The sequence below is a fragment of the Halopseudomonas pelagia CL-AP6 genome, from assembly GCF_000410875.1.
GTDB classification, from domain to species: domain Bacteria; phylum Pseudomonadota; class Gammaproteobacteria; order Pseudomonadales; family Pseudomonadaceae; genus Halopseudomonas; species Halopseudomonas pelagia.
Genome location: NZ_AROI01000004.1, coordinates 115,036 through 172,706 on the forward strand (window position 1 = coordinate 115,036; position 57,671 = coordinate 172,706).

At 57.4% G+C, this 57,671-nt stretch carries 48 protein-coding genes and 1 riboswitch (2 of these 49 only partly in view); of the genes, 18 read left to right on the top strand and 30 right to left on the bottom strand.

Annotated features, from left to right (window positions below):
- The 4 genes in view from mutL to K787_RS0103320 are tightly spaced (at most 23 nt apart) and all read right to left on the bottom strand, a layout consistent with a single transcriptional unit that may run on beyond the window.
- On the bottom strand, positions 1–1,446 hold the 5' portion of the coding sequence (gene mutL / locus K787_RS0103305) for a DNA mismatch repair endonuclease MutL (RefSeq protein WP_022961369.1). 405 nt of this gene lie to the left of the window's left edge; only the first 1,446 of its 1,851 coding nucleotides appear in the window; it begins with the start codon at positions 1,444–1,446; its stop codon lies off the left edge, out of view.
- Between the two features lies 1 nt (position 1,447).
- Entirely contained in the window at positions 1,448–2,842 is a 1,395-nt protein-coding gene (locus tag K787_RS0103310) for an N-acetylmuramoyl-L-alanine amidase (RefSeq protein ID WP_022961370.1), read from the bottom strand.
- Positions 2,843–2,865: 23 nt separating this feature from the next.
- Complete coding sequence (gene tsaE / locus K787_RS0103315; RefSeq protein WP_022961371.1) at positions 2,866–3,345, bottom strand: tRNA (adenosine(37)-N6)-threonylcarbamoyltransferase complex ATPase subunit type 1 TsaE; 480 nt, start codon at positions 3,343–3,345, stop codon at positions 2,866–2,868.
- A gap of 8 nt (positions 3,346–3,353) precedes the next feature.
- On the bottom strand, positions 3,354–4,844 hold the full coding sequence (locus K787_RS0103320; RefSeq protein ID WP_022961372.1) for a bifunctional ADP-dependent NAD(P)H-hydrate dehydratase/NAD(P)H-hydrate epimerase: 1,491 nt from the start codon (positions 4,842–4,844) through the stop codon (positions 3,354–3,356).
- A gap of 75 nt (positions 4,845–4,919) precedes the next feature.
- Here K787_RS0103320 and queG point away from each other — a divergent pair, with 75 nt between their 5' ends.
- A complete protein-coding gene (queG, locus tag K787_RS0103325) occupies positions 4,920–5,999 on the top strand; it encodes a tRNA epoxyqueuosine(34) reductase QueG (protein ID WP_022961373.1) in 1,080 nt (359 codons plus the stop codon).
- A gap of 3 nt (positions 6,000–6,002) precedes the next feature.
- On the opposite strand, the gene orn is transcribed toward queG, so the two are convergent.
- On the bottom strand, positions 6,003–6,545 hold the full coding sequence (gene orn / locus K787_RS0103330) for an oligoribonuclease (protein ID WP_022961374.1): 543 nt from the start codon (positions 6,543–6,545) through the stop codon (positions 6,003–6,005).
- 86 nt (positions 6,546–6,631) lie between these two features.
- Between orn and rsgA the strand changes: the two genes are divergently transcribed.
- Positions 6,632–7,663, top strand: coding sequence for a small ribosomal subunit biogenesis GTPase RsgA (gene rsgA / locus K787_RS0103335; protein WP_022961375.1), 1,032 nt, complete (start codon positions 6,632–6,634; stop codon positions 7,661–7,663).
- A gap of 6 nt (positions 7,664–7,669) precedes the next feature.
- Here rsgA and motB read toward each other — a convergent pair whose 3' ends face one another.
- Positions 7,670–8,707, bottom strand: a complete 1,038-nt coding sequence (gene motB, locus K787_RS0103340; protein ID WP_022961376.1) for a flagellar motor protein MotB — start codon at positions 8,705–8,707, stop codon at positions 7,670–7,672.
- 3 nt (positions 8,708–8,710) lie between these two features.
- Positions 8,711–9,565: a flagellar motor stator protein MotA gene (gene motA, locus K787_RS0103345; RefSeq protein ID WP_022961377.1), complete on the bottom strand. Its 855-nt coding sequence runs from the start codon at positions 9,563–9,565 to the stop codon at positions 8,711–8,713.
- A 133-nt stretch (positions 9,566–9,698) separates the two neighbouring features.
- On the opposite strand from motA, the gene K787_RS22020 reads away from it, so the two are divergent.
- Genes K787_RS22020 through asd form a run of 3 tightly spaced genes read left to right on the top strand, consistent with a single transcriptional unit; the run spans position 9,699 to position 13,013 of the window.
- Complete coding sequence (locus K787_RS22020; RefSeq protein ID WP_022961378.1) at positions 9,699–11,297, top strand: hypothetical protein; 1,599 nt, start codon at positions 9,699–9,701, stop codon at positions 11,295–11,297.
- 33 nt (positions 11,298–11,330) lie between these two features.
- Positions 11,331–12,152, top strand: a complete 822-nt coding sequence (locus K787_RS0103355; protein WP_022961379.1) for a rhodanese-like domain-containing protein — start codon at positions 11,331–11,333, stop codon at positions 12,150–12,152.
- Positions 12,153–12,161: 9 nt separating this feature from the next.
- Entirely contained in the window at positions 12,162–13,013 is an 852-nt protein-coding gene (gene asd, locus K787_RS0103360) for an archaetidylserine decarboxylase (RefSeq protein ID WP_022961380.1), read from the top strand.
- A gap of 54 nt (positions 13,014–13,067) precedes the next feature.
- On the opposite strand, the gene epmA is transcribed toward asd, so the two are convergent.
- Positions 13,068–14,027, bottom strand: coding sequence for an elongation factor P--(R)-beta-lysine ligase (epmA, locus tag K787_RS0103365; RefSeq protein WP_022961381.1), 960 nt, complete (start codon positions 14,025–14,027; stop codon positions 13,068–13,070).
- A gap of 77 nt (positions 14,028–14,104) precedes the next feature.
- Positions 14,105–14,671: an elongation factor P gene (efp, locus tag K787_RS0103370; RefSeq protein WP_022961382.1), complete on the bottom strand. Its 567-nt coding sequence runs from the start codon at positions 14,669–14,671 to the stop codon at positions 14,105–14,107.
- 142 nt (positions 14,672–14,813) lie between these two features.
- On the opposite strand from efp, the gene epmB reads away from it, so the two are divergent.
- The 3 genes from epmB (at position 14,814) to K787_RS0103385 (ending at position 20,009) form a co-directional block, all read left to right on the top strand.
- Entirely contained in the window at positions 14,814–15,842 is a 1,029-nt protein-coding gene (epmB, locus tag K787_RS0103375) for an EF-P beta-lysylation protein EpmB (protein ID WP_022961383.1), read from the top strand.
- A gap of 170 nt (positions 15,843–16,012) precedes the next feature.
- A complete protein-coding gene (locus K787_RS0103380) occupies positions 16,013–17,809 on the top strand; it encodes a cyclic-di-GMP receptor FimW-related protein (RefSeq protein ID WP_022961384.1) in 1,797 nt (598 codons plus the stop codon).
- Positions 17,810–17,939: 130 nt separating this feature from the next.
- The gene (locus tag K787_RS0103385; RefSeq protein WP_022961385.1) at positions 17,940–20,009 is read left to right on the top strand and encodes a bifunctional diguanylate cyclase/phosphodiesterase; all 2,070 of its coding nucleotides are present in this window, start codon (positions 17,940–17,942) and stop codon (positions 20,007–20,009) included.
- A 46-nt stretch (positions 20,010–20,055) separates the two neighbouring features.
- On the opposite strand, the gene serB is transcribed toward K787_RS0103385, so the two are convergent.
- On the bottom strand, positions 20,056–21,267 hold the full coding sequence (gene serB / locus K787_RS0103390) for a phosphoserine phosphatase SerB (RefSeq protein WP_022961386.1): 1,212 nt from the start codon (positions 21,265–21,267) through the stop codon (positions 20,056–20,058).
- Between the two features lie 170 nt (positions 21,268–21,437).
- On the opposite strand from serB, the gene K787_RS0103395 reads away from it, so the two are divergent.
- The gene (locus K787_RS0103395; protein WP_022961387.1) at positions 21,438–23,099 is read left to right on the top strand and encodes a hypothetical protein; all 1,662 of its coding nucleotides are present in this window, start codon (positions 21,438–21,440) and stop codon (positions 23,097–23,099) included.
- Here the strand turns inward: K787_RS0103395 and parC are convergent.
- From parC to thiC, 7 genes are all read right to left on the bottom strand, one after another.
- On the bottom strand, positions 23,068–25,365 hold the full coding sequence (gene parC, locus K787_RS0103400) for a DNA topoisomerase IV subunit A (protein WP_022961388.1): 2,298 nt from the start codon (positions 25,363–25,365) through the stop codon (positions 23,068–23,070). The two genes, K787_RS0103395 and parC, sit on opposite strands and share 32 nt — an antisense overlap.
- A 37-nt stretch (positions 25,366–25,402) precedes the next feature.
- A complete protein-coding gene (locus K787_RS0103405; RefSeq protein ID WP_022961389.1) occupies positions 25,403–25,921 on the bottom strand; it encodes a retropepsin-like aspartic protease family protein in 519 nt (172 codons plus the stop codon).
- Between the two features lie 34 nt (positions 25,922–25,955).
- Entirely contained in the window at positions 25,956–27,851 is a 1,896-nt protein-coding gene (parE, locus tag K787_RS0103410; protein ID WP_022961390.1) for a DNA topoisomerase IV subunit B, read from the bottom strand.
- A gap of 177 nt (positions 27,852–28,028) precedes the next feature.
- Positions 28,029–28,841: a 3',5'-cyclic-AMP phosphodiesterase gene (gene cpdA / locus K787_RS0103415; RefSeq protein ID WP_022961391.1), complete on the bottom strand. Its 813-nt coding sequence runs from the start codon at positions 28,839–28,841 to the stop codon at positions 28,029–28,031.
- A 110-nt stretch (positions 28,842–28,951) separates the two neighbouring features.
- A complete protein-coding gene (locus tag K787_RS0103420) occupies positions 28,952–29,404 on the bottom strand; it encodes a DUF1249 domain-containing protein (RefSeq protein ID WP_028614552.1) in 453 nt (150 codons plus the stop codon).
- A complete protein-coding gene (locus tag K787_RS0103425) occupies positions 29,404–30,021 on the bottom strand; it encodes an NUDIX domain-containing protein (protein ID WP_022961393.1) in 618 nt (205 codons plus the stop codon). The genes K787_RS0103420 and K787_RS0103425 overlap by 1 nt, the downstream gene beginning before the upstream one ends.
- Positions 30,022–30,122: 101 nt before the next feature.
- Positions 30,123–32,006 (bottom strand): phosphomethylpyrimidine synthase ThiC, encoded by a 1,884-nt coding sequence (thiC, locus tag K787_RS0103430; protein WP_022961394.1) that lies wholly within the window; start codon positions 32,004–32,006, stop codon positions 30,123–30,125.
- Positions 32,007–32,080: 74 nt separating this feature from the next.
- Positions 32,081–32,184: riboswitch (TPP riboswitch) on the bottom strand.
- A 162-nt stretch (positions 32,185–32,346) separates the two neighbouring features.
- On the opposite strand from thiC, the gene K787_RS22025 reads away from it, so the two are divergent.
- Positions 32,347–33,798: a TolC family outer membrane protein gene (locus tag K787_RS22025; protein WP_022961395.1), complete on the top strand. Its 1,452-nt coding sequence runs from the start codon at positions 32,347–32,349 to the stop codon at positions 33,796–33,798.
- A gap of 56 nt (positions 33,799–33,854) precedes the next feature.
- Here K787_RS22025 and waaA read toward each other — a convergent pair whose 3' ends face one another.
- Positions 33,855–35,114 (bottom strand): lipid IV(A) 3-deoxy-D-manno-octulosonic acid transferase, encoded by a 1,260-nt coding sequence (gene waaA, locus K787_RS0103440; protein ID WP_022961396.1) that lies wholly within the window; start codon positions 35,112–35,114, stop codon positions 33,855–33,857.
- 140 nt (positions 35,115–35,254) lie between these two features.
- On the opposite strand from waaA, the gene K787_RS0103445 reads away from it, so the two are divergent.
- From K787_RS0103445 to K787_RS22030, 6 genes are all read left to right on the top strand, one after another.
- Entirely contained in the window at positions 35,255–36,430 is a 1,176-nt protein-coding gene (locus K787_RS0103445; RefSeq protein ID WP_022961397.1) for an FAD-dependent oxidoreductase, read from the top strand.
- Entirely contained in the window at positions 36,427–37,227 is an 801-nt protein-coding gene (locus K787_RS0103450) for an aldo/keto reductase (RefSeq protein WP_022961398.1), read from the top strand. The genes K787_RS0103445 and K787_RS0103450 overlap by 4 nt, the downstream gene beginning before the upstream one ends.
- A gap of 16 nt (positions 37,228–37,243) precedes the next feature.
- A complete protein-coding gene (locus K787_RS0103455; RefSeq protein WP_022961399.1) occupies positions 37,244–38,119 on the top strand; it encodes a hypothetical protein in 876 nt (291 codons plus the stop codon).
- A gap of 123 nt (positions 38,120–38,242) precedes the next feature.
- Entirely contained in the window at positions 38,243–38,848 is a 606-nt protein-coding gene (locus K787_RS0103460; RefSeq protein WP_022961400.1) for a membrane protein, read from the top strand.
- A 78-nt stretch (positions 38,849–38,926) separates the two neighbouring features.
- Positions 38,927–39,607, top strand: a complete 681-nt coding sequence (locus tag K787_RS0103465) for a response regulator transcription factor (protein ID WP_022961401.1) — start codon at positions 38,927–38,929, stop codon at positions 39,605–39,607.
- Complete coding sequence (locus K787_RS22030; RefSeq protein ID WP_201765091.1) at positions 39,604–41,010, top strand: ATP-binding protein; 1,407 nt, start codon at positions 39,604–39,606, stop codon at positions 41,008–41,010. Before K787_RS0103465 ends, K787_RS22030 begins: the two co-directional genes overlap by 4 nt.
- Positions 41,011–41,023: 13 nt before the next feature.
- On the opposite strand, the gene hldE is transcribed toward K787_RS22030, so the two are convergent.
- Positions 41,024–42,448 (bottom strand): bifunctional D-glycero-beta-D-manno-heptose-7-phosphate kinase/D-glycero-beta-D-manno-heptose 1-phosphate adenylyltransferase HldE, encoded by a 1,425-nt coding sequence (hldE, locus tag K787_RS0103475; protein WP_022961403.1) that lies wholly within the window; start codon positions 42,446–42,448, stop codon positions 41,024–41,026.
- Between the two features lie 46 nt (positions 42,449–42,494).
- Positions 42,495–44,282, bottom strand: a complete 1,788-nt coding sequence (gene msbA / locus K787_RS0103480; RefSeq protein WP_022961404.1) for a lipid A export permease/ATP-binding protein MsbA — start codon at positions 44,280–44,282, stop codon at positions 42,495–42,497.
- Positions 44,283–44,390: 108 nt separating this feature from the next.
- On the opposite strand from msbA, the gene K787_RS22035 reads away from it, so the two are divergent.
- Positions 44,391–44,978: a BUD32 family EKC/KEOPS complex subunit gene (locus K787_RS22035; protein ID WP_022961405.1), complete on the top strand. Its 588-nt coding sequence runs from the start codon at positions 44,391–44,393 to the stop codon at positions 44,976–44,978.
- Here the strand turns inward: K787_RS22035 and K787_RS22040 are convergent.
- The 6 genes from K787_RS22040 to K787_RS22045 form a co-directional block, all read right to left on the bottom strand.
- Positions 44,956–46,074 carry an O-antigen ligase family protein gene (locus K787_RS22040; RefSeq protein WP_161785932.1) on the bottom strand — a complete coding sequence of 373 codons (1,119 nt, stop codon included), beginning with the start codon at positions 46,072–46,074 and terminating at the stop codon, positions 44,956–44,958. The two genes, K787_RS22035 and K787_RS22040, sit on opposite strands and share 23 nt — an antisense overlap.
- A 132-nt stretch (positions 46,075–46,206) precedes the next feature.
- Positions 46,207–47,121 carry a glycosyltransferase family 2 protein gene (locus K787_RS0103500; RefSeq protein WP_022961407.1) on the bottom strand — a complete coding sequence of 305 codons (915 nt, stop codon included), beginning with the start codon at positions 47,119–47,121 and terminating at the stop codon, positions 46,207–46,209.
- Positions 47,118–48,002, bottom strand: coding sequence for a DUF6625 family protein (locus K787_RS0103505; RefSeq protein ID WP_235801895.1), 885 nt, complete (start codon positions 48,000–48,002; stop codon positions 47,118–47,120). The genes K787_RS0103500 and K787_RS0103505 overlap by 4 nt, the downstream gene beginning before the upstream one ends.
- A gap of 10 nt (positions 48,003–48,012) precedes the next feature.
- Entirely contained in the window at positions 48,013–49,137 is a 1,125-nt protein-coding gene (locus K787_RS0103510) for a glycosyltransferase (protein ID WP_022961409.1), read from the bottom strand.
- 5 nt (positions 49,138–49,142) lie between these two features.
- Positions 49,143–50,873, bottom strand: a complete 1,731-nt coding sequence (locus K787_RS0103515) for a carbamoyltransferase family protein (protein ID WP_022961410.1) — start codon at positions 50,871–50,873, stop codon at positions 49,143–49,145.
- Positions 50,874–51,019: 146 nt separating this feature from the next.
- Positions 51,020–51,859 carry a WaaZ-like lipopolysaccharide core biosynthesis protein gene (locus K787_RS22045; RefSeq protein ID WP_022961411.1) on the bottom strand — a complete coding sequence of 280 codons (840 nt, stop codon included), beginning with the start codon at positions 51,857–51,859 and terminating at the stop codon, positions 51,020–51,022.
- Between the two features lie 211 nt (positions 51,860–52,070).
- Here K787_RS22045 and K787_RS22050 point away from each other — a divergent pair, with 211 nt between their 5' ends.
- The gene (locus K787_RS22050; RefSeq protein WP_022961412.1) at positions 52,071–53,231 is read left to right on the top strand and encodes a hypothetical protein; all 1,161 of its coding nucleotides are present in this window, start codon (positions 52,071–52,073) and stop codon (positions 53,229–53,231) included.
- Positions 53,232–53,238: 7 nt separating this feature from the next.
- On the opposite strand, the gene K787_RS0103530 is transcribed toward K787_RS22050, so the two are convergent.
- The 4 genes from K787_RS0103530 to K787_RS0103545 form a co-directional block, all read right to left on the bottom strand.
- Entirely contained in the window at positions 53,239–54,201 is a 963-nt protein-coding gene (locus tag K787_RS0103530; protein ID WP_152486779.1) for a polysaccharide pyruvyl transferase family protein, read from the bottom strand.
- 147 nt (positions 54,202–54,348) lie between these two features.
- Positions 54,349–55,635, bottom strand: coding sequence for a Mur ligase family protein (locus K787_RS0103535; protein WP_022961414.1), 1,287 nt, complete (start codon positions 55,633–55,635; stop codon positions 54,349–54,351).
- A 117-nt stretch (positions 55,636–55,752) separates the two neighbouring features.
- A complete protein-coding gene (locus tag K787_RS0103540) occupies positions 55,753–57,177 on the bottom strand; it encodes a lipopolysaccharide kinase InaA family protein (protein ID WP_084671920.1) in 1,425 nt (474 codons plus the stop codon).
- Positions 57,174–57,671: the 3' portion of a lipopolysaccharide kinase InaA family protein gene (locus tag K787_RS0103545; protein ID WP_022961415.1), read on the bottom strand. The gene runs 276 nt beyond the window's last position; only the last 498 of its 774 coding nucleotides appear in the window; its start codon lies beyond the right edge, outside the window; the stop codon is at positions 57,174–57,176. The genes K787_RS0103540 and K787_RS0103545 overlap by 4 nt, the downstream gene beginning before the upstream one ends.

The following is a 57,671-nucleotide window of genomic DNA, read 5'->3' on the forward strand; positions in this document are numbered from 1 at the left end:
TGATTCAGGCACCAACAAAGGCTGACCGCGCAGGCCCTCCTGATCCATAGCCAACTTGAGGCGCTCGTAGGTGATACGCTCATGCGCGGCATGCATATCGACGACCACCAAACCCTGCGCGCTCTCAGCCAGAATATAGACCCCGTGCAACTGCGCTATGGCATAACCCAACGGCGGCACATCTTGCTGGTCACCCTGCTCTGCTGGCACTACACCCGCAGGTTGCGCGTTATAGAGCGCCGAATAACCGGACAAACTGCCGCTCACCTCGGCAATCGAGGGCCGCTCCGGCTGGTAAGCCGATGGCGAGGACCAACTGGCTGGCGGCTCCTGCAGCGACATCCGCCCCTGCCCTGAGAACACACCTGCAGCAACTCCAGTGCTTGCCGTTGCCGGGGGCACAGATTCGCCCGCCAACCCATCAGCACCAGGCGGATCACCCGGACGCTGCGCAGCCAAAGCCCGATGCAAGGTACTGAACAGGAAATCATGGACCATGCGTCCGTCGCGAAAACGGACCTCATGCTTGGTCGGATGCACATTAACATCCACCACCGCAGGATCCACTTCGAGAAACAATACGAAGGTCGGGTGGCGGCCATTAAAGAGCACATCTCGATAGGCCTGCCGAACAGCATGCACCACCAGCTTGTCTTTGATCATGCGGCCGTTGACAAAGAAGTACTGCAAATCCGCCTGGCTGCGCGAAAAGGTCGGCAGCCCGACCCAACCCCATAGCCGCAGCCCACTGCGCTCACTATCAATGGATAGCGACTGCTCAACGAACGCTGGACCACACACGCTGGCCACCCGCCGCCGGGCCTCCTGCTCGCCATGCGCCGGACGCAGGCTGAACACAGTGCGCCCGTTATGCCTGAGATTGAACGCCACATCAAAGCGCGACAAAGCGAGGCGCTTGACGACCTCTTCAAGGTGACTGAATTCGGTCTTTTCCGTACGCAGGAATTTGCGTCTGGCCGGGGTATTGAAAAACAGGTCACGCACTTCAACGGTGGTACCCCGAGGATGCGCTGCAGGTTGCAGCTGGGGCTGCATATCCCGCCCCTCGGTTTCTACCTGCCAAGCCTGGTCGGCCTCGGCGGTACAGGAGGTGAGCGTCAACCTGGAGACCGAGCTGACCGACGCCAGCGCCTCGCCGCGAAAGCCCAGGGTGGCGACGCGCTCAAGGTCATCCAGATCGCGGATCTTGCTGGTGGCATGGCGTGACAGCGCCAGCGGCAAATCGTCCTGCACGATGCCACTGCCATCGTCGCGCACGCGCAATAGCTTGACGCCCCCTTGCTCAACGTCAATATCGATGCGCTCAGCACCCGCATCCAGACTGTTCTCCAACAGCTCCTTGATAACCGAGGCGGGCCGCTCTACCACTTCACCAGCAGCAATCTGGTTAGCCAGGCGGGGGCTCAATAATTCGATGCGCGCCATATCAGGGCTGATTCTGCACGAGCATGCTGCCGGCGGGCACTTTCAGCGTCTGACCAATGCGGATCTGGTCACTGCCCAGCTTGTTGGCTTCACGCAGACTGGCCACGCTGATGCCATAACGGTTGGCGATGACCGACAGCGTATCACCGCGAGAAACCGTGTGTTCTGACGGCCGCGACGCCTGCAATTTGCCTCCTGCCTTCAGCGCCGCGAGCTTGGTGCCCGGCGGCGGATAACGATGAAAATAGTCACGAATGCCGGTATGCATGGCCCGGGCCAAGGCTTGCTGGTGACTTTTCGTCACTAGCTTCCGGGCTTCTCCAGGGTTGGAGATAAAGCCAGTCTCTACCAGAATGGAGGGTATGTCAGGCGACTTCAGCACCATGAACCCGGCCTGCTCGACCCGCCGCTTGTGTAGCGGCGTGATCTTGCCCACTGCAGCCAACACTTGCTGGCCGACATCCAAACTGGCCGATAGCGTGGCCGTCATCGACAGATCCAGGAGCACACTGGCGAGCACCTGATCCTTATTATCCAGACTGACTCCGCCCACGCCACCGATCAGATCCGAGCGGTTTTCGCGGTCGGCTAACAGGCGTGCTGTTTCAGAGGTGGCACCACGATCGGAAAGCGCGAACACCGAAGCACCAAACGCACTGGCCCGGGTAAAGGCGTCCGCGTGCACAGACACGAACAGATCGGCATTGTGCTTGCGGGCGATTTCCGTACGTCTGCGTAGCGGTATGAAATAGTCCCCCGTACGCACCAGTTCGCCCTTGAATCCCGGCTCGGCATCGATCAAGCGCTTGAGTTCGCGGGAGATCGCCAGCACCACCTCTTTCTCACGCACGCCGCCAGGGCCAATTGCGCCCGGATCTTCACCGCCATGTCCAGCATCCAGCGCGATGATAATCAATCGCTCACCGACTTCTGTTACCGCCCTCGGGGCAGTGCTTGGCGGCAGTGGCGCGGCTACATCGGGCGCGGGCAGAGAAATGCGTTCGCGCGGTTGATCGTTATCGAACAAATCGATCACCAGACGGTGACCGTATTGCTGATTCGGCGGTAATGCAAAGCTCTTCGCGGTCACCTGCTGGGACAAATCAAGCACCACACGCAGACTGGACGCATCACGCGGGGCAGAGCGAACCGCAGTTAACGGCGTACCTTCCAGCGGTAGTCCGCTGGTCGTGGCAGAGAAGCTGGCACCGGTTACATCGATGACGATGCGCTCGGGACTGGAAAGCGTAAACAGAGTGTGATCAGCCGGCCCGGTCAGATCGAAGACCAACCGAGTATTGTCCGGCGCGCGCCATATGCGCACGTTCTGGATATCTGCAGCCTGCAGCAGACCCGACATCAACAGACACAGACTGATGATCATCCCTTTGAGCATTGCTCGACTCCCGGCATTTCTGATCACGTGTGTGCATCTTCCCGTTTGTTGTGTAGGCGCTGGCATGCGGCCAGACCATGGGAACCATGCCCCAATATGTGCAGCTGACGTCCAACGCCCTTGGGGCTTATGGTAATGGTCAGATCAGCACTTGGCAAAACTCCCTTGCCTTTATCTGGCCACTCCACCAGACACAGGCTCTCGGGATTGAAGTAATCGCGCACGCCGAGAAATTCCAGTTCCTCGGGATCAAGCAACCGATACAGATCGAAATGGTAAATACAGCCCGAGTCCAGCTCGTAGGGTTCAACCAGCGTAAAAGTCGGACTCTTGACTGCGCCCTGATGACCTCGACCCCTGATCAGCCCCCGGCTCAGGGTAGTTTTGCCCGCCCCCAGATCGCCTTGCAGGTAGATCACCCCGCGCCCCTCCATGACGTTGCCAATAGCGGCACCCAAGGCCTCCATAGCCTGATTTCCCTCTGCGTAAAACTGCTCGATCATCTTGTTTCCTATGCGTTGAGCCAATGCCTGAGGGGCATCATCAGATCCCCTGCAAGCAACCCTCTATGATCCCCATGAGCCGCCGTATCGCCTGCCAATGCGTGCACCAGCACGGCATAGCGCGCGGCCTGCCCGGCCGGCAGACCTTGCGCCAACAAGGCTCCCGCGACCCCGGACAGCACATCACCCATACCCGCAGTGGCCATCCCTGGATTACCAAAGGTGCAAATCCCGGGCGGCTGCCCCTGATCACCAACCGCCGCGACTAAACTACCCACACCTTTGAGGACCACGGCGCACCCGAAGCGTTCCACAAGGGACCTTAACGCCTGCACCCGGTCAGCCTGCACTTGCACAGTCTTTAAGCCAAGCAAGCGCGCGGCCTCTGCGGGGTGCGGGGTAATGATATCCCTGTCGCACAGCCACAAATGACCATCGACGCTTTCAGCCAAGATATTTAATGCATCGGCATCAAGCACCTTGGGCGCATCCGCAGCCATGGCCAGCTCACACAATTGCTGAGACCATTCCGAGCGCCCCAGACCCGGCCCAATCACCAGCGTATCAGCGCGCGCGAGCAGTGTCCCGGCCTCCTCAGCCTCTTCAATTGCCAGCGCCATGATTTCTGGGCAACGGCTCAGCAACGGCGCCACATGCTCTGGGCGGGTCGCCACCGATACCCGACCAGCGCCACTGCGTAACGCGGCTTCTGCTGCGAGCATGATTGCACCACCCATCCCGCGATCCCCGCCAACCAGAACAACATGGCCGAATAGACCTTTGTGGGCGGCTCGCGGCCTGCTTGGCAAGGCGCTTGCCCAGTCTGCAAGCAACAAGCGCTCAAGCGCTGGCTTGGGCATGCCTGGAGGCAACGCGGCTAAACCGGCAAAAACCAATTCACCGGTCTGATCAGGCCCGGCGGCCGTTAACAACCCGGGCTTTAGCGTTATAAAGGTCACCGTCAGGGCAGCTTTGACCGCCGCACCCAGCACTTGTCCGGTATCTGCGTCCAAACCACTGGGGATATCCACCGAGACCACTGGCACCCCGCTGGCATTCAGCGCACTGATCGCAACGGAAAACGGTTCTCGCACCTGACCTTGCAACCCGGTGCCAAGCATCGCGTCCAGCACCACCCCGTCAAGTTCGGCACCAGGCTGCCAGGTGTCGATGGAAACCCCCGCCTCGGCTGCGGCGCGCAACGCCTGAAGCGCATCACCACCAAACTCCGCACGGTCAAAAAGACTCAGCACGTGTACCTTCCAACCTGCCAGCAATGCCAGCCGCGCAACCAGAAAGCCGTCACCGCCGTTATTACCCTTGCCGCAGAGCACCGTCAACTGACCAACATGCGGCCAACGGGCCTGTAACTCGGCCCATACAGCCTCTGCAGCACGCTGCATTAACTGCGGCCCAGGCACGCCTTGCGCAATAATAGCCGCATCAATCGCTCGCGTTTGCGCCGCACTGTGAACCGCCTTGGGCCAAGTTGTGGTCATTACATGCTACCTATCGCATTGTCTGGCACAATTATAGAGACCTGCTGCCTTTTACCCTAATGACTTTGATCAATCATGCCCTCCAACCACAGCACCTCAGAACTGTTGCACCTGGCCGACCAGATCCGCCAGTTAGGCCTGGCTCTGGGCTTTCAGCAGCTCGGCATCAGCGCCGCCGACACCGGCCAACATGAAGCCCGCCTTGAGCACTGGCTTGACGCGGGCTACCAAGGAGAAATGCAATGGATGGCCAGTCACGGCAGCAAACGCGCCCGGCCTGCGGAGCTAGTCCCAGGCACGCAACGGGTTATTTCCGTACGTATGGATTATTTACCCGCTGACAGCGCAATGGCCAAGCGCCTAGGCCAACCGGATATCGCGTACATCTCACGCTACGCCCTGGGCCGCGACTACCACAAGTTGATGCGCCGCCGCCTGCAACAACTGGCCGAACAGATTCAAGCGTTGATCGGGCCCTTCGGCTACCGCGCCTTTGTCGACAGCGCGCCGGTGATGGAGCGCGGATTGGCTAATCAGGCAGGGCTTGGTTGGATCGGCAAGAACACCATGCTGCTTAACCGCCACGCAGGGAGCTATTTCTTTCTTGGCGAACTGTTCACCGATTTGCCGTTACCTATCGATCAGGCCTACCAGGAAGAACACTGCGGGCGCTGTACGGCGTGCCTGGACAAGTGCCCGACCCAGGCTTTCGTCAGCCCTCAGGTGCTCGACGCTCGACGCTGCATTTCCTATTTGACCATTGAACTGAAGGGCTCTATCCCTGAAGACCTGCGGCCGATGATGGGCAACCGGGTGTTTGGTTGCGACGACTGCCAACTGGTATGCCCATGGAACCGCTTCGCCAAACCGACCAACGAGCCCGACTTCAGTCCGCGTCACGATCTCGACCAAGCCTCGCTGGTTAGCCTGTTCCGCTGGGATGAGCAGACTTTTCTGAGCAACACCGAGGGTTCACCTATAAGGCGCATCGGCCACGAACGCTGGCTGCGAAACCTGGCCGTTGGGTTAGGCAATGCGAGCAGCAGCATTGTGGTGCTTGAGGCACTGAAAGGCCGCCTGTCTCACCCTTCAGAGCTGGTCCGCGAACATGTCATCTGGGCCCTCGCTCGCCACGGGGTTGTGCTTGAAGCTTGAAGCTCAAAATTTGATGAAATGCTCACGGTAGTACTGCAACTCAGCAATCGAATCGTAAATGTCATCCAGCGCCAGATGGCTGCCTCGCTTGGTAAAACCGCTCTTCAGCTCCGGGGCCCAGCGTGTCACCAGCTCCTTTAGGGTAGATACATCCAGGTTCCGGTAGTGGAAATAGACCTCCAACTCCGGCATCCCGCGGTACAGAAAACGCCGGTCCTGGCAGATACTGTTGCCGCACATGGGTGATTTGCCTGCAGGTACCCATTGCTGCAGAAACGCCAGAGTCTGCCGCTGTGCCTCCTCGACACTGATCTGGCTGTCGCGTACCCGCTGGGTCAGGCCTGACTGGCCGTGCTGACGGGTATTCCACTCATCCATGCCCTCTAGTAGCGAATCTGCCTGCTTGATCGCCATGACCGGACCCTCTGCCAATATATTGAGCTGTGAGTCGGTCACCACGGTGGCGATTTCGATAATGACGTCGTTATCCGGATCCAGACCGGTCATTTCAAGATCGATCCAGATCAGATTCTCGGGATTGGGCATGCGAACTCCTGCACTTGTGCGGTTGGTTTGACGAGCAGTATACGCGGCGCGTGATACACTCGCGCAACTTCCAGGAACAGCAACCCATGGCAAAACGACACCTCACTCGACGTCAGAACTGGCGTATTCAGAAAATTCAGGACGAACGCGCGGTGCGCGCTGGCAAACGTGCCGATATGGCTGAAGAAAGCCTGATCGGTGGCGATCTGGGACCCGAACAACAGGGTCTGGTGATTGCTCACTTCGGTGTGCAGGTGGATGTCGAAACCAGCGAAGGTCCCGAGGCCGGACTGGTACGCCGCTGCCATTTGCGTGCCAATCTGCCGGCCATGGTCACCGGGGACCGGGTGATCTGGCGAGCCGACAACCAGAACGGCGGCGTGATTGTGGCCCAGTTGCCGCGCCAATCCGAACTCAACCGTCCTGACCACCGCGGCCAGCTCAAACCGGTAGCGGCTAACGTCGAACGCCTGGTGATTGTATTCGCGCCGCTGCCCACGCCCTATACCACCCTGATTGACCGCTATCTGGTGGCGGCCGAGCAGTCCGGGCTTGAGCCCCTGCTGATCCTGAACAAGGCCGATCTACTGGCTCAGGGTGATTACGCCGAGATCCGCACCTGGCTGGACGTATATGCCCGCCTGGGTTATGAGGTACTGGAGTTATCCGCCAGTTCGGGCAACGGCCTGGACGAGCTTCGTGCAGCACTGCGCGACCATATCAGCGTCTTTGTCGGTCAGTCAGGGGTGGGTAAGTCATCACTGATCAATGCCTTGCTGCCAGGCATCGATTTGCGCGTGGGGCCTCTGTCGGAATCCAGCGGCCAGGGCACACACACCACGACCACAGCAAAACTATTTCATTTTCCCGACGGCGGCGACCTGATCGACTCGCCCGGCATTCGTGAGTTCGGGCTGACGCACATTAGCCATGACGACTTGCTCGAAGGCTTTGTGGAGTTTCGGCCGTATCTGGGCCACTGCCGCTTCCGTGATTGCCAGCACTTGCACGAGCCGGGCTGTGCGCTACTCGGCGCGGTGGCACGCGGCGACATTTCAGCCAGCCGCATCAGCAGTTACCGGCAAATCCTGTCAAGCATAGGGCCGGCCAGCTACTGAACCTGCCTATTGATTACGCAACGGCTCCAGCGCGTTGACGTCATCAAATAGATTCGCCGGGCGCTGACCGTTATCGGTCGGCGGCGCTGGCGGGCTGCCCAACGGTGCCCCACCATCATCGCCCGACGGCACATTCGAGTCCGTGGTCACGGGCTCTAGCGGAGCATCATCCAGCACGCCCGCATCATCAGTCATACCGTCACCGGTGTTTTTGATAATGTTCTCTTCAGCGCGTTTGTTAAGCACGATGATGTCTATTCGGCGATTGATCGGGTTAGTCGGCTCATTGCGATCAAACAATGCTGAGTCGGCATAACCTACTACGCGCGCCAACTGCCGCTCAGGATAGCCTGCTACCAGCAGCGTGCGTCTGGCGGCATTGGCGCGCTCGGTGGAGAGCTCCCAGTTACCGTAATTTCTCCGCCCGACAAAGGGCTGAGCGTCAGTATGCCCGCCAATACTGATCTTTTTCGGCACCACCGCAATGGTATCGCTCAGCGCTAACAGAATTTCTTCGAAATACGGCTGAAGTTGCGCGCTGCCACTGGCAAACATCGGCCGATTCTCCGCGTCGACTATCTGAATCCGCAGCCCATCCTGGGTAATTTCCAGCAAGATCTGATCTTTAAAGCGTTGAAGAACCGGTTCGATATCGATCTTGTTCTGCAACTCCTGCAGCAACATATCCAGTTCCAGCTGCTCGACCTGCTCAGCCAGCGTTTGTATGCTTTCTGCATCCAGAGGCAAGGGCTCAGTGTCCTCCGCGTCACTTTCGTTCAAGGTTCGATCGGGAGACACAGTGGGCGTGCCGCCCAGATCAATCGCAAAGGGGCTGCCACCTGCAGAGAAGCCTATCGGATCATTGAAGTAACCCGAGATCATTTTGAGTTGCTCTGGTGTGGCAGTGGACATCAGCCACATGACCAGAAAGAACGCCATCATGGCAACGGCAAAATCGGCGAAGGCAATTTTCCAGGCCCCGCCATGGTGCCCGTCACCCTTGCGGCTGATACGTTTGACGATAATCGGTTGATTATTATCCACCGGTTAGCGCCCCTTGACCGACTCTTCCAGCTCCAGAAAGCTGGGTCGATGCTCGGGCAACAAGGCCTTGCGCCCAAACTCCACCGCCAATGCAGGAGGCAATCCCTGCGCGCTGGCGACCAGGCACATCTTGATCGCCTCGTAGGTGTTGGCTTCTTCATGGGCTTCATGGCCCATAGCCGCAGCAAAGGGCCCAACAAAGCCATAGGCAGCCAAAATACCCAACAGCGTTCCGACCAGTGCGGTAGCGACCTTCTGGCCAATCTCGGAATTATCTGCATCACCGAGAATACCCATAGTGATCACAATACCCAGGACCGCAGCAACGATACCAAAAGCGGGCAAACCGTCCGCTACTCGGGTGACAGCGTGGGAGGGCTCATGCAGCTCCTCGGTGAGACTGGAAATCTCCACGTCAAACAAGGCCTCAAGCTCATGCGGCGCCATATTGCCGGTCGACATGATGCGCAGGTAGTCGCAGATAAACTCGCTCATATGCTTATCTTTGAGAATCGCCGGATATTTGCTGAAAATCGGACTTTCCGCAGGCTCTTCAATATCCGCCTCGATCGACATCATGCCTTCACGGCGGCTCTTGTTAAGCACTTCATAGAGCACCCCCAGCACGTCCAGATAAAATGGCTTGCCGAAACGATGGCCAAATATGATCTTCGGCGCACTACCTGCTGCCTTTTTTACCGTAGTCATGGGGTTGGCGACCAGGAAAGCGCCTATCGCCGCACCACCTATAATCAAGATCTCGAATGGGTGCCAAAGTGCTGCCAACTGCCCCCCCGACAGCATGAAACCGCCCAAAACACTGCAGGTAACAACCAAAAAACCAGCAATTTTCAGCATAAACCCGTTAAATCCCCTGAGAGTTGAAGTCGCCGCCAAGCGAATCGGCCATTGGGCAGCAAAATAATCTTGATCACGTTATAGTCATATCAGCCATGGGCTGTCGATATACTCATTATAAGCCGCATACCTTATGAGCACAGAAGAAGAACGTAAATTGATAGTACAAGCTGATATCGGCAGCCTTCGGCAAAGCCTGAACAGCTTTGTGTTGCCGATTGAAAAAAACCAGTGCCTAAGGCTGACCAGCCTACTCGACAATGAACTCATGGGCATCAATGACTTGAGCCGTGAATTGCTGCGGGTACCGGCTGCGGCATTGCAAATATGCCGGGCGGCTGGGGGTATGGCGCGGGCCAAGGATCTCGACATCCTCACGCTCGAGCAGGCCTGCAACATGCTCGGCACCCTGCGGCTGGCCAAACTCCTGCGCAGCTTGCCCATCGTCGAAAGAGAGCAAATGCCGCTGGCTTATCGACAACTGCTGAGCATCAGTGAACATGCCCTGACCCAGGCCCAGGGTTTGTTTGCCAACAGAATGGCCCGGCTATGGCATGAAGTCTCGCTGGCTAGCCTGCTATTTCTCGCGCCCTGCTGGGTGCTGATCTACCACCGGCCAGAACTGTTCAAGGTCTGGGACGCAAGGGCTCTAGAGCGAGAAACCGCCGAAGCCGATATCAAGCCCTGGTTGCTGGACAGCGACCACATCATGAGCCTGACCCAGCAACTGGCCGAAGACTGGTGGTTACCACCCTGGATTCTCCAGGGCTACCGATCACTCAATAGCAGCCGGCGGTTGATGGTCAAAGCCATTCACATTGCTCGCGATTCAAGCCACCCCCAACAACAGCAGGCGCTGCTCGATGCCGACCGATCACTGTCACGCTGGCTAACCATGCCCGCCAATAGCCTGCTGATGGCCAACGGCATCGCTCTGGGCGCCCACCATGACTGGGACGCACGCCATACCGGTCGCTGGCAACAACTGACAGCCCTCTACCTTGGCTGCAGCCTGGCGGAGGCGCAAAGCGCCAGTCACATTAATGCCGTGGACAGTGCCCGTAGTCAGTATCAGCATTCTGACCCTGACCTCTGGCTACCCGCACAAGCACTGCTATGGCAAACGCGCAGCCGTAAACGCATTCGCCCGGCTACCCCAGTGGCCGATACCCACCAGCTCGAAGCAGGCGACAGCCCTAAAACGACATCCGGCCGACCGGACCCTGTCCAGTGGCGGCAGCAATGCCTGAAACTGCTTGCGCAGCCCAGCGCGTTCGCTAGCCTACCGCAGCTACTGCACTGCGCGCTGGATGCCATGGATCACGGCCTGGGGCTCAAGCAATCCTGGATTGCCTTGTATAATGCCAAGCAAAAGCAGCTAATCATCCGCGCGAGCCGAGGATTTGACCCCACTCAAGAAGCCACCGACCTCGCGCTGGGTGACTGCCGTAACACCCCATGGGGCCAGTGGCTCAAAACCGACACCCTGCATAATCTGGACGCAGCGCGTTTACAGCGCGAGGGTAAAACGATCCCAGACACACTGACGACATTACTCGCAGACCAGCGCGCGCAGTTACTGCCACTGCAGCACCGGGGAAGCATTATTGGCCTGCTTGGCGCCCAGGGGCTCGAGCTGCAAAAACTGGCTGATGAAAAACAGCGCAAAGCCTTGCTGAAGACGGCAGAATGTATCTACCGGGCATTGATCAACTTCCAAACTAAAGCCTGACAACCTATCGACAAGGCTACCGGAGACCTTTTTATGCCTTCAATTACTTTACCCTTGCTGATCGAGCCGCAGACCTTGTCAGCCCTGCTCGACTCCGGGAAGCCGTTGAAAAATCTGCGCCTGGTGGACCTATCCAGCCAGGAGCAGTACCTGCAGGCCCACGTGCCGGGGGCAGTTCACCTTGCACCGTCGCGCACCAGCTCACCTGCACCGCGTCCCGGCCTGCTACCCGAGTTGTCTCAGCTGGAACAGTTATTCGGCGAACTTGGTCATCATCCAGATCTTCATTATGTAGTTTATGACGATGAAGGGGGTGGCTGGGCAGGCCGCTTTATCTGGATACTAGACAGCATAGGGCATTGTCATTACAGCTATCTGAATGGCGGTATCAAGGCTTGGCAGCAGGATGGCTTGAAGATTGAAACCCAGGTGAATCAAGCCACTCCCAGCCTTGTGCGGCTGACCCTGAACCCTGGCGCGAGTATTGATGCGGATGAATTGAAAAAGAGTCTGGCGCAACCGGATTTTGTTGTCTGGGATGCCCGCTCCCCCGCCGAATATCGCGGTGAAAAGGTTCTCGCCGAACGCGGCGGGCATATACCCGGTGCAGTCAATTTTGAATGGACTGCGGGCATGGACACGCAACGCGGTTTACGCCTGCGCAACGATCTGCGCGAACAGCTTCAGCAGTTAGGGCTCACTCCTGACAAGAACATCGTCACCCACTGCCAGACCCATCATCGCTCAGGCTTTACTTACCTGGCGGCAAAAATACTCGGCTATCCCCGAATCAGAGCCTACGCCGGCTCCTGGTCCGAATGGGGTAACCTTCCTGACTCTCCGATTGAACATTAAGGACCCTGCATGCGCGAGCGCCTGTTTGTCATCTCTCAATACCTATTACCCCAACACCTGCTTTCCCGTCTGGCAGGCTGCCTGGCCAATTGCACCTGGGCGTGGGTAAAAAATCCCTTTATCGGCTGGTTTATCAAACGCTACGGCGTAGATATGCAAGAAGCTGAGCAGACCGACCCATTGGCCTTTGCCTGCTTCAACGACTTCTTCACGCGCGCCCTCAAACCGGGCGCGCGACCTCTGGCACCGGAGTTGGACAGCATTCTTTGCCCGGCCGACGGTACCATCAGCCAGCTCGGCAAAATCGAGCATGGCAGACTATTCCAGGCTAAAGGTCAAAGCTTCAGCGTGCTGGAGCTGCTGGGCGGCAATCCAGAGCATGCGGCCTTGTTCCAAGGCGGCGAGTTTGCGACGGTATACCTGTCGCCCAAGGATTACCACAGGGTCCACATGCCCTGCGGCGGCACGCTTACCGATATGGTCTATATTCCGGGAAAACTGTTTTCAGTTAATCAGATCACCGCCGAGAACGTGCCCGAACTCTTCGCTCGCAACGAACGGGTGGCCTGCCTGTTCGATACCAACCACGGCCCCATGGCGGTCGTGCTGGTAGGTGCAATGATCGTTGCGTCAGTGGAAACCGTATGGGCTGGCCTGGTCGCGCCGCCGACCAGGCAGCTCAAGGCTGAACGCTATGGCCAGGCCGCACCCACGCTGGAGCGCGGCGCCGAAATGGGCCGGTTCAAGCTCGGTTCAACCGCAATAGTGTTATTTGGGCCGGGCCATGCAGCCTGGGATCCGGCGATGCGCGCAGGTGCTGCCGTGAGCATGGGCCAGGCGCTGGGCAAACTGACTAACTGACAGGCTTGCGTCAGCGCTTGCGCGCGGACTTTGCGATCGCGCGGAAGCTCTGGTTTATGCGCGATCGAACCCGAACGCAATAACCTGGTCAATGCGCTGCGCACCAACGGCCAACATCACCAGCCGGTCAAGCCCTAACGCGACGCCAGCGCAGGCTGGTAAACCGGCCTGCAGCGCAGCAACCAGGCGTTCATCTACCGGTAATGCCGGAACCCCCATCGCCAATCGTTGGCACTGATCCGCTTGAAAGCGGCGCGCCTGCTCCTGCGCATCCGTCAGCTCGAAATAGCCGTTAGCCAGCTCCATGCCTTTGACAAATAGCTCAAAGCGGGCGGCGCTTGGCACACAATCATCACCCTCGACTACCTGTGCCAACGCCGCCTGGGAGGCTGGGAAGGCATAAACCAGTGTTGGTTCCTCTAGCGCTGGCTCAATGCAGTGCGAGAACAACAGGTTAAGCCAGCCATCGCGCGGCAGCTCGCCGACAAATCCACAACGCTGACGACCCTGCTGCGCGAGATCCGCGTCACTGCATTGGTGAACATCCAGCGCCAAATGCTCGGCAAACAAACGGGAGTAGGTGACCCGCCGGGCATTCGTACACCCCAATACACCGGAGACCAGGGCATCCACCTCGTCCATGAGTTGATGATGGTCGAAGTTCAGCCGATACCATTCCAGCATACTGAATTCGGGGTTATGCCGCCCGCCCACCTCACCGTTGCGATAGACCTTGCATAGCTGCCAGATGCAACCACTACCAGCCGCCAGCAAGCGTTTCATCGGATACTCTGGCGAGGTGTGCAAGTACACCTGGCGGGCGCCCTGCCCGCCATCAGGAGCATAGGTGCAGGCAAAGGGTTGCAACTGGGGATCACTGACTGCGGCGCTGGACAGACTAGGCGTATCCACTTCAAGCACACCACGCGCAGCAAAAAAACGGCGTACCTGATCTATGATCCTGGCGCGCGCGCGTAATGCGTCTATCGACGCTGAGGGCTGCCAATCGTGCATTACCTGCTCTCCGATCAGAAAAGAAAACCGGGGCAAGGCCCCGGTTTTTCGTCACACGTTCGCTTAGCGCCAGTTGATCACGCGCGACCCACATACTCGGCACTGCGAGTGTCAACCTTCAACACGTCACCGACGTTGATGAACAGTGGCACCTTGACCACCGCACCGGTTGCCAGCTTGGCCGGCTTGGTGCCGCCGCCGGACGTGTCGCCACGCACACCGGGATCCGTTTCCACCACTTCCAGTTCGACGAAATTGGGCGCGCCCACGGCAATCGGCGCGCCATTAAATAGCGTGACCTGATAAATCACCTGCTCCTTCAGCCAGCTCTTGGCTTCGGTGATCGCTTTCTCGTCGGCAGCGACTTGCTCGAAGGAGCCGTCCGTGGCCATAAAATGCCAGAACTCACCGTCGGCGTAGAGATACTCCATCTCGCGATCCATCACATCCGCGCCTTCCAGGCTATCCCCCGACTTGAAGGTACGCTCGTTAACCCGGCCGGTCCGCAGGTTGCGAACCTTGACCCGATTGAACGCCTGGCCCTTACCCGGCTTGACGTACTCGTTTTCCAGAATGGAGCAAGGATCGCCATCGAGCATCACCTTGAGACCGGGCTTGAATTCGTTGGTAGAATAATTGGCCATACACTTCCCACTGACAGTTTGAACGGAAACATCCGATAACGCGCCGAACAGAGGAGTCAGACCGGGAATATCCCCCGGCGACAGCCAGACGTCAGCGATAACGTCCGACGGATGCCCTGCCACCCAAGCGCGGAAAACGCCAATGATACATGGATCTTTAGCCCCTGTTGAGTCCGACAGCTGGCAAAGTCTGCTGGCCTCCAGCATAACTGACCCACGCACCTTGCTGGAGCGGCTGAACCTGGACCCAGCCCTGCTCGATCCGGCACTGGCCGCCAGTGCTGAATTCGCCCTGCGCGTGCCCGAGCCCTATCTCGCTCGTATGCAGCCGGGCAACCCCCACGACCCGTTGTTGCGTCAGGTGCTGCCCGTGGGCGAAGAGTTACTGGCCCAGCCGGGCTATCAACTTGACCCCCTGGGAGAACAGCACAGTAACGCCCGCCCTGGCATCATTCACAAATATCATGGACGCTTGCTATTGGTTGTCAGCGGCGGTTGCGCAATCAACTGCCGCTACTGTTTTCGCCGTCACTTCCCCTATGCAGACAATAATCTGAGTACCGAGCAATGGCATCAGGCCCTGGACTACATCCGCCAGGACCCCAGCCTGAGCGAGGTTATCTACAGTGGCGGCGATCCGCTGGCCGCCAACGACCGGCGGCTGGCCTGGCTGACCCGGGAAATAGCCGCCATTCCGCACATCAGACGGCTGCGCGTACATACGCGCCTACCTGTTGTGATTCCGCAGCGGGTCACCCCCGAGTTAATAGAAGCCCTGTGCGGCACGCGATTACCGGTAACCATGGTATTGCACTGCAATCATGCCAATGAAGTCGACCGGCACCTCGGTTCAGCGGTGCAGCGTCTGCGCGCTGCCGGGATCACGCTATTGAATCAGGCAGTACTGCTTAGAGGGGTTAATGATCGACTTGACCAGCAATTGGAGCTCAGCGAAACACTAGGCGATCATGGCATTTTGCCCTATTATCTGCATGTACTGGACCATGTGAAAGGAGCTCAGCACTTTCATATAGACGACCGGCAGGCGCAAACCTTGGTCGGTCAAATGCTCGGCCGACTGCCAGGCTTTCTGGTTCCTCGGCTGGTACGTGAAGTCGCTGGAAGAGCAGGCAAGCTGCCCTTACCGGTAGAGCTGATTGAAATAGAGTGATCTATTCCACACCGGCTGAGGCTGACCTTTTTGCTATTGAGGGGCCCACCCCTTTTTAGCGCGTGACTGACTTTGCTGCTAAAGTGTTGGTTGTCGCACTCGCGTCCTGAAGAACCCGCTCTCAACGCATCGGGACTTGACCTGAACCGCTTGTTTTGGATAAGACTGTTATGGATAGCACAACGCAAAAATTGAACTTGCGGATACCTCAACAGACGCTCAAGTCGCTGAGCTTTGCCGAGGGCAGTGAGAAAGGAATCATCCAATGGCTGGCCAATCTGCCCAAGGCCAACATCGGCGAAACCGCGCGGCAGCTGTATCAAGGTCTTATCGAAATCAATCAGCTGGAAATACCAGCAGATAAACGTCTTATTATTCTCGAACGCATTCGTCCTGAAGTTCATTACGTTTGCAGCGCGCTAGCCAAATACTATCTTGGGCAGTCTATTGTCCTGGAAGACAAACCGCGCAAGGTCGCCAATCTTTCCCAGTCGCTGCAGAATCATTTGGCGAACGGATACAAGATCGTCGTCGCTCAAGAACGCAACATCAAATCGCGCGACCATGCCGCATTGGTTAGCCTGGCCATCCAGCGCGCCATGCGCAGTTTGTGCGGGCCCCTGCTACGCGCTTTCCAGCTGTACTGCCCGGTCGCCGATGGCGTCTGGCTGGAGCTGCACCAGCTATATCAGCTGGCGCGCAAGCGTAACCTGCACAAGCAGCCAGTCAACGATAAGGAAAGTCAGGGAGGTCAGCCTCTAAGCATCGAGCAGTGCTATCTCATTGCCCTGTTAATGGGGTCAGCACGCCCTAACCAGATGCGCCAGAGCGCAATGGGCCGGCTGTTTGCGACGCTCGAAGACTGGTCGCGCATGGCCGTATTGGTTGAGCCGACCGATCCCCGCGCCCTGTTCATTATCAACCCCCATATGGACTGCCCACCTCGCTATCGCTCGCTGATTCGCGAGGAAGACCTGTCTGACAGTATGGGCCTGAGCACCCAGAGCCTGGTAGACGGGATCAAAGAATATATGCTGAACGGCAGCGAAATCCGCGGCAGCCTGAAAGTCCCCGACGGCTTCGGCATTGAATTACTGCAACACGTTAGCCAATCCTGGGGGGATTTGGCCGAGCGCACCTTCAACCGGGTGCCTGGCCGGGGTATCCTCAGACTCAGTATCGGCATGAGCGCCACACATTTCCGTATTGCCCAGATACCTTTCGCTCGCTTTATCGATGCCGACGAAAAAGATATCAATCCGTTCTCCGACGCGGCCCAACGCGAACGTCACAAAGACGGCTGGAATGGCGCCTTCGACGGTGAGCAGAAGTCTCTGGACTGGAGCCCTGGCAACGTTGAGCAAATTGATTACCACACTTTGCCTGGCGTACCCAATCCGGAAGAAGATGACACCCATTTTCCGACTTACAGCCTGCCCATCGTCAATCACAGCCCCGGCGGCTTCTGTCTGACCTGGCCGAAGGATGTACCCAAGCAACTGCAGGCGGGAGAACTGCTCGGTATTCAGGAAGAAGATGACCATGACTGGAGCCTGGCAGTGGTGCGGTGGATACGCCAGGTGCGCGGCGGCGGCACACAGATGGGTGTTGAACTGGTAGCACCCCACTGTACCCCCTGCGCGGTCAAACTGATGCGCAAAACCGAACAACCCAGCACCTATCTTCGCGGGCTGATTTTACCCGAAGTATCAGCCATTGACCGGCCCGCGACGCTGATCACACCACGCATGCCCTTTCAAGTGAATAGCAAGGTATTGATCCTTCAGGGTCACCGTGAGGTTCGTGCACATCTGACCGATAGAGTTGCCGCCACCGGCAGTTTTAGCCAGTTCGAATACAAAGTGCTCGAACCCGTGAGCGATCAGCAAGCCAAATCCGAGACGGGTAGCACATCTTTGACCAGCAGCAGTGACGATGACTTTGACTCGCTCTGGAAGTCGCTGTAAATTCAGGTCTTTAGGGTTGATCCGAGCAAAACTCAGGATGGCGCAAAGGTGCTGGCGCCATGCGGCTACTGGGATTATCTTTTTCAAGGCAGATCGCGCTTGCAGGTCTGCCGCATAGACCTGGACGACCATGGGCACAGACTCAAACGCGATCCGCCTACTGATTCTTGACGACTCGCAGAATGATGCCGAGCACCTCGTCAGTCTTCTGCGCAATGCCGGACATGCTACCCGCGCGCATCGCATTACCTCCGTTGAGGATCTTCAAGAATGCCTGCAACAGACTTGGGATCTGTGCCTGGCCGTACCACAAACCAGCTTTATGAGTGCTACCGACGCCTGTGAGTTGATCACCCGACAATCCCGCGACATCCCCTTCCTGTTGATTAGCCCCGAAGCCGGGGAGCAGGCCCGCACCGAGGGCATGCGCAGCGGCATGCGCGATGTGATTCCGGAGGGTGCCGAAGCCGTGCTGACCATGGTCGTCAAGCGCGAGCTGGCCAGCCTGGAGGCGCGCCGCCAACTGCGCATTGCCGAGCAAAGTCTGCGTGAAGCGGAAAAGCGCTGCCAGTTACTGCTTGATAGCTCGGTTGATGCTATCGCTTATGTGCACGACGGCATGCACATTTATGCTAACCGCTCGTATATACGGCTTTTTGGCTATGAAGATCCTGATGACCTGGCGGCTGAACCCATGGTAGGTCTGATCGCTAGCAAGGATCAGGCCACGTTCAAAACCTTCCTGCGCAGTTACAGCGCGCAGGGTGACAAGAATGAGATGCGCTGTAGCGGGATCGATGTTGATGGCAAGGAATTCCCTATCATGCTGACCTTTACCCCGGCCAGCTACGATGGAGAGCCCTGCACCCAGGTGGTCATCCGAGCTGAAACGGCCAGTGCCGAATTCGAGGAAAAGCTCAAAGTAATGGCCAGCCAGGACCTGGTTACCGGCCTGTACAATCGTTCCTATTTTCAGGAGCAACTTGGCAAGGTCAGCGAGCAGGCAGTGCATACCGGCCAGGCTAGCAGCCTGATTTATCTGAGCATTGACAATTTCAATGGCGTACAAAGCGACATCGGTATCGGCGGTTCAGATCTGATTCTGAGTGATCTGGCGCAAATGCTCAGGCAAGCCTTTACAGAAGATACGCTAATTGCTCGTTTCAGCGACGACGCTTGCAGCATTTTGCTGGCGGGCAAAGAACCCGAAGCTATCAACGGGATGCTTGAAGAGCTACGCCGAAAAATCGAAGCGACGCTGTTTGAGGCGAACGGCCGCACTGTCCAGATCACCGTCAGCATGGGTATCTCCTCCATCAGCGAAACCAGCCCAAAGCCGGAAGAAGCGATCGACCGCGCCCACCGGCTCGCCGACCAGATCAGCCAAGCCGGCGGCAATGCCATCAGAATATTCAATCCGCTGGAGGAACTGGCTCACCAGGCCAATCGCGGCAACCTGATCGCTTTGGTGAAGCACGCGCTGGAGACCAACAGTTTCAAACTCCTATTCCAACCGGTCATCAGTCTCAGAGGTGACAGCTCCGAGCACTATGAAACCTATCTGCGCCTAATAAACAGCCAAGGCGAAGAAGTTCCGGCGGCCGACTTTCTGCCCGCCGCGCAGGAATCGGGACTGGCGCTGCAGATTGATCGCTGGGTTATCACCCGGGCCATCAAGGTGCTTTCCAACCATCGCGCCAAAGGTGCCGACACTCGCCTGCTGCTCAACCTGAGCAGCGCCAGCCTGCAAGATGCAGAGCTTGTGCGCTGGGTTGCCGGCCAGCTCAAGGCAAGCCGCTTACCGCCCGACAGCCTGATCTTCCAGTTCAATGATGCCGACGCCAACACCTATATGAAGCAGGCAAAATCCTTGATCGAATCACTGCACAGCCTGCACTGCAAAGCGTCGCTCAGCCATTTTGGTTGTGCTCTGAATCCCTACGCGGCATTGAAGCATCTGCAAGTTGACTTCATAAAGATAGACGGCTCGTTCAGCCGCGACTTAACTGACCCGGACATTGTCAATGCACTCAAGGAAATGGTGACCACACTGCATGCGCAGGGCAAATTGACCATAGTGCCCTATGTAGACAGCGCGACCATGATGCCAACGCTGTGGCAGGCGGGGGTCAACTATATACAAGGGCATTACCTGCAATCACCTAGTGAGAGCATGAACTACGACTTTTCAGCGGAATAACTTACCAGTAAAGCAGGGGCCTGCAGGCCCCTTGAACCCTTCTGCATTAAAACCCTTCGCGATCCCGGAATCCCAACAAGTACAAAATCCCATCCAGGCCGAGAGTCGAGATCGCCTGCTTAGCTGACTGCTTGACCAAGGGCTTGGCCCTGAAAGCCACACCCAGACCGGCAATCGACAACATTGGCAGATCATTAGCGCCGTCCCCAACCGCAATCGTCTGCTCCAGGCTGATGCCCTCTCGCTCGGCCAACTCACGCAGCAAATCTGCCTTGCGCTGACCGTCGACGATAGGTTCCAGCACCTCACCAGTGACCAGACCGTCCTTTACCGGCAGCGCATTGGCATACACATAATCGATTCCCAGTCGCTGCTGCAACTGATCAGCAAAATAGCTGAAACCACCCGACAGGATGGCTGTTTTGTAACCCAGGCGGCGCAACTGGCTGATCAAGGTTTCGGCGCCTTCAGTCAACTTCAAGGACGCGCCAATCTCCTCCAGCACCGCGACCGGCAGCCCCTTGAGCAACGCCATGCGCTCGCGAAAACTGGCCTGAAAATCCAGCTCGCCACGCATCGCGCGCTCGGTAATGGCTGACACCTGCTCGCCCACACCCGCGGCCTTGGCCAGCTCGTCAATCACCTCGGCATCAATCAGGGTGGAGTCCATGTCGAACACCACCAGCCGACGGTTGCGCCGGAAAATACTGTCTTGCTGGAAAGCGATATCCACATTCAGCTGCTGGGCAATGGTTAGAAACTCGGCACGCAATTTTGCTGGATCCGCTGGCTCGCCACGCACGGAAAACTCAATACAACCCTTGCCTTGATCGGCCGGTAAACCTTCAGGGATACGCCCGGACAAGCGGTCAATATGATCAATATTCAAACCGTAACGTGCGGTGATTTCACTGACCTGCGCAATATGCTCGGCAGTCACTCTGCGCGCCAGCAAGGTAACTATGTGTCGCGGCTTGCCCTGGCCAGTCACCCAACGGCTGTACTCGTCAGCACTCACCGGCGTGAAACGCACCTGCTGATCCAGCTCGTAGCCACGGAACAACACATCCTTGAGCACGTCGGCCATGCCCTCCTGTCCCACCATCTCGACCAGAATGCCAAACGACAAGGTATCGTGAATAACCGCCTGGCCGATATCCAGGATATTAACTTCGGCGCGGGCTAGAATGCCCGTAATGGCCGCAGTCAAACCGGGCCGGTCCGGGCCGGTAATATTGATCAGGACGATTTCATTCAAAGGGGCCGCTCCAGTCTAGGGGTGTCTTAGCGCATGGCCGTCTATTCTACCTGCAATTGGCCACTCGCTCACAGATGCAGCCTTTTGCCCTCAGGTGGGAATGGCTATACTGCACGCAGCCTTCGCGCCCAGGCCTGATCACCACTCTTTTCCACTGACCGAGTCTCCCCTTGAACCCGACACCGCCCCCTTCCGACAACCTGTTTTTGCGCAGCTATGCCACGTGGCGTCAGCACAGCGTGAAACTGACCGGCAAATTGCTGATGCTCGGCATATTGCCGCTGGTACTACTGATGCTGTGGATGGGCGTACTTGCCTTCACCGAGTTAAAACAGACTACTGGCCGCCAGGCTGACGCTGTGGGCAATGCGCTGGTAAAACAGATAGCCGCCTCGGTCGCTGAGCCGCTGGCTGCGAATGACCAGTTAAGCCTGAACATACTGCTCGCACAATGGCGGCAGAGCCCTCTGGTCGCACACACTCGGGTATTTACCCTTGAGAACCGCATGATTGCCGAGGCCGGGGATCGCATCAGCGCATCACGCATGGCGCCAGGGCAGGGGCAGTTTAATGCTGCGGTGCATATTCAGGATACGCTGGCAGGTCAGGTTCAACTCAGCCTGGCGGCAGAGCCGTTTATGGCCCCGGTCAACAGTCTCCTGCGGCAATTCACCTGGGCGGCCCTATTGCTCATCCTGATTGCTGGTTTTTTTGCCTGGCGCATGGCCGGCAACATGCGTAAAGCCTTGCGGCAGCTCGGCGAATGGCAAGCAGACTCGCCTGCGCCCGGGCAGGATCGACGCGATGAGCTGGGTGATCTGGCACGGCAGATGGGGCGTCAATATCATGATCCTGCCGCGCAGGTGATCGAGCCACCAATAGCTGATCAGCAGAAAACCGACGACGGCGTTGATCGCCTGACAGAAGAAAGTGATGCCCTAAGTCCACCGGCCCAGCACACAGCGTCTGAACTTGACGCTGATACGCCGCTTTCAGACCTGCACCTGCCAGACACCCTGGACACCCATCTGCTGACACCTTCAAGTACGGACGCAAGTGCGGATGCAAGTGCAGACCGCAGTGATCCCAGCGCCGCGGAGCCAGAAAGGGCTACAGACCCGGAGAGCATCGGGAATAGCCTAGCCGATGCCCCGCCAGCGCTGACTACCGCCACGCAGAAAGCGGTCGATGCGGCGCAAACCGAGGCCGCAGCAGCCAGTCCAGAGGATGGCGAGCCGGTTGCCCCGCCGCCTGCGCCGCTGGAGACCACCGTTCTGGCGATTCGCCTGGGCAACCAGGAGGCATTGCGCCGTTTGCCACGCCCAAGACTGATGGCTTTACTGGGACGTTACCGTGAGCAACTGGACCGCGCCTGCGAGCTCTACAATGGGCACATCCAGACCTTGCACGACGGCACCAGCCTGGTGCTATTCAACGCCCGCGAGTGCCGTCAGGACGAGCTGACGCACGCCCTATGCTGTGGCGAACTGCTGCGAGTACTCGGCCATGACCTGCAAGTAGAAATTGCCGACACCGGCATCACCTTGCACTTGCACTTGGCCCTATGCCACGCACCCTGCCTGCGCGACGTACCCCCGCAGGAACTGAGTGAGCAGCCCGCCTGCCAGACGCTGATAGAGCAAGTTCAGTACAGCCGCAATTTATTGCTATTGGATTCCAGTCTGGCCAATTGCGCAGCCATGCGCCAGCGCGCCGTGGTACGGCGCCTGGCGAGTCAGCCGGGAATCTACTGCATTGAGCGGCTACAGGACCCCTACCAGGCGATGTTGGAACAGCAACTCAGTCATTTTTACCAACAGCGTCAGAGTTGAGCGCTGCAGCACGACCCGCTTCGACACTGATCAGATCGACCTTCTGGAAACCGCGTGGCAGCTTGTTGCCACGCCGGCCACGCTCGCCACGATAATGCTCCAGATCAGCCGGCTTGAGCGTCAAGGTGCGCTTGCCCGCCGTCAGCACCAAATTGGCATCGACTGAGAGCAACGCCAGTCCCAGCAAAAACTCCTCGCGGGTTTTCACCCGAGCAGAAGGCAGTGACAGTATCTTGTTGCCTTTGCCCTTGGCCAGCTGCGGCAGATCAGCCAGCGGAAATACCAGCAAGCGCCCTTCATTTGAAATCGCCACCACCAGGTCACTGCGCTGATCGCTGACCAGCAGCGGCGAGATAACTTTACCGCCCTCGGGCAAACTTAACAGCGCCTTGCCGTTCTTGTTTTTGGCCAGCAAATCGCTGCCCTGCACGACAAAACCGTAGCCTGCATCCGAAGCCAGCAGGTATAGCGCCTGCTCATCAGGCATCAGGATGCTTTCAAACCCGGCACCCGGCGGCGGGCTCAGGCGCCCGGTCAACGGCTCACCCTGGCCGCGAGCCGAAGGCAAAGTATGCGCCAGCAGCGAATAACTGCGTCCAGTGGAGTCGATGACCACCGCCTGCTGATTGGAGCGGCCGCTGGCCTGCCCCTGGAAGGCATCACCTGCCCTGTAAGCCAGGGTACGACCATCCACCTCATGGCCCTTGGCACAGCGTATCCAGCCCTTCTCGGACAGCACCACAGTGACAGGCTCTGAGGGAAGTAATTCTGTTTCCGAAAGGGCGCGTGCTTCGCTGCGCTCGACCAGCGGCGAACGCCGATCATCACCGTAGGTTTCTGCATCGGCAATCAGTTCATCGCGCACCAGATTGCGCAGCAGCTTTTCACTACCCAAGACCGCCTGAAGCTTGTCGCGCTCCTCTTCCAGCAGATCCTGCTCGGCGCGAATCTTCATCTCTTCGATGCGTGCTAACTGCCGCAGGCGTGTGTCGAGGATATAATCCGCCTGCAGCTCACTGAGGCCAAAACGCGACATCAATTCAGCCCGCGGATGCTCCTCGGTACGGATGATATGAATCACTTCATCGAGATTCAGCCAGGCGATCTGCAGACCTTCCAACAGGTGCAGGCGTGCCAACACCTTGTCCAGACGGTACTGCAAACGCCGTCTGACGGTCGAGACCCGAAAGCCCAACCATTCGCTGATCAGCCCACGCAGATCCTTGACTGAAGGCCGGCCATCGGTGCCGATCACATTCATGTTGACCCGGTAGCTGTGCTCCAGCTCAGTGGTCGCAAACAGATGCTGCATCAGCTCCTCAGGATCAACCCGGTTGGAGCGGGGCACTATCACAATCCGCGTCGGATTTTCATGGTCCGACTCATCCCGCAGGTCAGCTACCATCGGCAATTTCTTCGCCTGCATCTGCGCCGCGATCTGTTCCAGCACCTTGGAGCCAGAGACCTGATGCGGCAGCGCGGTAACGACGATATCACCCTCCTCGCGCACCCAGACAGCACGGCTGCGCACCGATCCTTTACCGGTGGCATACAGCTTGAGCAGCTCGCTACGCGGGGTGATGATTTCTGCTTCGGTAGGGTAATCCGGTCCCTGGATATGCTCCATCAGCTCATCGAGCCCTGCACCCGGGTCGTCCAGCAGGCGTACACAAGCCGCAGCTACTTCACGCAGGTTATGCGGCGGTATATCGGTTGCCATCCCCACCGCAATACCGGTGGTGCCGTTGAGCAGCAGGTTGGGCAAACGCGCCGGCAGCACCATGGGTTCATCCATGGTGCCATCGAAATTGGGCTGCCAGTCGACTGTGCCCTGGCCCACTTCGGTCAGCAGCACCTCACTGTAACGGGCTAGGCGCGCTTCGGTATAGCGCATGGCGGCGAAGGACTTGGGGTCGTCTGGCGCGCCCCAGTTGCCCTGACCATCGACCAACGGATAGCGATAGGAAAACGGCTGGGCCATGAGCACCATGGCTTCATAGCAGGCGGAGTCACCGTGCGGATGATACTTACCCAGCACGTCGCCGATGGTTCTGGCCGACTTCTTATGCTTGGACGTGGCGGACAGCCCCAGCTCACTCATCGCATAGATGATGCGCCGCTGCACCGGCTTCAAGCCGTCGCCAATATGCGGCAGAGCCCGGTCCATGATCACGTACATGGAGTAGTTGAGATAGGCCTCCTCGGTAAAGGAGGACAGCGCGCGGCGCTCCACCCCATCCATACTCAGATCCAGACTGTCGCTCATACTTATCCTCTATTTCGTGTTCGGTCGGGAATTTCGGTCAAGGATACTGCCGCAAGATCAGCTCACCGCCCTGCTGACTGAATTCCAATTGCTGCAGGGCACTCATGCCCAGCAAAATATCATTACCACCCATGCCCGGCACAATGCCCGCGTCCACATCCCGAAGGTGTATATCACCCAATTGCAGGCGGTCTATCCTCGTGGCATAACTGTCCGCCGTGCCGTTGGCGGTATTGACCTGAAAGCGCCGCCCCTGTGTCAGTTGCAAACGCTGCGCCACTGATGCCGGAATGGCGACGAAGGTAGCACCGGTATCGAGCAAAAAAGTCACATCCCGGCCATTGATCTGGCCGTTCAGCAGATAATGCCCCTGGCGGTTGGCCAGCAGCCGTACTTCAACTGCGTCACCGGCCATTATCGATGCCGGCGTTTGATTGGGGTTGCGCTTGCGCTCCTCAATACCGGAAAACCACTGCACGGCAAGGAACAAACCAGCCACCCAGGCCAGGATCATCATCACTTTGCCAATGCGCTGGGTCGGTGCTGCCTCGCTCATGCGAATTCCTCGTGAAATCGGAGCAGATCCGTTATCAGAGCAGTACCTCGGCCAGATCGCCCTTACTCTCTAACCAGGCCTTGCGATCAGGTGCGCGCTTCTTCGCCAACAGCATGTCCATCAAGGCTTCGGTACCCGGCATATCATCAATGGTTAGCTGCACCAAACGCCGCGTGTCCGGCGCCATGGTGGTTTCCCGTAGCTGCAGCGGATTCATCTCACCCAAGCCTTTGAAGCGGGTAACCTGAATCTTGCCGCGCTTGCCCTCGGCTTCGATGCGGTCGAGGATGCCCTGCTTCTCGGCATCGTCCAGCGCGTAGAACAGCTCCTTGCCCACGTCGATGCGGTACAACGGCGGCATCGCAACAAACACATGGCCGGCTGCGACCAGCGGTTGGAAATGCTTCACAAACAGCGCGCAGAGCAGTGTCGCAATATGCAGACCGTCAGAATCGGCGTCCGCCAGAATGCAGATCTTGCCATAGCGCAACTGCTGCAGATCCGGTGATCCCGGGTCCACACCAATGGCCACGGCGATATCGTGCACTTCCTGTGAGCCCAGCACTTCGCCGGAATCGACTTCCCAGGTATTGAGAATCTTGCCGCGCAGTGGCATTACCGCCTGAAATTCCTTGTCGCGTGCCTGCTTGGCGCTGCCGCCGGCCGAGTCACCTTCGACCAGAAACAGCTCAGAGCGGCGGCTGTCCTGCCCGGCGCAATCAGCCAACTTGCCCGGTAGGGCCGGGCCTTGAGTAATGCGCTTGCGTTCGATTTTCTTGCCGGCTTTCAGGCGCCGGCCAGCATGGTTGATCGCCAGTTCGGCAATCTGCATGCCGATTTCAGCATGCTGGTTCAGCCAGAGGCTGAAGGCATCTTTCACTACCCCGGAGACAAAGGCGGCAGATTCGCGAGACGAGAGCCGCTCCTTGGTTTGGCCAGAAAACTGTGCCTCGGCCATCTTCAGCGAGAGCACATAGCTGACGCGCTCCCAAACGTCCTCCGGCGCCAGCTTGACGCCGCGTGGTAACAGATTGCGAAATTCGCAGAACTCGCGAATCGCCTCCAGCAGCCCGGCGCGCAACCCATTGACGTGAGTGCCGCCCTGCGCCGTGGGGATCAGGTTAACGTAACTTTCCTGAATCAGGTCGCCGCCCTCAGGCAGCCACAGCACCGCCCAGTCCACGGTTTCCTGGCGCGCCTTGAGCGCACCGGTAAAGGGCTCTTCCGGCAGCTTGGGCCATTCGGCGCAGGCGTCCATCAGATAATCGCGCAAGCCTTCTTCATATAACCAAGTGTGCTGCTCGCCAGATTGGCGATCGTCGAACTCCACTTTCAGGCCTGGGCAGAGTACCGCCTTGGCCTTGAGCAGGTGTTTGAGCCGGCTGATGCTGAACTTGGGCGAATCGAAGTAACTGGAATCCGGCCAGAAGGTCACGGTGGTGCCGGTATTGCGTTTGCCAACCGTACCAACCACTTCCAGCTCGCTGACTTTTTCACCATGCTCGAAGGCCATGGCGTATTCCTGGCCGTCACGTCGCACGCGTACGTTGACCCGCAGGGACAATGCATTAACCACGGAAATGCCGACGCCGTGCAGACCACCGGAAAACATATAGTTCTTGCTGGAAAATTTACCGCCCGCGTGCAACCGGGTGAAGATCAACTCCACACCAGAGACACCCTCCTCGGCATGCATGTCGACCGGCATGCCGCGGCCGTCATCCGATACCTCCAGCGCGTTGTCCTGATGCAGGACGACCGAGATGCAGCGCGCATGACCGGCCAAGGCTTCGTCAACACTGTTGTCGATGACCTCCTGCGCCAAGTGGTTGGGGCGGGTGGTGTCGGTATACATGCCCGGGCGACGACGTACCGGATCCAAACCACTGAGGACTTCCAGTGCATCGGCGTTATAAGTCGATTGGGACATAAGCTGTCTGGTTTTCCTTGATTCCGTGGGAGCAGGGGTATGTCGGTCCTAGCTTACAGCAGCGGTCAACTCGGAGACTGTTCAATGTTCGGCCGGCAGCACTGACCGGCAGTGCTGCCGGCCGTATTGAATAGTATCTGCCTTGACCCGGCCGTGCCAATGCCATCGCACCCCCGGTCAGTAGCCGGTTGCGCCAGGGTCCGGCAGAAAACGACCCTCGGCAAGCCGGGAGACTGCGGTTTCAACATGTCCGTCGTCGAACAAACGTAACCAGCGGTAACCCGGTGCCCGCTCATCGGTGGCGAAGTTCTCACTGTGGGCAGCGAACTGTACACAGGTCGAGGGCGAGGCTAACAGCCTTAAACCAGCGCGCTGCTGATCAAAATGCTGATGAATATGCCCCCAGAGCACCAACCTGACCCGCTGATCAGCCTCGAGCCGGCCGAGCAAATCAGGCGCGTTCAGCAAGCCCAGCGGATCCATCCAACCGCAACCTATCGGTACCGGATGGTGGTGCAGGCATACCATCACAAATCGCTCACCCGCCCCCTCCAGCGCCCGGTCAAGGACCGCCAGCTCGGTAGCGCCAAGATGGCCGGCCACAGCGCCGGGGATATTGGAGTTCAGCAGTACGATACGCCAGCGTCCGAGATCAACCCATTCGCGACTCAAGCCCGATTCCGCGCCCAACTGCTGCATTAACTCGGCGTTGTCATGATTACCGGCAATCCAGTGGCACGGAGCAGGCAAGCGCTGCATGGCGTTCATAAAGCGCTGGTAAGCCGCCTCGCTGCCATCCTGGGCAATATCACCCGTGGCCAGCACCAAGTCCATCGTTGGCTGCTCATCCAGCACCAGATCAATGACCGCTTGCAGGCTCTCATGCGTGTCCAGGCCCAGTAGATCGGCGCCCGGATCAGCATAGAGGTGGCTGTCGGTCAGTTGCAATACACAGACATGATCTGCTCGCGTTGTTACCGGTGATAGCATCGATCACCTGCTCCTGGTCACTTTTTTTGAGTTCTATAATGGCAACTGGATAGCAGAGAATCCAGCGACTGCATCACAACGCCCGCACGCAAAGGGTGTGCACGATAATATCAGCGCTGGATAATAACAGGATGAGCACTCTGACCATACCGCTGGCAATAACCCAGCCATTCGCCAAGGAACTGATTGAGCTGAAATTTCTCGTCCGGTTGGAGCATCTGTTCGTTGGGGTAGGGGTAAACGCCACGAAAACGCCGGCGATTGTAGGCCGCCACCACCTCGGCCATGCCAGCGTCGTGATACAGGCGCACTTCCATGCTGGGCGGTGACAGCCACTGGTGTTCGCGCTGATAGATCAACTGCAGGGTTGACGTGTAGCGACAGCGCTCCAACACCTTCATTTGCAACACCTGCTGCTGACCGTCCTGCGCCTCGACATGTACCTGGTGTTCACTGTGGTCGTGCATGCCTGGCATCAACTTGAGTAGCCGCCAATAATTGGTCTCGCACACCGCCTGCAGGCTGACCAGGTCGACCCGGTAGCGCGGCTTGCGTTTAACCATCATGGCTGCGCTCCAGCCTCGGCCTGCAGGCGCTCGGCGTTCATCGCCAACCACTGCAGCGCAATAATGCTGGCAGCATTATTTATGACTCCCTGCTGCATGGCGTCGATGGCCTCCAGCCTAGACCAGCAACTGACGCGAATATCCTCGCCCTCCTCCTGCAGCCCATGAATACCGCCTGCGCTACGACTGTCTACCAGTGCGCAATACAGATGTACTTGCTCGTCACTACCACCGGGAGAGGGGAAATACCGGGTGATCGGCAGCAGCTCCCGAAGCGTCAGGTCAGCTTCTTCCTGCGCCTCGCGATGGGCCACTTCTTCGGGCGACTCATCCTTGTCGATCAGTCCGGCGACCAGCTCCAGCAGCCAGGGTCGCTCGCTTTTCTCCAGCGCGCCGATACGCACCTGCTCAATCAAAACCACCTGATCTTGCCAGGGGTCATAGGGCAGAACACACACGGCATCAGGACGCACAAACAACTCGCGGCGCAACTCTGGCCCCCAGCCACCATTGAACAGCCGATGACGCAACGTCAGCACATCCACCCGGTAAAAGCCCTTGAATCCGGGCTCCCGGTGGATAATCTCAACGTCGTTGCGGGAAAAAATGGTCAAATTACGCTGCCCCTGAAGATGTCCGAGTCGGCTTAGAATATTGAACCCAGCCCTTAAACTCGCACACCTACCTGGAACTCGGCAAGAGCCCCGACAAGACTTCAGACCTTTTGATACAACTGCGAGCCGGTCGAACGGAACTCCCTGGACTTGGCCTGCATGCCCTCCTCGACCGCCACATCAACGGCGTCAATCCGCTGCGCAGCCGCGTAATCACGCACTTCCTGAGTAATCTTCATCGAGCAGAACTTGGGGCCGCACATCGAGCAGAAATGCGCGACCTTGGCGGAATCCTTGGGCAAGGTTTCATCATGGAAGGACCGCGCCGTATCCGGGTCCAGCCCAAGATTGAACTGGTCCTCCCAGCGAAATTCGAAGCGCGCCTTGCTCAGGGCGTTATCGCGAATCTGCGCGCCGGGATGCCCCTTGGCCAGATCGGCGGCATGGGCAGCAATCTTGTAGGTGATGATGCCGGTTTTTACGTCATCGCGGTTAGGCAGGCCCAGATGCTCCTTGGGCGTGACATAACAGAGCATCGCACAGCCGAACCAGCCAATCATCGCCGCACCAATGCCTGAGGTGATGTGATCGTAACCCGGCGCAATATCCGTGGTCAGCGGCCCCAGAGTGTAAAAAGGCGCCTCATCACAACATTCCAGCTGCTTGTCCATGTTCTCCTTGATCAGTTGCATCGGCACATGCCCGGGGCCTTCGATCATGCATTGCACGTCGTGCTTCCAGGCCAGCTTGGTCAGCTCACCCAGGGTCTCCAGTTCGCCGAACTGCGCTTCGTCATTGGCATCGGCAATAGAACCGGGGCGTAGACCGTCGCCCAGCGAAAAGGACACGTCATACGCCTTCATGATCTCGCAGATATCTTCAAAATGCGTGTAGAGGAAGTTTTCCTGGTGATGCGCCAGACACCACTTGGCCATAATCGAGCCGCCCCGCGAAACGATGCCGGTCACGCGCTTGGCGGTCATGGGCACATAGCGCAGCAAGACCCCAGCATGAATGGTGAAATAATCCACGCCCTGCTCGGCCTGTTCAATCAACGTGTCGCGGAAGATCTCCCAGGTCAGGTTTTCAGCTACGCCATCGACTTTTTCCAGCGCCTGATAAATAGGCACCGTGCCGATCGGCACTGGCGAGTTGCGGATGATCCACTCCCGGGTTTCATGAATATTCTTGCCGGTGGACAGGTCCATCACCGTGTCCGAGCCCCAGCGAATACCCCAAGTCATTTTCTCCACCTCCTCCTCGATGGAAGAGCCCAGTGCCGAGTTGCCGATATTGCCGTTGATCTTCACCAGGAAATTGCGCCCGATGATCATCGGCTCCAGCTCTGGATGATTGATATTGGCTGGAATGATCGCCCGACCACGCGCGACTTCATCACGCACAAATTCAGCGGTAATATCCTTGGGAATGCTCGCACCGAAGCTGTGCCCGGCATGCTGATTCCGGGTTAATCCAGCATCACGAGCGGCCTGCAGCTGCATATTCTCGCGAATCGCGATGAATTCCATCTCCGGAGTGATGATGCCCCGACGAGCGTAATGCATCTGGCTGACGTTGCGCCCGGCCAGCGCGCGGCGCGGATTGCGCACATGCGCGAAGCGCATGGAGTCCAGCGCCGGATTGGCCAGGCGGGCACTGCCGAACTCGGAGCTCAGACCCGGAAGTTTTTCAGTATCGCCGCGCTCGTCAATCCAGGCTCCGCGCACATCCGCCAGGCCGGCGCGCAGATCAATCCGCGCCTCGGGATCAGAATAAGGGCCGGAGGTATCGTAAACCAGGACGGGGGCATTCTGTTCGCCGCCCAATTCCGTCGGAGTATCCGCCAGACTGATCTCGCGCATGGGCACGCGAATGTCCGCGCGCGACCCGGTGACATGGATCTTTCGTGAACCAGGGAAAGGCTGGGTTGCAGCGCTATCAGCGCCAGAGGAGGCAATTGCATTATCGGGCAAACGGCTGTTCATTGATGTTGCTCCACTGCGGGCAAGTTCGCAGGGAACCGAAACGGCATACCACACTGACCACGAGCTGGACTTCAGCGAGTGCTTATCTCGATTCCTACGCCGGTACTAGCCGGTTCAGGTTCAACGGGTATTATCTCAGCCCACAGCACTAACGCTGCCGGCACCCCGTCAAGATGAGTTGCCAGCTTAATGCCCGCACAGGCCGGCTGCAAGCCTGCACTACAAGCGCGACAGCACAACGAAACACTTTGTTCCCATGCACGCCCCAAGCATTGCTTGACCGCCAGCGTGCTAGTCCTTAGCCTTGGCTGATTATTCCATTCATGCGAAGGATCACTGCATGCTGCGCCCCCTGTTTGTTGCCCTTATGCTGGCTGGTTTGTCCAGTCAGGCGCTGGCCAAGACCGACCTGCTTACCGTCTATCAGGAATCGCTGGCCAACAGTGCTGACCTGGCTGCGGCCCAATCCGATGCCCTGGCTCGCCAAGAGGTGCTGCCGCAGACCCGTGCCCTGTTGCTGCCCAACATAGCGCTTGGCGCCGGCGTGGCACGTGAGGAGGTCGATGTGGACGGCGCAGGCAGCGACTCCTACACCACAGACTATTACCAAGCCAGCCTTACCCAGCCGCTGTTTCGCGCTGATCGCTGGTTTAACTATCAAGCGGCCAAGTCCTTGAGTGCCCAGGCGCAGATTGAATTTTCCGCTACGCAGCAGGCGCTCATCCTTGAAGTCGCCGAAGCCTATTTCAACGTACTGCGGGCATCGGACAATCTAGCCACCGCCCGCGCTGAAGAGGACGCGTTCGAGCGTCAATTGGATCAGGCGCGTGAACGTTTTGATGTCGGGCTATCCGCTCGTACTGACGTGCTGGAAGCCCTTGCCGGCTTTGACAGCTCCCGCGCCGCGCGCCTGACAGCGCAGACCAACCTGACGGTCAGCTACCAGGCATTGACCCGGCTAACTAATCGCGACTACGACGAGCTGATGGGCATGAGTCATGACCTGCCAATCCTGCCGCCGACGCCCAACGACCTGCAACAATGGGTGAATACCGCGGCAGCTCAGAATTTGAACTTGCAGGCCACGCGGCTCGCAATTACCAGCGCATCCGACACCCTGCGCAGCAGCCGCTCCGCCTACGCGCCATCGGTCGATGCCTTTGTGCGCTACAACAACAGTGGCGGCGGAGCTAACCTTGGTAGCACGGGCGGTGTAGGGACTGGTCAACAGGGTAACGGCGACACTGAGCTGACCAGCTTCGGCGTCGAGCTGACCATGCCGCTGTATACCGGCGGGGCGACCAGTTCCGGCATTCGTGAATCCGGCCACCGGCTCACCCAGGCTGAGCACAATAGTGAAGCGCAACTGCGGCGGGTAGTCGAGAGCACCCGGAATCTGTATCGCACGGTGACGTCCAGCGTCGAAGAAGTAGAAGCCCGGCGGCAGGCTATCATCTCCGGCAAAGCGGCACTGGATGCCACTCAGACCGGATATGAAGTAGGTACACGTAACGTCGTCGATGTACTGGAAGCCCAGCGCAACCTGTTCCGCGCCGTCCGCGATTACAACACCGTGCGCTATAACTACATTATCGACAACCTGAGTCTCAAGCAGTCTGCAGGCACGCTGAGCCCAGAAGATCTGGTCGATCTGTCGCGCTGGCTGAACCCTGATTACGACCCTGATCGCGACTTCATACCGCCCTTCACCGAAGAAGAAGCCCAGCGCATGTCACTGGGTCGCCAGGCGCCAGCAACCGAAGAAGGCAGCAGAATGCGCAGCTCCTTCTAAGCTGCGGCGTACACAAGTAAAAAAACACCGGGTGACGCCCGGTGTTTTTTTGTCTTCTATTTGAGCCGCTGGGCAATACCCTTCAGCAATCGCTCAAGCGCACCTTGATTATCCTGCACCACCCCCTGCCCGGCCGCACCGGCCCGACGCGCCGCTTCAGGCTGCTCCAGCCACTCGCTCACTGCGGCAGCCAGGGTTTTGGCATCGCGCACTTGACGCAGCGCGCCTGCACCTTCCAGTAGCTCGCTGATTTCAGCAAAATTATAGCGATGCGGGCCAGAGATGATCGGCAAGCCCAGCGCGGCAGGTTCAAGGTAATTGTGGCCGCCGTGGGCCGCCAGCGTGCCACCAATAAAGGCGACGTCGGCGCAGCCATACAGCATCATCAATTCGCCCATGCTGTCGCCGAGAAAGACCTGATCGGTCGCAGCCGGAGTAGCTTCGGAGCTGCGTCTTACCATCGGCATGCCCGCCGTTTCGATCAGCTCAGCGACATCGTCAAAACGCTCGGGATGGCGCGGCACCAGAATCAGCAATGCCTCGGGATGGGCCGCCAGCACCTCGCGGTGGGCCGCCAGGACCTGTTCATCCTCACCCGCGTGGGTACTGGCAGCAATCCACACCGGCCGCTGCCCCCAAGTGGCCCGCAACGCGGCTGCCTGCTGCACAATTTCAGGCTCAGGCTGCAAATCAAATTTGATACTGCCGGTCACCTGCATGGCGTCCGGGCTGACACCCAAGCGCTCGAATCGCATGGCTTCGGCCTGGGTTTGCACCGCCACCCAGTCCAGCGCGGCAAACATCGGCTCGACCAGCCAACTGATACGCCGATAGCCCCGCGCGGAGCGCTCGGACAACCGGGCATTGGCGAGCACCAGGGGTATCCCTTGGTCCTTGGCCTCGCGCACCATGTTCGGCCACAGCTCGGTTTCCATAATGATGCCGATATGCGGCCGCAGACGCTTGATAAAGCGCCGCTGTAACCAGGGCAGGTCATAGGGCAGGTAGGCGTGCCCCACCTGATCGCCAAACAGTTTGCGGATCTGCTCTGAGCCGGTGGGCGTCATGCAGGTTATGGTCAACGGCAAGTGTGGGTAGCTGCGCAGCAGCTGGCGGACCAATGGCGCTGCGGCAATGCTTTCGCCAACAGACACGGCATGCACCCAGATCCCGCCTGGACGCACATCGCCACCCAGGGCAAAACGTTCATGCCAACGCTTTCTGTAGGCCGGCGCTTTGCGCGCACGGTAGAGCAGACGCAACAAGATCAGCGGCATACACAGGGTAAAGATGAGACTGTAGAGCGTGCGCGACATGAGTGCTCCTCGGAAGGCTGACAAGACAGGGTTTACAAGGCAACGGCACCCTGGCGGGGTGCGACTCATAGTAGCAGATGTGACCCGAAGCACCGGCAGTGTCTATACTAGGACTCTTTTCAGCAAAAGCACCGGAGCTTATGAGTACAACCCTGGAAACCGATATCTGTATCCTCGGCGGCGGCATCGCCGGCCTATGGCTGAATGCACGCCTGCGGGGCATGGGTTACAGCACCCTGCTGATTGAGCGTGGCGCCTTGGGCGGAGGCCAGAGCGGCAAGTCGCAGGGTATTATTCACGGCGGCACCAAATACGCACTGCACGGCAAATTGACCCAGGCGGCCGAAGCCATTTCAGCCATGCCCGAGCGCTGGCGTGCTTGCCTGCAAGGCGATGGTGAACTGGATTTGCGCGGCGCACGGGTTCTTTCCGAACACCATTACTTGTGGTCCCCCGGCAGCCTGATCAGCAATCTCGCCGGTTTTTTTGCCAGCAAGGCGCTGCGCGGCCGAGTGGATGCGGTCAAGGGCAGTGAGTTGCCTGCGGTCTTCGCCAACCCAGCCTTCAAGGGTAAGGTCTATCGGTTGGCCGAGTTGGTCATGGATGTGCCTGATGTCGTGCGGCGCTTGAGCGAGCTGGCAGGCGATAGCCTGGTGGCTGACAGCGCGCCGCATGTCGAGCGCCGCGAGGACGGCAGCGTCGACAGTATTCGCATCAATGGCCGCAGAATCAAAGCACAGCGCTACATACTGACCGCCGGCGAAGGCAATGAGGGTCTATTACAGGATTGGGGCGTAACTCAGCCCGCCATGCAGCGCAGGCCGCTGCAAATGGTGCTGGTCAAGGGCGAAGCATTACCGCCGCTGTACGCCCACTGCCTGGGCAACAGCCCCAAACCGCGCATGACGGTGACCACCCACCCCTGCGCCGATGGCCAGTGGTGCTGGTACCTGGGTGGCGAGCTGGCCGAACAGGGTGTCAACCTGGCACCGGATGCACTGGTGCGTCGCGCCCAACAGGAACTGTCCGAGCTTCTACCTTGGATAGACCTGCAGCAGTGTCACTGGACCACGCTGCCGGTCAATCGGGCCGAGCCGGCGCAAAGCGGCGCAGCCAGACCGGACACGGCTTATTTGCAGGCAGTACAAAATGTGCTGGTCAGTTGGCCAACCAAGCTGGCGTTAGCACCTGACCTCAGCGATCAGGCAATTGCTGCGCTGCAGCAGCAGGGCATCAAGCCTGGTTTGTCAGATGACTACAGCGCATTGCCGAGGCCGCCCGTGGCCTTGCCGGTATGGGATATCTGCTTCCAATGAACACCCTGCACAGCCACTACCGGCCCCTCGGTGACAGCGGACTGATGGTTTCACCGCTGGGCCTGGGGACCGTCAAGCTAGGACGTAATCAAGGGGTAAAATATCCGCAGCAATTCGATCTGCCGGATGATCAGCACGCGCTTGAGTTGCTCGCGCTGGCGCAAGACCTGGGGATCAATCTGATCGATACCGCGCCCGCCTACGGCACCAGCGAGGAGCGCCTGGGCACCCTACTGGCCGGGCAACGACAGAAATGGGTTATCTGCAGCAAGGTAGGCGAAGAATTCGAGCACGGCCAGTCACGTTTTGATTTCAGCGCCAGCCATACCCGCTATTCTGTAGAGCGGTCGCTAACGCGGCTCGCCACAGACTACTTGGATCTGGTGCTGGTGCACTCTGACGGCCATGATCTGGACGTATTAAGCAGCGAGGTCTACCCCACGCTTGCGCAACTCAAGCAGGACGGGTTGATTCGCGCCTTTGGCTTTTCCGGCAAGACCGTCGAAGGCGGCATTGCGGCATTGCAGACCGGCGACTGCGCGATGGTCACCTACAACCTGCAAGACCAGCGTGAGCGCCCGGTGCTGGACTTCGCCCTGTCACACAACAAGGGCATTCTGATTAAAAAAGCTCTTGCCAGCGGACACCTTTGCCTTCAGGGTAACGACCCGGCGCAAAAGAGCCTGGAACTGGTCTTCGCCCACCCCGCGGTGGCCTCCGCCATTATCGGCACCATAAACCCCCGGCATCTGCAGCAGAATGTCGCCAGCGCCCTCAAGGTGCTGGACAGTTTATAAAACCAGAGGGAAGTGCATGTCGCGCATTATTGCCCGAAAGAACCCGGTCACTTTCAAGACCCAGGCGATTCACGTTAAAGCCAGCCCTGAAGTCCTGTGCTACACCCCTATAGGCAACCCCTTGGGCTTCGCCGAAATGCAGGACTTGCGTCAACCCGTATCGGTGTCCGACCCCGCGTCGTTCGAGCTGACTGTCGCCAATATGGGTGTATCTGTCGACTTGAGCCTGAGCTGGCAGGGTCGAGATTTCCGTGTATTGATCCGTCAGGATCGCACCGAGCAGGAAGATAATGTACTCAAGCTGATTTCCGGCTATGTGCCTGCGCATGAACTGCGCGTCCCCTTGCTGACGGTAATGACCGAAATTGCCGAAGAGCTACTGCTGGAAAGCAATAGAGGATGGCTGCAAGGCCGCTACATGGAGACCTGGCTGCCCACCCCCTATTCCGCCAACCTGCCACTAAGTAAGCGGCATGCCTATCAGCTCACATCACACCGCGGTGCTGCGCACCCGGTATTGTGCCGGGAGTTGCACCTGATAGAACGCCCGCGCGCCTACGTCCACCTGCCGACCAATTCCCTGCAGCTGGTGTACTCCATGCAATTACAATTGCCGGAGAACTGCCCTGGGCTGACCATGCTGCATGCTGATGAGCATATGGATACAGAAAAGAATCAGTTGTTGGTCGAAATGAATTACCAGCGCCCGGAGATTTTCCTGGCGGAAATGAGTGAAGGCGTCGCCACCGGCAAACTGTTCAGCCTGGAGCAAGGCGAGTTGGTACCGCGCAGACCAAAGAATATTTGGCTTAGCGAAGCCTTGGCCAAGCAAACCGGCTGGGTAATCGAAGAGCCGCGCAGTCAATGGCCGGAAGGTCTAGCCCGCCTGTAACAGCCCAGCATCGGGCTTGCATCGCATCTGTTCAGCTCTGGTTCAGCGAGCGTACAGGCTTGGTTCAGCCAGGTTCAGGCAAGATGTTCTCCGTGTTCACAAGACATCCCTACGGAGAAATACATGAAAAACACCCTGAAAATACTTGCTGCCGGCACAACCCTTGCGTTCGCCAGCGTATCAGCTCACGCCGCTGACAACTTTGTAGGGCTGACGTGGGGCGAAACCAGCAACAACGTACAGCGCTCCGGAAGCCTGAAACAAAATCTGCCCAACCAGAACTTCGACCGCGTGATTGACGACAGCAGCACTTGGGGGATCCGTGCAGGCCAGAAGACTGATGCAGGTCGCTACTACGCTACCTACGAAAACCAGTCCGGCACATCAGGCCCGTTCAAGCTGCGCCAGCAGAATCTGCTCGGCAGCTATGACGCCTTCGTTCCGATCGCCGAAAGAACCAATCTGTTTGTCGGCGGCACTTTGGGCCTGATCAAGCTTGAGCAAGAGTCTACCGGCTTCAGCCGCGACAGCGACATCGGCTACGCTGCCGGCGTACAAGCTGGCCTGCTGCATCAAGTGGCGAATACCAATGCTTCCGTTGAAGGCGGCTACCGCTATCTGCGCAGCAATGCCAGCACAGATCTGAACCCGCGCGGCGGCAGCAATCTGGGCTCGCTTGATCTGAAGAGCAGCGAACAGTTCTATATTGGCGTGAACTACAACTTCTAACCCGTATAATGAAACCTGCCTGAATCATCAGGCAGGTTTTCATGCGTTGGCCGCAGGCCAAACTTCACGGGGGACCATATGAAGCTGTTGTTGGTCGAAGATGAATCCTTGTTACGCCAACATCTGGCCACCCGCTTCAGCGAGCGTGGACATATCGTGGACGCCACCGAAAACGCCGAAAACGCGCTTTATCAGGTCAAGGAGTTCAATCATGACCTGGCCGTCATTGACCTGGGCCTCCCCGGCATGAGCGGTCTGGATCTGATCCGCGAAATTCGTAGCCAGGGCAAAAGCCTGCCCATTCTTATTCTCACGGCCCGAGGTAACTGGCAGGACAAAGTTGAAGGCCTCTCTGCTGGCGCCGACGACTACGTGGTCAAACCCTTCCAATTTGAAGAGCTCGAAGCACGGCTGAATGCCCTGTTAAGACGCTCCTACGGTTTTGTTCAAGCCTCTATAGAAGCAGGCCCACTGCGCCTTGATATCAACCGCAAACAAGCCAGCGTCGACGAGCAAGTGCTGCCTCTCACCGCCTTCGAGTACCGCATTCTTGAATACCTGATGCGCCATCATCAGCAGGTGGTGGCTAAAGAGCGATTGATCGAGCAGTTGTACCCCGACGATGAAGAGCGTGACCCCAATGTCATCGAAGTCTTGGTCGGGCGCCTACGGCGCAAGCTGGAAGCCGCTTGCCCACTGCTCAAACCGATCGAAACCATAAGGGGCCTAGGCTATCTGTTCAATGAGCGCTGTACGTGATGCGCTCGTTACGCTCGCGATTGATGCTCGGCGCCTCAGCACTAGCGATTCTCTTTATGCTGGCCTTGCTGCCAGTACTGCAAAATGCCTTCGATCAGACCATGGAGCAGATCATTCAGCAGCGCCTGGCCGCGGACACCAACACCATGATCAGCACTGCACAGCTGCACAACGGCATATTGCAAATGCCGGAGAAGATGCCGGACGAGGAATTTAATTTGCCTGAAGCGACTCTGCTGGGCTTTGTCTATGACCAGTCCGGCACGTTGCTCTGGAGTTCTCGATCTGCGCAGGGTCAGGCCGTGCAATACGCGCCTTTCTATAGTGGCGGCACCACCGATTTCTTGCAGATTTATAACGAAAATGGCAACGGCTATTACGTCTACGACGTCGAGGTATTCCTTGATGACTCTAGCAACCCCCCGTTTAGCTTTATCACCATGCTACCCAAAAGCGAGTTTTTGCCGCTGACCCAAAAATTTGACCGTCAGCTATACACCTGGTTGGGCGGTGGCTTGCTGATTCTATTAGTGCTCTTGTGGCTGGGCCTGACCTGGGGCTTTCGCGCATTGAAATCCTTGAGCCGCGAGCTCGATCAGATAGAAGGCGGACACCGCGACCAGCTTGGTGAGCAGCACCCCCGCGAACTCCTGCGCCTGACGCGCTCGCTAAATCGGTTGTTGGACAGCGAACGACGACAACGACAACGCTATCAGGACTCACTCGCCGATCTGGCCCACAGCCTGAAGACCCCTCTTGCGGTTCTACAGAGCGTGGCTGAACGCGTGGCCCAGGAACCCAGCCGCGAACAGGCGGACATATTACAAACCCAGATCAACCGCATGAGTCAGCAAATCGATTTTCAGTTACGCCGGGCCAGCCTGCGCAGAAGTGGCCTAGTGCAGCACCGCGTGCAGCTCGATCCGCTGCTGGTGTCAGTCACCAGCACGCTTGCTAAAGTCTATGATGATAAGCAGGTGCACCTGCAACTGGATTTGGCTGACAATTTCTGGGTACCCATGGAGCGCGGCGCGCTGATGGAGATGCTCGGCAACCTGCTGGAAAATGCTTATCGGCTATGCCTAAAGCAGGTACACGTAAGCGCGCGGCACACTGCCGGCCATTGCGAAATCATAGTCGAAGATGATGGTGCGGGCGTACCCGAGCATCAACGTGAGGTCATTCTGCGCCGCGGGGAACGTCTGGACGCACAGCACGCCGGCCAGGGTATCGGCTTATCCGTCGTCAAGGACATCATCGAGAGCTATGAAGGTGAACTGGTCATTGATCAGTCTGGGCTAGGCGGCGCGCGGTTTAAATTCATCCTCAATACCGAAGGCATGGTCTTCTCCAGCGCAGCCGCTGCACGCAGATCACGCCGGCAGAAAAACGCGCAGACCTGACCGGGCGCCAGTCCTATTCTCGCTGACGGATTTTCTCGACGATAGCCGTGGTGGAACAGCTTTCCACGAAGTTGAGCACTTTCACTTCGCCACCGCTAGCCTGAACAATGGCTGCACCAACCACCTGGTCGACGCTGTAATCGCCACCCTTGACCAGCACGTCTGGCTTGATCTGTGCCAGGAGCGCCTCCGGCGTATCCTCGGCGAAGCTGATCACCCAATCAACTGCACCCAGACCTGCCAGCACCGCCATACGACGCTCAACGCTATTGATCGGTCGCCCAGGCCCTTTCAAACGGGTCACCGAGGCGTCGTCATTGATCGCCACAATCAACCTGTCACCCAAGCTACGGGCCTCTTCAAGATAGCCAACATGGCCGGCATGAATAATGTCGAAACAGCCATTGGTGAAGACAATACGCTCGCCGTGAGCCCGCGCATCCTCCACCGCTTGCAGAAGCTGTTCGAGACCCAATACTCCCCGCTCGCTACCCTGTTCACGCTGGACCGCGCGGCGTAACTCTGGCGCACTGACAGCGGCGGTGCCCAGCTTGCCGATTACAATACCCGCCGCCAGATTAGACAAGCCAACAGCATGCGGCAGACTCTCCCCCGCTGCAAGCGCAGTGCCCAAGGTGGAAATCACCGTATCGCCAGCACCAGTGACATCGAACACCTCCCGCGCGCGCGCAGGGAGGTGCATTGCCGGCTCGTCCCGCCGCAACAGGGTCATGCCGTGCTCACTGCGGGTAACCAGCATGGCCTCAAGGTCCAACTCGGCAATCAACGCCATGCCCTTGTCGACCAACATCTGCTCGCTTGAACAATGGCCCACCACCGCTTCAAACTCCGACAGGTTCGGTGTGATCAAGGTCGCACCGCGGTAGATACTGAAATCCTTACCCTTGGGGTCGGCCAGCACCGGTACGCCGCGTTCGCGCGCCAGCGCTATCAGCGCCTGATGGTTGACCAGTGCGCCTTTGCCATAATCCGACAGAATCATGACCTTAACTTTATCCAGCAAGCCCCGCACCGAATCAAGCAAGGCATCGCCATCGGTCTTGAACGGTTCTTCAAAGTCCAGCCGGATCAGTTGCTGGTGGCGGCTCATGACCCGCAGTTTGGTAATGGTGGTCTTGCCCGAATGCGCCTGAAATGCACAATAAACGCCAGCGGCGTTCAGGCGCTGTTGCAAGCTCAGCCCCGCCTCGTCATCCCCAGTGACACCCACCAGCCAGGCTGGCGCACCCAACGCGGCAATATTCAAAGCCACGTTACCTGCGCCGCCAGGGCGATCTTCGATCTGCTCGACCTTGACCACTGGCACCGGCGCTTCCGGGGAAATCCGATGCGTTGGGCCATGCCAATAACGGTCGAGCATTACATCACCAACCACCAGAACCGGGGCGGAGTCAAAACGGGGCATGGTCAGTTTCATATGTCGTGTACACCTGTCTTCTGTCGGCCAATACGGGCCAGTAATCTCAGGATTCGGACTTGACTTCATCCTGGAACTGCATGCTATGCAAGCGGGCGTAATAACCATTCTGCTCGATCAACTCGGCGTGGCTTCCACGCTCCACAATGCGGCCCTGGTCCATCACCATGATGATATCGGCCTTCTCGATGGTCGACAGCCGGTGTGCGATCACCAGCGTCGTGCGGCCTTCCATAACCCGGTCCAGAGCGGCCTGGATATGCCGTTCGGACTCAGTATCCAATGCCGAGGTAGCCTCGTCGAGAATCAGCAGGGGCGCGTCCTTGAGCAACGCCCTGGCAATCGCCAGACGCTGACGCTGCCCGCCGGAGAGCAGCACGCCATTCTCTCCGACCATGGTATCTAGGCCCTGGGGCAGCTTGTCGATGAACTCCTTGGCATAGGCCTTCTCGGTCGCTTCTTCAATCGCATCTCGCGGTGCACCAGCGAGGTCGCCGTAGGCAATATTATTGGCGACCGTATCGTTGAACAAGGTCACATGTTGCGTGACCAGGGCGATATGCCGACGCAGGTTGCGCAACTTATAGTCCGCCACCTCCACATTATCGATCAGGATTTCGCCTTCGGTATGCTGATAGAAGCGCGGAATCAGGCTGGCCAGGGTTGACTTGCCACTGCCGGAGCGCCCTACCAGTGCGACCATCTGGCCGGGCTCGATAGTGAAGTTGATATCGTCCAGTACCAGCTTGTCGGTATTGGGGTAGCTGAACTTCAGTCCCTTGACTTCAATCCTGCCGCTGACGCGCTCAAGCTCCACCGTTCCAGTATCTGTTTCAGGCTCTTCGTCCAACTGCTCAAAAATACTTTCCGCCGCAGCTATACCTTTCTGAATGTTGGCACTGACTTCAGATAACTGGCGTACCGGCTTAGGCAACAAACCCGCAGCAGTAATATAAGACACCAGATCTCCCGCCGTCGCATCACCACGCAGATACAGCACCAGGAACATGACGAAAGCCATTGCGCCGTAAGTCACCAACTGCAAGGTTGGCGTAAACACCGCGCCGGTGCGCGTCATCTTGAGCCCGCGCTGGCGGTTGGCCTCGCTGGCTTTATCAAAGCGCTCGGTCTCGTACTGCTCGCCACCAAAGCTTCTCACTACACGGTAGCCCGTGATCGTCTCTGAAGTGACATGGGTCACATCGCCCATCGCCGTTTGAATCTTCTTGCTCTGCTTGCGGAATTTCTTGCTGGTGCTGTTCACCATCAAGCCGATCACCGGCAAGATCGCCATCAGCACCAGCGTGAGCTTCCAATTCATCCATAGCAGATAGGCGAACAGGAAGATCACCGTCATGCCCTCACGAAACACCACTTTGATCGCATCTGTGGCAGCGCCGGTGACCATGGTGGTATTGAACGTGACCCGCGAGACCAGGTGGCCGGAGTTGTGATTGTCGAAATACTGATTGGGCAACGTCAGGAAATTATTGAACAGCGATGTGCGCAGGTCATGGACCACGCCCAGCGAAACCTTGGCCAGGTAATAGTTACCTAAAAAAGAGCCTACCCCTTGATAAAGGGCTACAAGAATAATGAACAGGGGGAAGCCCCACAGCAAAGGCACACCAAGAAACTGACCGTTATTGCCATCAGTAAGACCGTCGACAAAATACTTCAACATCCAAGCCATCGCCGGCTGGCTGGAGGCAAAGATCACAAAACCTACGATACTGATAGCGAAGGGCAGCCAATAAGGTTTGACGTAACCCAGCAACCGTAAATATATCCGCACACTGGATTGGAGAAAGGATTCTTGCTGTACGTCGGCCATATGCACTTCACGATAAGGAACCAGGCGCTGAGTTTAACACAGGCTGCCAGGATCAAAGCCTTGCTGTTGCAAGTGCGGTAAACTACGGTTTTGGTTCGGGAAATCGACGTGAACAAACTAAGCCGCGAAGAGTTTGAAGCTCGGTCACAGGGCGCGAAGGTTCTGGAAAAGGACCGCTACGGCGAGAAGGTGCTGCAACTGCGCGACGGGACATTTCTAAAACTGTTTCGGCGCAAGAGCTGGTTTTCCAAGACCGCATTCTATCCTCCTGCAAAACGTTTCGCGGCCAATGCGACCGAGCTTCATCGGCTCGGCATCCGCTGTCCTGTCGTGCTGGGTCTCTATCAAATGAGCGATCCCTATCGCTCGATAGTCCACTATCAGCCATTGGAAGGCACGACATTACGCCAGTTACTCAATGAGCAACCTACTCTCGAACAGATAGAGCTGTTTGCAGACCTCGCCAGCTTTATCTCTACACTGCATGATCTGGGTGTGTATTTCCGGTCATTGCACCTGGGCAATATCGTCAGAACACCTGACGGCGCCCTTGGACTAATTGACATATCGGACATGCGCTGCCTGGGCAAACCGCTATCAAAAGGGTTGCGCGCAAGAAACTATCAGCATCTCTTGCGCTATGAGGAGGACTGGGCGCTAGTCCATCCTCGGGTCAGGGCGTTTTTTCACTCCTGAATCGACCCGACGTCTGTGGTTGAGAAGCGGGGGGAGGTCGGCCAGTGAGCAGAAACAGCCCCAAGCCAACGGGTAACCAGGTAAAGAACCAATCGGCGCGGGGCGAATCCCACAGCTGGCCACCGTCAAAAAGCTGCGCGGCAGTGCAAAACAGCATCACTGCCAACAATCCCCGGCCAAACGCCTGCTCTCGACATTGCCATGCCGCATGCAAAACACAGCCCCAAACAGCAAGCCACAGTGCAAGACCTATTAATCCCAGCTCTATGGCTACGTGCGTGAACAAATTATGACTATGTGGCATCAGCGTTTCCGTGCTGGCCAGCTTGAGTTCGTAGCTGCCGCCCAGCCCAAGACCCAGCCAGGGGCGCTGTAGAATCATCTCCAAACTGGCTTGGAATATCTCCGGGCGATAAGACATCCCGCGCGCCAAAATAACTTCCTGGAATTGCACGAAACCGACGGTCGCTACCACTAACAGCAGCCCGGCTACCGCCCAAATAGCGCGTCCTCCACGCAGCACGGCCATGGCAATCAGCGCAGACAACAGTGCGACCCAGAGACCACGGCTTTGAGTCATTACTATCAAAGCTAACATGACTATCAAACTTGCGACCCAGAGGCCCCGATACTTAGGATGAGGTAAAAATGCCAGCATCAATGCCGCTACCGCGATTGCATAGCCGCCCAGAATCGGATGCTCAAGCTGGCCAAGACCACCAGCGCGATGGGTGAAGTCCCCCCCCGCATACTGGATCACGAGTGCTATCAGACAGCTCAATGCGAGCAAGTGGCAAGCCAGGCGCAACAAGCCATTGGTGCTTTCCGGACGCAACAGGCCAAAGAATGCAAAACCAAAGAGAAACAGCACCACAAACAACAAACGCTTGAGCTGCCGCACTACGTCATCATCTGGGCTCCACAACAGGCTCAGCGCTGCCCAGGCAATCAGCACCCCTAAGGCAGTAATAAGCGGCCAAGCGCGCTGCCATAGCTCTCGGACCATAGGCCAACGACTAGCAAGCAGTATGACCACCGGTAGCCAATAGAGAAATATCAGGCCCTGACGGTAAGGCTTATGGCTCGAAAACAGCACCATTCCCACCAGGAACCACAATATTCCCAGCCCCAACCAACGAGTCAACCAGAGCTGAAAGTGCCTATTTCGCCTTTGCCGCTTAATGACCAATGACCTCCTCCGATACAATAATGATGGCCTGTCGGGCAGCTAACGCTGCCGGACCTGAGCCTTTTTGAATAGCAGATGTCGCAAGCGCCTGAGCAACTGAGCATCCCAATATTTTAGAGGTACCTGGCGGACCAGCGACCAGGCTAATGCCTTGTCGTCTGTTACGGCGCTACGCAGAGCCTTGATTACCAACTTGGCGCGCCCGGATGCATAAGCCGGGTGATCTGCATAAGCTTCGATAACCTGCAGGCCGCTTTCATATTCCAGACGATAATTGCTGGACAGACTGGCAGGATGTTTACGATAAAGAGTGACTATCTGAGGTAAAATATCGATAACGTAGCCTGCATGAGCCACCTTGAGCGTCATCTGAAAATCCTGGATCTTGATCTCGGGATCATAGCCTCCAGCCAGATCAATTGCTTCGCGCCGAAAGATTGCAATATTGCCGCCCACAACCAGAGCATCTGCAAGCGCCTGGGCAAAATCATAACGTCGTACCGCGCGTTTTTTATCCTTTTTGGGCAGCCTTTGACCGGTCTCATCAATACGGACTGCACCGCCGCCAAGACAGCCTACTTCAGGATGCTCTAGAAGGTACTCGGCCTGCACTTTGAGCCTGCCAGCAGGCATCACGTCGTCGGCGTCAAATGTTGCTATGAACTGGCCTTGAGCCTTTGCAAGCCCGGAATTCAGCGCGGCGCTGACACCCGCATTGCGCTGACAGACTAGCTCTACCCGCCTCACTAAACTGGTAGGCTGCCACTGAGCAATGGCGCTCTTGATGACCTCGACACTGTCATCGGACGACCCATCATCAACCACAATCAACTCAAAGCTTTCATGATCTTGAGCCAATACGCTACGTACTGCTTCTCCCACATACTCCGCGTAGTTGTAGCAAGGCACTATCACCGAGATCAACGGAGGCGCTTGCGAATGCGGCGAACTCATAAATCAGACTTCCGCCAGCCCGCCTCACTTACTTCCCAGCTAGATGAAAAGGCCAACTCTTTTGGCCCCAGCAGGCCGTCCGGCAGGTGTGCTGTCCACCGTTCATTCTTCCAAACGAGAAAGTGTAGGTAGGGCAACTCGGTATCGCCCATATCACTATTGGTCAAACGACCTTCTTGCAGAAACCAACGCTTGGCAACCACCCGACGTCCATCAGCCAGGAGAGTGAACGTGCTGTGGGATTCAACGAACTCACTGCGTCGGCTCCAGACATTGAATCTGGCAAGGAACAGCCTGAGGCTCTCCGGCCAGTTTTTATGGCGAATAAATACACGGCTGAAGGCCCCCTCGTCCAGTGCCTGATGCATCGGATTGGCGTAACGTTGCTGCCAATGCGGAATGCGCATGAACGCTTCGCGCATGCGTGCGGTGTTACGCAGCAGACATAGATGGCCCGAGATGCGCCTATGGTGAGTGGCGAACAGATCCTTTTTCGCCAGGCGCTCGGCGGTGAAGTAACGGCGCAGATCACCATAAATCACATCAATATCGCCAAAGGCCCAGAAGTCCACACCTTCCAGTTCGTCAGCATGGATATACCCAAGTGCAGGCTTGATATCACAGAGCTTGTAGGCTTGCTCAGGATGGAAATTGATACCCAGCCGCGCGGACACCCATTGACAATAGGCCGCGAAGCTCAACTCAATGAAACGGACGTTCTCCGGCGCATTTTCGGGTATTCCGCAGTCAGTAAATAGCAACCAGTCGATGTCTGGATTGCGTCGGCAACCCTCAAGAAAGAACCGCATCCAGAATGGCCAGCGGCCGAAATAGGGAATGACAAAACGGATGCTCGGTGGGTTCATTGTTGTAGGACTCATAAACCAAATTCTATTTGACAGGGAGTGCCATGGACAGAGGCCAGAAGCGCTTCCTGGCTGCAGCATCGGAAAATTGTTGATGCAATATCTCCGCTGCGATTTGTCGTTGCCGGGCAACGACCGCAGGCTCGGCAACCGAGGCGGTGACCAGGCATTGGGCGAGCGCCTCTGCGTCACCCAATGTGAACAATTGGCCATGCCCCGATACCACCTCGGGCCCTCCGCCACAATCACTGCAGACGACCGGCACGCCCGCCGCCATGGCCTCAAGCAGTACCATACCGAAGGGCTCATGGTCTGAAGTCAGGGCAAAGAGATCAAACGCTTTGAAGAAATCTCGTGCGCTGGGCACCTGCCCCAGAAAGAGTACCTTATCGGCGATTTGCAGAGTGTTCGCAAGACGCTTGAGCGACTCGGCAAGCCGTCCGTCGCCGATAATCACCAGCAGGCTATGCTCTGGCAGATCAGGCAACGCAAGGGCGAACCCTTTAAGCAAAGTAGTCTGATCCTTATCCGGATGCAGCCGCCCGACGTTGCCTACGATCCAGGCATCCGCCGGCAAGTGCAATGCTAGCCGCGCTTCTGTTCGAGTCACTTGGGCGCTGCGTACCGTCTCGATATCGATACGGTTGTACAACGTCTGAATTCGTTCTTCCGGCCAGTCTGGCAGACAGCGGCGGATGTCATCTCTTACCGCATTAGATACCGCCAGCAGATGCAGGCGCTGGCGAAAGAGTCGGGCAAACAACTTGCGGCCGAAACGCTCAAAATCGCCAAAAGCATGATGAATACCAATAACCGGGAGGCCAGTAGCCAGACAAGCAATGTAGGTCGGCTTAGAGCGATGGGCTATGCACAGGCTGAAATCCCGTTCACTGGCGATCCGGCGCAGGTCGCGAATAGCCTTAAGCTTCAGACCGCGGATGGCGGCAGAGCGGTACTCCATAAAAATGACTTCAGCAGAATGGCACTTTTCTGCCACATCCTGATCTTTCTTGCCCGTCAGAAACACCGTAGTAACCTGATAGCCGGTTCCATCAAAGAGCGCGGCGTACTGCCGCGCACAATCCAGAAACGGGCCATCATAACCATGACAGAACTGCAGGACCCGTCCTGCAGCCGAGCCCTTCAGCATCTCAATCAAGCCTTCACCACCAACACGTCCTCCATGATCAGATACTCCAGATCCGATCCAAAGAACATATCCAGCGCGTCTTTTGGTGAACACACCATAGGTTCGCCACGGCGATTGAGCGAGGTATTGAGCACCACACCGTTGCCGGTCAAGCGCTCCAAGTGGGTCATCAGATCATAGTAGCGCGGATTATATTCGCGCTTGAGCACCTGGGCACGGGCGGTGCCGTCCTCGTGGACGACTTCGTGCACGCGGCGTCTCCATTCGTCGTTCACTTCAAAGGTGAAGGTCATAAAGGGCGACGGGTGATCGATCCCCAACATCTGCGGTGCGACGGTATCGAGCATCGACGGGCAGAATGGGCGCCAGCGTTCGCGGAACTTGATCTGCGCGTTGATACGATCGGCCACACCCGCCACGCTGGGGCAACCAATAATCGAGCGGCCACCCAGAGCACGCGGCCCGAACTCCATGCGCCCCTGGAACCAGGCCACCGGGTTACCTTCAGCCAGAATATCAGCGATATATTCGGGAGCGTCTTCGATCAGCTTCCATTGCGGCTTGTTCGGGTGACGGGCACAGGCGGCGATGACATCTTCGTTGCTGTAGCTGGGGCCGAGATAGACGTGCTCCATCTTCTCCACCGGCACGCCGTTCTGCTCGGAAATATATGCCGCCGCACCAACAGCGGTGCCGGCGTCGCCGGAGGCAGGCTGCACGAACAACTCCTTGACTTCCGGGCGGGCAATAATGCGTTGATTCAGCTTGACGTTCAGTGCGCAGCCACCGGCAAACGCGAGCTTGCCGGTTTCGCGCAAAATATCGCCGAGGTAGTAATCCATCATTTCCAGCGAGAGCTTTTCAAACAACGCCTGCATGCTGGCGGCATAGTGGATGTAGGGGTCGTCGGCGATATCCCCTTCACGCTTGGGGCCCAGCCATTCGATCAGCTTGGGTGAGAAGTAAAAGCCCTTGCCTTTCTCCTTGTAACGCCGGAAGCCAATCACGTTGGCGTAATCGGTATTGATGATCAGCTCGCCATTCTCGAACTTGGCCAACCGGGAAAAATCGTACTTGGCCGCGTCGCCATAGGGCGCCATGCCCATAACCTTGAATTCGCCGTCGAGCATTTCAAAACCCAGGTACTCGGTCAGCGCGCCATACAGACCACCGAGAGAATCCGGGTCGTAGAACTCCTTGATCTTGTGAATCTTGCCGTTCTCCCCATAGCCAAAGAAGGTCGTGGCATATTCACCCTTGCCGTCGATGCCCATGATCGCGGTCTTTTCCTTAAAACCGGAGCAGTGATAAGCACTGGAGGCGTGAGCCAGATGGTGTTCGACCGGCTCAAGACGGACTTTTTTCGCATCAAAGCCCAACTGCTCAAGGCACCAGAGGATCTTCTTGCGATAGCGATTGAACCGCCGATTGCCCATCAGGATCGCATCTAGCGAGCGATCAGGCGCGTACCAATAGCGCTTGGCGTAATGCCAGCGGGCCTTGCCGAAAATGCTAATGGGCGCGAATGGAATGGTGACGATATCCACATCAGCAGGCGTAATGCCGGCTTGTTCCAGACAGAACTTAGCCGACTCGTAAGGCATGCGATTCTTGGCGTGTTTGTCACGCACAAAGCGCTCTTCTTCTACAGCAGCTATCAGCTTGCCGTCGATATACAGCGCGGCTGAAGGGTCATGGCTGAGTGCGCCGGAGAGTCCGAGAATTGTCAGTGCCACTGATTTGCCTCTTATTGGTTGTAAGCGGGCCGCATAGCCCGATGGCGAAGGTGCAAAACCAAGGCCTGGGCGACACCGGCCAGTATTTAGTATTAACGCAAGGTCACTAGTATAGCCTTAGCAGGTCTCATCTCGGAACAGCAGTATCAGTGCGAATCAGCGCCCCGCGCCAGAACGGAGACGTCATTAGTTGACTCTCCCACCCACGCATGCAACTCCGCAAGCGATAGACGCGGCACGATTGAAGCCGGAAGGCGACTATTATTTGAGAGATTGAATACTTCAAAACGCCCTGGAGCGACTATCCTTTCTGACATAAAGCGAAAACTGGGAAGAATGTAGTCCTCATAATCCCTGTCCAAGGTACTAGGCAAGGCGCTATCGCCTTGTTCATAAAACCTGCCAGCGGAGGGATTGAGATCAACACCAAGCAGAAAAACACGATTGAACCCTAGGTGGCAGGCCAATTGTAGCCCCGCGAAAGGGATAGTCCTGGAGCCGAAATAGCCTTTTGCCATGTTGGTGCTGAACCCTACTCGGTTTGGCTTGGCATGCAAGAGAGAGAAATGACTATGCAAATGCGGGTCTTTTCGTATAGACCAGGCAAATCGTTTATCCGACATAATGGCCCGGCGATTGCGGCGATTTAATCGTGACATGAGGTAGAGATGTCTTGCTTCAAGGCACTCCGGCACCAGCGAGGCCAACTGTTCATAGCAATCAGCCGTCATAGCCGTGCACGCAGCTTGATCGACCCCCTTGGCCGCCAACATGGGTCGTGCCTCAACGAAACTCGGATCATCGCACAGGTAGAAAGTAGGCCGCACGGCACCCGCCTCACATTTGAGAATCGAACCATTCATCGCGATGACCGGGATGGAGGGGAACTGTTCTAACGGAAAGTTGGCGGCCGACGGGCCGGAAGCGAGAATAAATACGGGACCACTCGCACTCTGAAAGTTGCGCTCAAACAAGTCAAAATTCAAACGGGATGCCTCTACATCAGCTTTAATCAGTCGCTGTTTTTAATCAAAGGGGGCTTACTTCAAGCAATACTGCTCACGCTAACAACAACCTTGCACGCTGTAAACATGCATTGAGGATCCGTCTAAGCTCACCAATGCCTGCCAACCCTGGAACGCGATCTATCTTTGCATGTCATAGATCTAAACCACCTTTCCATTCCCGGAATGAAACATGATTGGCAACCAAATCCCGCTAACTATCAATACTCTTTTTGATCAAGGGCAAATCAAACTGCAGGCCGACTGTTTTGAAATAGACTTGGAAGTGCAGGGACGCGATGATTTTTCCGGCATCAGCAATACCTTCGCGCTATGGATCTGCTTGCCTATAGCCATGAGCTTGAACCGGGATCTGCACATTCTTGGGCAGGTAAGCCCTACTGCTCTGTCGAACGCCAAAAAGCTCATTGAAATCTGGTTTGCTTGGCGGCCCGATTTATTTCATATCATCAAGGTAAGTGCAGAGCATCCAACAGAAACTGCCTATGCACACCAGCAAGGCGAAATCATGCTCTATTCCGGAGGAGCAGACTCGACCTACGCGCTGTTAACTCATTATCTTCACAAAGGCACTCAGGTGGCGGCGCTGACCATTCAGGGCATGGACTACGATGCTGACGACACGGTTCGCTTCAACGCACTGCTTGCCAAAACACGCCCCCTTCGGGACCTGGCGATCAATGAGCATTACATCGTCAGATCAAATGCGGCGGAGATCATGGCTCGTTATGGTACGCACGGCGATTGCGGACACGGATTTCAGCTGTTCGGCTCGCTATTTCTTTTGGAAGACCGCTATCGCAGCGGCAGTATTGCGGCCGATTGCACGAGGCAGATCGAAATGCTGATCTGTCCATGGGGCACCAGCTCGCTGACCAACCCCTTGTTCGCCAGCAGCCAGTTTCATATCAACACATTGGACATAGATCTGGGACGCCCGGAAAAACTGGCAGCACTAAGCACAAACGAGATGGCGTTGCAGTGTGTGAGCTTCTGTAAAAAACGTAAAATCCGTCCAGACAACTGCGGGGTATGCTCCAAATGCAGCCGCAGTAAAGCCATGTTCCTCGCAGAAACCGGGAGGATTCCCGATATGTTTCTTGATAACAGCTTCAGCGAAGACATGCTCCTGGACATTGACTTGAGCAATAGAGGCGAAAGGGGGTCAGCCATGGACCTGATTAGCTCCGCCGCGCGCAATGGCCGCCTCTCACTCTTTCCTCAGCTTACGGCTCGGCTCTGCGCCAAACCTGCACGCCAATCCTGGCTGGAGCGTCAAAAAGCCATATGGGTAAAGCGAATCAGGCAACTTAATGCGGGCAAGCCAGGCTGACCAGATGTCACTTGTTCTGCGCATCGCTGGCTAATCTGGCAATACCGGCAAACATCCGCTTCGCCGCTGCCAGCGAGTGCTCAAGAAATCGCTCCAGACCAGCCCTTTCGGCTTCGCTATAGGGCTGCGCGGGCAATCTGGACAGGCCCTCGGTATAGCTTTCGCACAGACGGCCCGATAACCCCGCCTGCTTCAACAAGCCTTCAATTTTATGGGTATTCGAGCTGAGGGCCATGAACGGCGTTCCCGTTATCATGCACAGTGTCGCCATATGAAAGCGTCCGGTAACCACACCTTCCGCAGCACTGATGGTACGCAGAAAATCTGCCGTCGACTGTACCGAGTACCGCCAGCGCAAACGACCTAGCCCCCTGGAAGACGAGGCATCAGGATGGCGGCCTAACCGGCTGCCCAGCCTATGGCGTAGCATTTTGGCATTGGCCTTTAAACTTTTGAAAAAGAAGCGACCTTCGCTCCCGTGGCGCAGTGGGGGGATAGTACGGATACTCAGGTAGCGCACGTCCATATCAGAAGGAAGCTGACTCAACGTCTCCCACAGTTGCTGTTGAACCGACTTCAACACACTGCCGTTGATTATCAGCCCGTGGCGGACCAGGCCGCCCACCGCAGGACGAAATGACAGTGTCAGATCGGGTACCACTTCAGAGGCAACGCCCGCTAACTCAAGCGCCTCCCGGCTCAAGTCATCCCGAACAAAGATTTGCGAGAAATCGCCAGCGAACTCGGTCAACTGTTGGTTGTTCTGCCACACCGAGTTAATCAATACGCAGGGAATACCCAGCTTACGGCAATGACGTGCCAGACGCCCAAGCATCATGGCTGCCGGCGCATCGTCATGCATCGTACCTTCACCATTGACGATACACACGTCAGCCTCGGCTACACGCTCAAGTAAAAACCGGTCTTTGGTCCAGTCATGGCGCACTGGCGAGGCATGAGCAATATGCATACCGGCCTCCGTCGCCAGAGCCCGAATTTGCCTGATAACCAATTGGCAGCCGTGGTGGTCATCATAAGAAGTATCGTTGAACAATATTGCCTGCAACAAGAATCAGCTCCCTGAAGGATAATAGGGCATGACGACAGGCATCATAGCTCAGCCAGGATTGCGTGGGATCAACCGAACGAGCCCGCCTTCCATATCGGCGCAACATTGCGCCCATGCTGTGAGCACGCTCGCGCAATGGTCTGTCTGTGCGTCAGACTCACCGTGCTCTGTCGTATACGTGTTTACCAACGCGTCCAACCGATTAACGCTAGATGCCTTTAACAGCACTACCTCGCCCTCGAGAATATCCGCTTCCAGCTCCTCCCTGAGCATTTCCAAAGAATCAAGGACGATGACACGCGAAGGACCGTAGGTCTCGATCAACCGGGTTATTTCATGCGGCGGTCTGAAAACCAGAACACGATCAGCATAGGCAAGCGCAATCTTGACAGCCTTGCGCAATTTGGGACTGAAAGCTCCTGCGTAATCAGACATATTACCCAACACTATCGTCTTGCGCGGCGCCGTTTGAAACGCGTTCAACACACCAAATGCCAGCTCCAGAGTTGGATAAGGCGCTTTCACGGTATCGCAGATAAGCTGACGCTGATGGGTGATCGGATGCACCGAGCAACGGCCCTGAAGGCCGTGAAACAGCCGAGCACGCTCGGCCAATTCGGATAGGGAAATGCCCGCCTGATGCGCGCAGGCGATTGCCGCCAAAGCAGCAGAAACGAAATGTAACGCAGGCAGGCCGATATCGAACTCGACGCGCTGATCAGCATGCGCACAGGTAAAGTTCAACCGTCCCTGGGGGTCGACCAACGGGTTCAGCGCCCGATAGTCGGCCTTTTCTGCAAGGCCAAAAGTCATCACCTGTGCCTGAGTCGCCCCCGCCATACTCGCTACCAACGGATCATCCAGATTGAGAAAGACCATACCAGATGCACTGACCGCACTGGCAAGCACGCTCTTTTCCTGCGCAGTAGCTTCGAGACTGCGAAAGTTGGCAAAGTGATCACTGGATACCGAGGTGATGATAGCCATACACGGTTGGACCAGAGCGCAACCGCTGGCCAAGGCGCCCGGCTCATGCCCGCTCATTTCAACCACTAGGTACTGGTCTTCAGAGGTGACTTCGATCAGCCTCTGGGCAATATCCTTGAGCGCATTGTGCAAAATGGAACCCGCAGTCCGATAGCGAGAACCCAACAAGAAAAACAGCAAGGCGCTGGTTGAACTTTTACCTGCACTACCGGTGACGCCGATAATGTGCGTGGCTATCAGCTTCTTACGATTGTCCGCTGCGAGAACGAGATCGATTTCTGTACGTGCAGGCCGACGTCCGTGCTTGAGCATGAACAGCCATTTCGTCAGTACCCGTTTGATTTTCATTCAAATCTCGTCCAGAGATAGGTTGTTAGACGATACCCCTATGCAGCAAAACTGTCGCCAACCCTGATTATGTGTCATCCCTTAATTTCACAACCGTTACTTTCGTCGGCGTCGCGCTCAAGGAAGATGTGCGTCCAGCCAACGCGCCAGCGGACTGCTCGCAGGCCAGTTTCGTAACAGACGCGCACGGTCAATACGCCAAGCTTGATGCCAGGCGGCCTCGCTGCTGTGCGCCAGCATGCCATCGAGATCGATCAACCACACTTTTTCATCGTGCCAAAGCAGATTGGTAGCCTTGAAGTCACCATGACTGATACGCGCCTCGGCCAGTTGCCGCAGCAGCAGCAGCAGTGCCTCGCCTTGTGGCACAGAGGGCTCGATTTGGCCGTCAACCCCGAAAAGCTCGAGCAAATTCTGACCCGGACAATATTCGCAGATCAGCCAGGCGCGGCGACGTAAAGGGCCGAAACGGCTTTCAATCATCGCCAGTGGCGCGGGCGTGGGAATGCGCAAAAACTGCAGACGTTGCGCCGCCAGCCATGAATGCCAGGCGCGGCTGGGGCGCCAGAAACGGCTCAGCCAATGGCCAAGCCCTTTGATGTTGTAGCGCTTGATCACGACGCTACCGCTGTCTAACTGGGTCAGCGTAACGCTACTGCTGCCGCCGTCTTTTAGCTGGGGGGTTTGCTCGAACGGCGAGTCCGGCGCATCCAACAGTGGGTGCAGGTCTGCGGCACGGGCTCGCACCGCCGCAGAAAATCGCCACCAGTTGCGCTTCACCTGAAAAAAACTGCAATCACGCACGGCCTTGCGTAGCCAATCAGCCAGCCGCTGCGCTCTAACCCGCCGCACTTGTTCAGCAATACGATCTGGGTTGAGTGCGCGCTCAGCATTGATCTGAAGGTAATGGATCAGCAGCAGTTCGACATACTCGTCCCACGAGCGATCCAGCTGAGCAAAAAAAATGGCTAGATTATCTTCTGCCTGCCGCGACGCCAGGGGCTGACCAGGGCTGACCAGCTCGATTGCGTCGCCGTCGATCACGTAAAGCTGTTCGCCCTGCAGCAGAAAGTTGCCCAAATGCAGATCCGTCTGCGCCAGGCCGGCACGGTGCATGGCGGCAATACTGCCCAGCGCCTGACCCAGGAAATCGAGCGCTGAAGCACTGCCAGCCGGTCGATCATCCATCTCGTCCCAGATTTGCTGCAAGTTGTTTGAACCTTGCAGATAATCAGTGCAAATAAACCGGCTACCAAGCTCCAGCTCGCCACTGGCCACGATATCGGGTGTTGCAATACCAGCCTCCTTTAACGCCAGCAGGCCATCCAGCTCCCGCTGCGCATGCCGACTGGCGCTACGGGATATAAACAGCTTAACCACTACCGCCCGCCCGTTAAGCTCACCGGCAGCCACCAGGCGCTTGCCGGGCAACACCCGTAACCAATGCTGCAGCGATATTTCCCCTGCGGGGGTAGCCAGCAATGCCGGCAACACCGGAGCGCGTCCGCCAGCGGCCAGCGCAGCAAGGGTGGTTGGCATCATCTGCGCTCTTTCGCCTCTATGCGCTTCTGGATACGGATGATAAAAGCCTTCGCTTCGTTATCCAGATGGCTCTTTTGCAAGTATGCCAATATAAACCTCAGCCTCTCAGTCCGACTTGGCGCCCCGCTCCGGCGGCTGAACGAGCCAAGATCGGCCACGTAATCTGCCTGGCCAAACCAGGCGCGACGGGTTTTTTCCAGATCAATCAAGCGGGCATCAGCGCCCTGATCATCGACCTTCAAGAACACATGCTTGGGGTACAAGCACTGGTGGACCTTGCCCGCCTGATGAAGCGACCTGATCAACTTGGCAGCAGCTAGAATCAACCTTTGTTTTCCGCGCCAGCCCAGGCCTTGCCAAGATTGAAACCAGGTACTCAGCGGTTCGTATCCATCCAGCGCTTCAGTCAACAACAGCGCTTGCCGGTGACCATTGAGGCGCCGCTGGGCAAAATACACCGCCTTTAAAGCGGGGATACCTTGACCGGCATAGCT

What these genes read in the sequence shown, in the direction of transcription:
- K787_RS0103420 (WP_028614552.1), bottom strand. Translation starts at nt 29,404, where the DNA reads ATGGTTAAACGCAAGCCGCGCTACCGGGTCGACCTGGTCAGCCTGCAG.
- K787_RS22050 (WP_022961412.1), top strand. Translation starts at nt 52,071, where the DNA reads ATGATTGGCAACCAAATCCCGCTAACTATCAATACTCTTTTTGATCAA.
- waaA (WP_022961396.1), bottom strand. Translation starts at nt 35,114, where the DNA reads ATGTCGCGCACGCTCTACAGTCTCATCTTTACCCTGTGTATGCCGCTG.
- K787_RS0103450 (WP_022961398.1), top strand. Translation starts at nt 36,427, where the DNA reads ATGAACACCCTGCACAGCCACTACCGGCCCCTCGGTGACAGCGGACTG.
- K787_RS0103505 (WP_235801895.1), bottom strand. Translation starts at nt 48,002, where the DNA reads ATGAGTCCTACAACAATGAACCCACCGAGCATCCGTTTTGTCATTCCC.
- parC (WP_022961388.1), bottom strand. Translation starts at nt 25,365, where the DNA reads ATGAGCGACAGTCTGGATCTGAGTATGGATGGGGTGGAGCGCCGCGCG.
- tsaE (WP_022961371.1), bottom strand. Translation starts at nt 3,345, where the DNA reads ATGATCGAGCAGTTTTACGCAGAGGGAAATCAGGCTATGGAGGCCTTG.
- K787_RS0103405 (WP_022961389.1), bottom strand. Translation starts at nt 25,921, where the DNA reads ATGAGCGAGGCAGCACCGACCCAGCGCATTGGCAAAGTGATGATGATC.
- epmA (WP_022961381.1), bottom strand. Translation starts at nt 14,027, where the DNA reads ATGCACGATTGGCAGCCCTCAGCGTCGATAGACGCATTACGCGCGCGC.
- K787_RS0103500 (WP_022961407.1), bottom strand. Translation starts at nt 47,121, where the DNA reads ATGAGTTCGCCGCATTCGCAAGCGCCTCCGTTGATCTCGGTGATAGTG.
- K787_RS0103445 (WP_022961397.1), top strand. Translation starts at nt 35,255, where the DNA reads ATGAGTACAACCCTGGAAACCGATATCTGTATCCTCGGCGGCGGCATC.
- queG (WP_022961373.1), top strand. Translation starts at nt 4,920, where the DNA reads ATGCCCTCCAACCACAGCACCTCAGAACTGTTGCACCTGGCCGACCAG.
- K787_RS0103460 (WP_022961400.1), top strand. Translation starts at nt 38,243, where the DNA reads ATGAAAAACACCCTGAAAATACTTGCTGCCGGCACAACCCTTGCGTTC.
- hldE (WP_022961403.1), bottom strand. Translation starts at nt 42,448, where the DNA reads ATGAAACTGACCATGCCCCGTTTTGACTCCGCCCCGGTTCTGGTGGTT.
- K787_RS0103530 (WP_152486779.1), bottom strand. Translation starts at nt 54,201, where the DNA reads ATGCATATTGCTCATGCCTCGCCAGTGCGCCATGACTGGACCAAAGAC.
- rsgA (WP_022961375.1), top strand. Translation starts at nt 6,632, where the DNA reads ATGGCAAAACGACACCTCACTCGACGTCAGAACTGGCGTATTCAGAAA.
- msbA (WP_022961404.1), bottom strand. Translation starts at nt 44,282, where the DNA reads ATGGCCGACGTACAGCAAGAATCCTTTCTCCAATCCAGTGTGCGGATA.
- parE (WP_022961390.1), bottom strand. Translation starts at nt 27,851, where the DNA reads ATGTCCCAATCGACTTATAACGCCGATGCACTGGAAGTCCTCAGTGGT.
- K787_RS0103455 (WP_022961399.1), top strand. Translation starts at nt 37,244, where the DNA reads ATGTCGCGCATTATTGCCCGAAAGAACCCGGTCACTTTCAAGACCCAG.
- K787_RS0103355 (WP_022961379.1), top strand. Translation starts at nt 11,331, where the DNA reads ATGCCTTCAATTACTTTACCCTTGCTGATCGAGCCGCAGACCTTGTCA.
- K787_RS22020 (WP_022961378.1), top strand. Translation starts at nt 9,699, where the DNA reads ATGAGCACAGAAGAAGAACGTAAATTGATAGTACAAGCTGATATCGGC.
- K787_RS0103465 (WP_022961401.1), top strand. Translation starts at nt 38,927, where the DNA reads ATGAAGCTGTTGTTGGTCGAAGATGAATCCTTGTTACGCCAACATCTG.
- asd (WP_022961380.1), top strand. Translation starts at nt 12,162, where the DNA reads ATGCGCGAGCGCCTGTTTGTCATCTCTCAATACCTATTACCCCAACAC.
- K787_RS0103380 (WP_022961384.1), top strand. Translation starts at nt 16,013, where the DNA reads ATGGATAGCACAACGCAAAAATTGAACTTGCGGATACCTCAACAGACG.
- K787_RS0103320 (WP_022961372.1), bottom strand. Translation starts at nt 4,844, where the DNA reads ATGACCACAACTTGGCCCAAGGCGGTTCACAGTGCGGCGCAAACGCGA.
- K787_RS0103510 (WP_022961409.1), bottom strand. Translation starts at nt 49,137, where the DNA reads ATGCTGAAGGGCTCGGCTGCAGGACGGGTCCTGCAGTTCTGTCATGGT.
- K787_RS0103535 (WP_022961414.1), bottom strand. Translation starts at nt 55,635, where the DNA reads ATGAAAATCAAACGGGTACTGACGAAATGGCTGTTCATGCTCAAGCAC.
- efp (WP_022961382.1), bottom strand. Translation starts at nt 14,671, where the DNA reads ATGGCCAATTATTCTACCAACGAATTCAAGCCCGGTCTCAAGGTGATG.
- cpdA (WP_022961391.1), bottom strand. Translation starts at nt 28,841, where the DNA reads ATGCTATCACCGGTAACAACGCGAGCAGATCATGTCTGTGTATTGCAA.
- epmB (WP_022961383.1), top strand. Translation starts at nt 14,814, where the DNA reads ATGATACATGGATCTTTAGCCCCTGTTGAGTCCGACAGCTGGCAAAGT.
- K787_RS22025 (WP_022961395.1), top strand. Translation starts at nt 32,347, where the DNA reads ATGCTGCGCCCCCTGTTTGTTGCCCTTATGCTGGCTGGTTTGTCCAGT.
- K787_RS0103310 (WP_022961370.1), bottom strand. Translation starts at nt 2,842, where the DNA reads ATGCTCAAAGGGATGATCATCAGTCTGTGTCTGTTGATGTCGGGTCTG.
- orn (WP_022961374.1), bottom strand. Translation starts at nt 6,545, where the DNA reads ATGCCCAATCCCGAGAATCTGATCTGGATCGATCTTGAAATGACCGGT.
- K787_RS0103540 (WP_084671920.1), bottom strand. Translation starts at nt 57,177, where the DNA reads ATGATGCCAACCACCCTTGCTGCGCTGGCCGCTGGCGGACGCGCTCCG.
- thiC (WP_022961394.1), bottom strand. Translation starts at nt 32,006, where the DNA reads ATGAACAGCCGTTTGCCCGATAATGCAATTGCCTCCTCTGGCGCTGAT.
- motA (WP_022961377.1), bottom strand. Translation starts at nt 9,565, where the DNA reads ATGCTGAAAATTGCTGGTTTTTTGGTTGTTACCTGCAGTGTTTTGGGC.
- K787_RS0103385 (WP_022961385.1), top strand. Translation starts at nt 17,940, where the DNA reads ATGGGCACAGACTCAAACGCGATCCGCCTACTGATTCTTGACGACTCG.